The following is a 57671-nucleotide window of genomic DNA, read 5'->3' as shown; positions in this document are numbered from 1 at the left end:
GTGCCGACAGCTGTCGCCGGCATTTACGGCATGAATTTCGAGAACATGCCGGAGTTGAAGACCGAATACGGTTATTACGTCGTGCTTGCCGCAATCGTCCTCGTCTGCGGCGTGCTCTATCATCGCTTCAAGAAGGTCGGCTGGCTTTAACTCCGGATCAATCCGGCGCGGCCAGGCGATAGCCGACGCCGGTCTCCGTCAGGATGTATCGCGGTTGGTCGGGCGTCGCCTCGATCTTCTGCCTGAGCTGGCGCACATAGACGCGCAGATACTGAACATCGGTCAGCCCGTCCCATACATGTTCCAGCAGGAACCGGTGGGTCAGCACCTTGCCGGCATGCTGGACGAGAATGCGCAGGATGTCGTATTCCTTCGGCGACAGCTTCACGTCGCGGCCTGCCACCTTGACGATCCGCTTGACCAGATCGACCGACAGCTCACCGGTCTGGAAAACCGGCTTTTCGCCCTGCGCCTGCAACCGGTGGCGCAGTGCCACGCGGATGCGCGCACCCAGCTCGCTCATCCCGAAGGGTTTCGTCACATAGTCGTCGGCGCCAAGTTCCAGCGCCTTGACGATGCCCGCCTCGTCGGTGCGGCTCGACAGGATGACGATCGGCAGCGTCATTCCCTCGCCGCGCCATTTGGCGAGCAGATCGTGGCCGGACATATCCGGAAGGCCGAGATCCAGAATGATAAGATCCGGCTTGTCGCTGACCGCCAGCTCCATGGCCACCTTCGCATTCATCGCCTCGCTGACGGCATAGGCCTGCGCGCTCAGGCCCACGCGCAACAGCTTGCGGATCGGCGGCTCGTCATCGACGATCAGGATACGTACGGCGTTTTCAGTCATTTTCGTCCCCCAAGATCGGCACGTCCATGGGAACCGGCATCCTGATGGTAAAGATCGCCCCAGAACGGTCGGACCGGTTATGCGCCCGGATCGTGCCGCCCATCGCTTCGACGAAACCGCGGCAGATGGCAAGCCCGAGCCCGGTACCCGCCCTTACCTGATCGCTTTTGCGCACCCGGTAGAAACTGTCGAAGATCCGCTCCAGGTCTTCTGGCGGCATGCCGGGCCCCTCGTCCATGACGGAGAGGAGGACGGCATTACCATCCCTCTGTCCCCTTATGTCGATCACCGTGCCCTCCGGCGCGTATTTGGCGGCGTTATCGATCAGGTTGAACAGGACCTGCTCGAACAGCACGGGATCGACCTTCAGCATCGGCAGATCTGCCGGGATGCCAACCTCCACCGTGTGGCCCGATGCGATCTTCGCCGCCCGGCCAAGCGCCGTGCCCACCATGTCACCGGCGAAATGCAGGGCGTAGTTCGGCTGCATTGCGCCGGAACCGAGCCGCGTCATGTCGAGCAGGTTGACGATGAAGCGGTTGAGCCGCTCGGACTCGTCGATGACGGTCGACAGAAGCTCCGCTCGCGTTTCTTCCTGCAATTGCGGTCCCAGATCCTTCAGCATGTCGGCCGAACCCATGATCGCTGCAAGCGGTGTCTTCAGGTCATGGCTGATCGAGGTGAGAAGCGCAGTGCGCAGCCGGTCTGTTTCTGCCGCAAGCCTTGCCTTGTCGACATCCGACACCAGTTGCACCCGCTCGATTGCGAGAGCCGCCTGATCTGCCAGCGCATCGAACAGCCGCTGCTGTTCGGGCGTCAGAAGCGGTCCCTGACGATCGTTGTCGAGACCGATGACGCCGACCGCCTCACGACCGGTGCGAAGCGGCAGGTAGAGCCGTTTGGCGCCGGGCAGTGTGTCGGCTGCGCGGCCGGCGGGGCGATTGTGCTCCCAGGCCCATCTGGCGGCCGCGATATCGGCATCGACCAGCGTATCGTCCGGCGGATAGCCCGCTTTCACCGCGATCGTTCCACTCTCCGGCAAGAGGATGACAACCCTCACCTTCAACATTGAGGCGATCTGGAAGGCGGTAACCCACAGCACATCGTCCAGCGTGCCGGTGCTCGCAAGCTTCTTGGAGAAGAGATAGAGATCTTCCGTCGTACGCGCCCTTGCCCTGGCGGCAACCGCCTGCCGCTGAACCGCCGCCGTCAGGTTGGAGGCGACGAGCGCCACACCGAGATAGAAGAGCAGCGCGATCACGCTTTCCGGATCGCGGATCGTGAATGTGTAGCGCGGTTCGAGGAAAAAGAAGTTGAAGGCGACGGCCCCGAGCAACGAGGCAAACAGCCCCGGCCCCAGCCCGCCCCGGACCGCCGAAGCAAGAACCGCCATCAGGAAGACCAGCGCCAGATTACGCACGTCGAATGTCTGGTCGAGCGCAACGCCCGCCGCGATTGCCAGCGCAACGAAGACCGTGCTTTGCAGATAGTGTTTCACCCGGAAAGGTCTTGGCGCCTGCGCAACCTTCACACCGCGGTCTGCCCCACCATCCTTCTGATCACCGGAAATCACGTGGACGCTGATATAACCGGCATGCCGGATCAGGTCATGGGTGACGGAGGTTTGCCAGAAGTGCCGCCAGCGCGGTTTTGCGGGCCTGCCGACAACGATATGGGTGAAATTGTTGGCATTGGCATAGGCAATGATTTCGCGTGACGGAGAAAGTCCCGGCAACGTGACAGCCTCGGCGCCAAGCTGCTGCGCCAACCGCATGTTTGCCGCCAGCCGGTCCTTGTCCTCCTCCGAAAGCGCGGCATCCTGCGGGGTGTCCAGGTGCAATACTGCCCAGGGCGCCCTGAGCCGATCCGCCTGCCTGCGGGCATAACGCACCAGGCTTGCTCCGTTGCGCCCGTGATCCAGGCAGACGAGCAGTCTGTCGCCCGCCGCCCACGGCCCGGAAATCGCATTGGCCTGCATGTGGTTGAGCAGTTGTTCGTCGACGCGCTGGGCGGTACGCCGCAAAGCCAGTTCGCGCAGAGCCGTCAAATTGCCCGGCGAAAAATAGTTCTCGATCGCCCGACGCGCCGTCTTCGCCATATAGACCTTGCCGTCGTTGAGACGCTTGATCAGGTCGTCGGGGGTGATGTCGATGATCTCGACATCATCGGCCCGGTCGATGATCAGGTCCGGCACCGTCTCGCGCACCCGGATGCGAGTGATCTGCGCCACGACATCATTGAGGCTCTCGACATGCTGGATATTGAGGGTCGAATAGACGTCGATGCCCTGCGCCAGCAATTCCTGCACATCCATGTAACGTTTCGGATGGCGGCTGCCGCTGGCATTCGTATGCGCTAGTTCATCCACCAGAACGAGAGCCGGACGGCGGGCGAGGATGGCATCGAGATCCATCTCCTCGAGGCTCTGGCCGCGATAATCGATTTGTCGGCGGGCGATGATCTCGAACCCGTCGGTGAGCGCCTCGGTTTCCTTACGTCCATGCGTCTCGACCACACCGATGACGACATCGACACCATCGGCCTGCCTCGCCCTGCCGGACATCAGCATTTCATAGGTCTTGCCGACGCCGGGCGCGGCACCGAGAAAGATCTTCAGCCGCCCGCGGTTCTCCCGCTCCGCCTCACGCAGGAGAGCATCCGGCGAGGGTCTGGTATCTGTGTCTCGGCCGTTCTCGCGGGGGGCGTCGGGCATGAAATGCGGTCTCTCAGGATGGTGCTGCCCCTCACCCGGCCTCCGCTCCGCTCGGCCACCCTCTCCCCGCAAGCGGGGCGAGGAGGAACGGAGAGCTTGCGGCTTGGTCCTTCGCCCCGCTTGCGGGGAGAAGGTGCCGGCAGGCGGATGAGGGGCAAACGCCTGCATTCCTTACGTCTTAGAGCCATCCAGCGCCATGTTCAACGCCAGCACGTTGACCACCGGCTCGCCGAGGAAGCCCAGCTCTCGGCCTTCGACATGCGCTTCAACCAGCGCCTTTACGCTCGCCTCGTCCATCTGGCGCGCCTTGGCCACACGCGCCACCTGGAAATAGGCGGCCTCCGGCGAGATATGCGGATCAAGGCCACTACCCGAGGCGGTCACAAGATCGATAGGCACCTCCGCATTCGGGTTGGAAGCCTTGGCAGTCTCGTAATCCGCCCTCACCCGGTCGATCAGTTTCTGGCTGGTCGGGCCGAGATTGGAGCCGGAGGACGAGGCAGCGTTGTAACCGTCACCGGCAGCCGAGGGACGGCCGTGGAAATATTGCTCGCCGGCGAAGCTCTGGCCGATCAGCGACGAGCCGATCACCTGACCATCCCTTTCGATCAGGCTGCCATTCGCCTGCGCCGGAAACACAGCCTGCGCAATGCCTGTCATGGCGAATGGATAGATCAGGCCGGTAATGGCCGTGGTGGCGACGATCATGACGATGGCCGGACGAAGTTGTTTCAACATCGAGAATACTCCTTAAGCGAGGCCGAGCGTGGTGACGACCACGTCGATCGCCTTGATGCCGATGAACGGGACGACGATGCCGCCGAGGCCGTAGATCAGAAGATTGCGGGAGAGGAGCGCACCGGCGCCGACGGCGCGATAGGTGACGCCCTTCAAGGACAACGGGATCAGCGCGATGATAATCAGCGCGTTGAAGATGATCGCCGACAGGATGGCACTCTGTGGAGTGGCAAGGCCCATGACGTTCAGCACGCCGAGCTGCGGATAGAAGGCCAGGAACATCGCCGGGATGATGGCGAAATACTTGGCGATGTCGTTGGCGATCGAAAACGTCGTCAAGGCACCGCGCGTCATCAGCAACTGCTTGCCGATCTCGACGATCTCGATGAGCTTCGTCGGGTCAGAATCGAGATCGACCATGTTGCCGGCCTCGCGGGCGGCAACCGTGCCGGTATTCATCGCCACGCCGACATCCGCCTGCGCCAGCGCCGGGGCATCATTGGTGCCGTCGCCGCACATGGCAACCAGCTTGCCCTTGGCCTGCTCCTCGCGAATGAGCGACAGCTTGTTCTCGGGCGTCGCCTGGGCGAGAAAATCGTCGACGCCCGCTTCAGCCGCGATTGCCGCTGCCGTCATCGGATTGTCGCCGGTAATCATCACCGTGCGGATGCCCATCTTGCGAAGTTCGGCAAAACGCTCGCGGATGCCACCCTTGACGATATCCTTGAGGTGGATGACGCCAAGCAGTTTTCCGTCGCGGGCAACGCCGAGCGGCGTGCCGCCGGCCTTGGCGATCTCTTCCGCGATCGCCTGCAGCTCGCGCACGGTCTCCGACTGCGGGCTCGCAGCAATAGCCGTGTTGCCGGCAACCGGTAGCGAGCCGCCATTGACATAGGCGAGCACCGCATCGACCGCACCCTTGCGGATCTGGCTGCCGTCAAGATCGACACCACTCATCCGCGTCTGAGCGGTAAACGGCACGAACGTGGCCTTCAGGCTGGCCATATCGCGGCCGCGGATCGCGTATTTCTCTTTGGCGAGAACGACGATCGAACGGCCTTCCGGCGTCTCGTCGGCAAGCGAGGCAAGCTGCGCCGCATCGGCAAGCTCCTGTTCGGACACGCCACGGACGGGGCGGAACTGGGTTGCCTGACGGTTACCCAGCGTGATCGTGCCGGTCTTGTCGAGAAGCAGCGTATCGACGTCTCCGGCAGCTTCGACCGCACGGCCGGACATGGCGAGCACGTTGAAACGCACCAGACGGTCCATGCCGGCAATGCCGATGGCGGAAAGCAGCGCGCCTATGGTTGTCGGGATCAGCGTCACGAACAGCGCGACCAGTACGATGACCGGGATCGAGCCCCCCGCATAGGCCGCAAAGCTCGGGATCGTCGCAGTAGCCAGGACGAAGATCAGCGTCATCCCGGCAAGCAGGATATTGAGAGCGATCTCGTTCGGCGTCTTCTGCCGTTCGGCACCTTCGACGAGCGAGATCATCCGGTCGATGAAGGTCGAACCGGCAGCCGCCGTAATCCGCACCCGGATGACGTCGGAGAGAACCTGCGTGCCGCCGGTGACGGCCGAACGGTCGCCGCCCGATTCACGGATGACCGGGGCGCTTTCGCCGGTAATCGCCGCCTCGTTGACGGAGGCGACGCCTTCGATCACCTCGCCATCGGAGGGGATGATATCGCCGGCCTCGACCAGCACGATATCGCCCACCTTGAGCGAGGTACCGGCGACCATCTCGTAGTCGCTGCCGTTGGCGCTGGTGACAAGCTTGGCCTGGGTTTCGGTCCGCGCCTTGCGCAGACTGTCCGCCTGCGCCTTGCCGCGACCTTCGGCGACCGCTTCGGCGAAATTGGCAAACAGCACGGTGAACCAGAGCCAGAGGTTGAGCTGGAAGGAAAAACCGAGATTGTCGCCGCCGACGATAAGATCGCGCAGGAAGAGAACGGTCGTCAGGACCGACACCGTGGCCACGACGAACATGACCGGGTTCTTGGCGAGCGTGCGCGGATTGAGCTTGGTGAAAGCTGCGCCGATCGCGGGAATGAGAATGCGGCTATCGAGGATAGACGCGGATTTTGCCTGGCTCATGAAGAGGCTCCAGCTTTGATGAGGCGACCGATGGCCCTGATTAATCAGGGCCACACAGTCAGCCGTGTAGGATTTCGATGACGCAGACGATGGCGAGAATGCCCGCCATCATCGCGAGAATGGCATTGGAACCGCACCATCTCTGGCGCTCCCGGGAATTGCCCTGGGCGTTCCCCTTGCCCCGCATCGGCGAGGCAAGGTCTGATTGTCTGCGAAGGGCGTGACGAATGCTCATGTCGGATCTCCTTAGAACGTCTGTCCGGCGATCATCGCCAGATGCTCGACGATCGGGCCGAGTGCGAGCGCCGGGAAGAAAGTCAGGCCGCCGACGATCAGGATCGTGCCGACGAGAAGCCCGACGAACAGGCCGCCATCGGTGGGAAATGTGCCGGCAGAGGCCGGAACCGTCTTCTTGCCGATCAGCGAGCCGGCAATTGCAAGCGCCGGGATGATCACCAGGAAGCGCCCCATCAGCATGGCGATGCCGAGCGTCACATTGTACCAGGGCGTATTGCCGGTAAGCCCGCCGAAGGCCGAGCCGTTATTGGCGGCAGCCGACGTATAGGCATAGAGGATTTCCGAGAACCCGTGCGGACCACCGGTGCCGATCGAGGCGACGGCTGAAGGAAGCACGGCGGCGATCGCGGCAAAGACGAGCATGGCGAGCGGCAGGCAGAGAACGGCGAGCAGCGCCATCTTCATCTCCTTCGCCTCGATCTTCTTGCCGAGATATTCCGGCGTGCGGCCGACCATCAGGCCGGCGACGAAGACGGCGACGATGATGAACATCATGATGCCGTAGAAACCGGCCCCCACACCGCCGACGATGACTTCGCCGAGCTGCATGTTGATGATCGGGATCAGCCCGCCAAGTGCGGTGAACGAACCATGCATGGCATTGACCGCACCGCAGGATGCGGCCGTGGTGATGACGGCGAACAGCGACGAGAGTACGACGCCGAAGCGGACTTCCTTGCCTTCCATGTTACCGCCCGACAGGCCCATTGCATGCATGATCGGGTTGCCGGAAGCTTCCGCCCAGTAGACCGTAACAACGCCGGCGAGGAACAGCGCACCCATTGCGCCGAGGATCGCCCAGCCCTGACGCTGGTTACCGACCATGCGGCCGAAGACGTTGGTCAGCGCCGCGCCGATCGCAAAGATCGCCACCATCTGGATCAGATTGGAGATCGCATCCGGATTTTCGAACGGATGCGCCGAATTGGCGTTGAAGAAACCGCCACCATTGGTGCCGAGCATCTTGATGGCAAGCTGCGAGGCGACCGGGCCGAGCGCGATCGTCTGCTTGGCGCCTTCAAGTGTTGTGGCTTCGACGTAAGCGCCAAAGGTCTGCGGCACGCCGAGAAAGACGAAGACCAGCGTCAGCAGGATGCAGAGCGGCAAAAGCAGGTAAAGCGTGGCGCGGGTCATATCGACCCAGAAATTGCCGACCGATTTGCCCGAGGCGCGGGAAAAACCACGGATCAGGGCAATCGCGATCGCGATGCCGGTCGCGGCAGACAGGAAATTCTGGACAGTCAGCCCCGCCATCTGGGTCAGATACGACATGGTGGCTTCGCCGCCATAGTTCTGCCAGTTGGTGTTGGTGACGAAGCTGACGGCGCTGTCGAAGGAGAGTTCCGGCCCGACCGCGGCCATGCCGGCCGGGTTGAGCGGCAGCACATCCTGCAGGCGGAACAGGCCATAGAGAACCAGCACGCCGAGAAGATTGAACATCAGCATGGCGAAGGCATAAGCCGTCCAATGCTGCTCCTCACGCTCGCTGGTGCCGGCTAAGGCGTAAAGTCCCCGTTCAAGCGGAACGAGGACGGGGGAAAGAGGCGTACGCTCGCCGGAAAACACCCGGGTCATGTAGGCGCCGAGCGGTTTGACGAGGAGAAGGACGATCCCGCAGAAGACGAGGATCTGAAGCCATCCGTTGAGGGTCATGGAGATAAACTTTCAGTTCCCGAAGGCTTGATCAGAAGCGTTCGGGGCGGATGAGAGCGTAGGTGAGATAGAGGGTGAGAAAGACGGTGACGCCACCGCCGAGCACATAGTCGAGTATCATCGCTCCCTCCTTCTAGAGCCTGTCGCAGGCGCGGGTGTAGGCGAAGCACAGGGCGAAGAAGACGATCGCCGTGCCGATTAAGATGAGGTCCAGCATGATCCGGGTTCCTTTGAACTGATCGAGACCAGGCAAGCCGAATGGCGCCGTCCGGAACGACGGCACCTCATGAGTGTCTGGCAGGGAGAGGATCTTTCGATCTCTCAGGGCTCGAATATGGCGCCGGAGCGCATAGGGGTTCGAGACGGACGCGAGAGCGAAGATATAGGAATTTTATAGGAATTTTTCGGGGTGGCACCTCGTCAAGGCCGCCTTCTCACCTTGAGCCTGCCCCTCACCAAAGCGCAGCTTGACGCTTGAGACGGGCAAAGAGCTTGCGGCTCGTGTCCATCTCCCCGCCTGCGGGGGTCCGGAGGACAGGACGGGGCAAGCGACCCGTCCCCGGTTGGTGCCGGCAGGCGGATGAGGGGCATCTTCGCGAGATGGCACTGCTCAGAACAGCGCCATCTCGACCGCAAAGGCGATAGCGACAACAGCAAGCATCACGGCCAGCACGCCAAGGATTGCATCCGAGCCGCGCAATTGTCCGGAACCGATCAGGCGCTGCATCTGGCCACGGGGATAGACATGCCTCCGCAAATACCAAAGCGAAAGGAACATCCAGCTCGCCTCACGCCCGGCCCGCAACACGGCTTGCTGCAGACAGCCGGCGCGGCTCGAAAGCCTCGCCCAGTGTCAGCGTCACATGCTCCGGCAGGCACCAGACGGCACCCGGGATGTGGTCGCTTTCGAACATTGCAAAATGCACCGCCGAGGCGCGATCGGTGAAAAGCCCGCCGACCTTACCCTGCGCGTCATTGACGATCCAGCGGCCACTCTTGTCACGACCGACAGTGAAGCGGATACCTGTCGCGGGAGGCTCCCGGTCGTTCATTGCAAACTTGCCCATATCATTCTCCTCAACCGACCATTACCGCGAGCGCCGCAATGGCGCAGAAACCAACGCCCAGGACGCCGATAAGGCGCAGGGCCATCGCAAGGCTCATGCCGGCAGCAGTGTCACCGGTGACAGGACGGGCCTGTGCCAGGCGGCGGCGCTGTGCCTCGGCCTCGGTAAGGTGGAGAAGATTAATAACGCCCAGACGACCATACATGGGTCACTCCTTGTCGATCGAAGTTCCGCGCCAAAGGCTTACGGAACGGACATCGAATGCGATGCCTGATCGAAAGGTAGCGACTGCCTCATAGGCATTCGATTGGTGTGGAGACACCAAGAAATAGGGAAGTCATAAAGCCGCCGCGACCGGATGGAACCGGCGCGGCGGGCAAATCGGAAGGCTCAGGCGTAGCGCGAGACGGCGAGATCGGTCGCGTCGATTTCCGGCTTCTTCCCGCTGACGATGGAGCTGATGACCTTGGCCGAGCCGCAGCTCATCGTCCAGCCGAGCGTGCCATGGCCTGTATTGAGGAACAGGCCCTTCACCTTGGTCGCGCCGATCACCGGCGTGCCGTCCGGCGTCATCGGGCGCAGGCCGGACCAGAAATCCGCCTTGGAAACATCGCCACCCGGGAAGAGATCGGTGACGGAATGTTCGAGCGTCGCGCGCCGTTTCTGGCCGAGATCGTTGGTATAACCGGAAATCTCCGCCATGCCGCCGACGCGGATACGGTCGCCAAGTCGGGTGATGGCGATCTTGTAGGTCTCGTCCATCACCGTCGATTCCGGCGCACGCGAGGCATCGACGATCGGAATTGTCAGGGAATAGCCCTTGACCGGATAGACCGGCAGCTTGATGCCGAACTGCTTGACCAGCATCGGCGAATAGCTGCCGAGCGCCACGACGACGGCATCGCCACGCAAGGTCTCGCGATCGGTCACAACGCCCTTGATGGCCCCACCCTCAACATCGAGGGCCTTGATATTGGTGCCGTAAAGGAATTTCACCCCCATCGCAGCCGCTTTCAGCGCCAGCGCGTTGGTGAACTTGAAGCAGTCGCCCGTCTCGTCTTTCGGCGTCAGAAGGCCGCCGACAATCTTCTGTCGCACATGTTTCAGCGCCGGCTCGACGCGGATGCAGCCTTCCGGATCGAGCACTTCGTAAGGAACACCGTCCGCTGCCAGCGCCTTGACGTCCTTGGCCGATGCGTCGAGCTGCTGCTGGGTGCGGAAGAGCTGAAGGGTGCCCTGCATGCGTTCGTCATAGGCGATGCCGGTTTCATCACGGACCTCGGCAAGCGAGATGCGCGCATAATCGGCGATCCGAAGCATGCGGCTCTTGTTGATCGCATAACGTTCCGAGGTGCAGTTGCGCAGCATCTGGGCCATCCACGACAGCATGGCGGCATCCATCTTCGGACGTAGGATCAGCGGTGCGTGGTTCATGAAAAGCCACTTCATCGCCTTCAGCGGAATGCCGGGTGCTGCCCAGGGGGAGCAGTAACCGAAGGAAACCTCACCGGCATTGGCAAAGCTGGTTTCCAGTGCCGGACCTTCCTGCCGGTCGATGACGGTGACCTCATGGCCGGCCTTGGCAAGTTGATAGGCGGATGTAACACCGACAACGCCGGCTCCGAGAACGATGACTTTCATGGAATTCCCCGTTTTTTATCTGATAAATGGCTAAAGATATTGGCGCTCGTAGCGCTGGCCGAGGCTGGTCAGCACCTCATAGGAAATCGTTCCGGCCGCCTGCGCAAGATCGTCCAGCGTCTGGTGAGGCCCGATCATCTCGACAAGGCTGCCGAGCGTTACGGCACCGACTGGCAGGGCGCTTATATCAACGGTCATGCTGTCCATCGAAACGCGGCCGACGATCGGCAGGCGGTGGTCGCCGAAATAGACGGCACCCCGATCACTGAGGCTGCGCGGCAAACCGTCGGCGTAACCGGCTGCAATCGTCGCAAGCCGCATTTCGCGTGGCGCCACGAACGTAGCCCCGTAACCAACCTTTGTTCCGGCGGGTATGGTTCGCGTCTGGATCACTGCAATCTTCAGGCCGACGACGGGTTCCATCGGGTTGGTCTGCGACGCCGTCGGGTTGCCGCCATAAAGCGCAATGCCGGGACGCGCCATGTAGCCATGATAGCTTTGGCCGAGAAAGATGCCGTTGGAGTTGGCAAAGCAGACAGGCAGGTCGGGAAATTCCTTGGCGATCCGCTGCATCTCCGTCAGCTGCTGATCATTCTGCTCACTCTCCGCCTCATCGGCAGAAGCGAGATGGCTCATGATGAAGCGGATATCGACCAGCTCGTGATCGGCAAGTTCCGATTTCAGTTGTATTTGCTCGGCCGGCGAAAACCCCAGCCGCGACATGCCGGTGTCGAATTGCAGGGCGGCGGGCAGACGCTTGCCCAGCCCATGCGCGGCGGCAGACCAGCGCCGCAACTGTTCAAGTGAGTTCAGCACCGGAACAACACCCGCTGCAGCACAGGCCAGCTCATTGCCCGGCTGCAGGCCATTGAGGACGTAAAGAACGGCGTTATCGGGAAGCACGGGCCTCACGGCTGCGACTTCCATAAAATGGGCAACGAAAAAGTCGCGGCAACCGGCCTTGTAAAGCGCTTCCGCAACCGGACGGGCGCCAAGCCCGTAGGCATCGGCCTTGACCACGGCAGCCGCTTTCGCTGGCGCAAGCGCCTCGGCAAGTTTCAGATAATTCCGGCAGATCGCACCAAGATCGATCGTCAGATATCCGCAGGCCGCAGCAGCAATTTCCTGCGCCGCCGGCATCGTCATTCGCTCGTTCATTCACGCCCCCTCTTTTTAAGGTGAGCATAATGAAATGATCGTTGAATTTCCTGCCGGTCGATGGCAGAAAATTTCTCAAATGCAAATATCTTGAAATTATCTTCGATGTTTTGGAATAATATTCATGGCGACCATTGACCAGATCGACCGCAACCTTTTGCGCCTCCTGCGGCTCAATGCCCGCATGAGCAATGCGGCCCTAGCCGCGGAAGTGGGCCTGTCGCCCTCAGCCTGTCTTCGTCGCATCAGGCTGCTTGAGGAAGCAGGCGTCATTCGCGGCTATACGGCGCTTGTCGATAACGATCAGAACGGCATCGCCGTCATCATCAACATCACGCTGGAAAGGCAGACGGAAGAGTATCTCAACCGCTTCGAGGCGGCCGTTCGCAAATATCCGGAAATACGGGAATGTTTTCTAATGACCGGAGGCTCCGATTATCTGTTGCGCGTCGAAGTTGCCAATGCCGGAGAATTCGAGCGCATCCACAAGGAGATCCTGTCGGCACTTCCGGGCGTGCTGCGCATCCATTCAAGCTTTTCGATCCGCAACGTGCTGATGACGCGCAGCCGGAAAAGCCGGTAACCCCTACCCGAACGCGAAAAGGCCGCCCGTGCAGGACACGGACGGCGTTTCGATTATCAACCTGATGGCGCTAGAAACGCCGGTTCGATCAGGGCTGCTTGCCGATATAGGCCAGGATACCACCGTCGACGTAAAGAACGTGACCGTTGACGAAGTCGGATGCCGAGGAAGCAAGGAACACGGCCGGTCCCTTCAGGTCCTGCGTCGTGCCCCAACGGTTTGCCGGCGTCTTGGCGAGGATGAAGGAGTTGAACGGATGACCCGGTTCGCGCAGCGGCGCGGTCTGCGGGGTTTCGATATAGCCCGGGCCGATACCGTTGCACTGAATGTTCTGCGAACCGTATTCGGAAGCGATGTTGCGCGTCAGCATCTTCAGGCCGCCCTTGGCAGCTGCGTAAGCCGAAACGGTCTCGCGGCCGAGTTCGCTCATCATCGAGCAGATGTTGATGATCTTGCCGCCACCGCGCTTGATCATGCCCGGAATGACAGCCTTGGCGAGAATGAACGGAGCGGTCAGGTCGATGTCGATGACCTGACGGAAGTCCTTGACGTCCATCTCATGCATCGGAACGCGCTTGATGATGCCGGCATTGTTGACGAGGATATCGACAGAACCGAGATCCTTCTCGATTTCGGCGATCATCTTCTGCACGCCCGGCTCATCGGTCACGTCGCAGATGTAGCCCTTGGCGTCGATGCCGGCAGCCTTGTAGGCTTCGAGGCCCTTGGCGAGGAAATCTTCGTTGATGTCGTTGAAGGCGATCGTGGCGCCGGCTTCAGCGAGCGCGCTAGCCAGTGCGAAACCGATACCGTAGGAAGCACCGGTAACCAGCGCGACCTTGCCCTTGAGCGAAAAGCTATCTGCGTAACTCAATATCTTAAATCCTTGTCTATATTGAAAGAAACCGGAGCGGCATATGATTGCCGCTCCGACGTAGACCGACTTAGCGCAGGTCGCTGATGGCGATGTGGTCCATGTCGTCGAAGGTCAGGTTTTCGCCGCACATTGCCCAGATGAACGTGTAGTTCGCAGTGCCACAACCGGCGTGGATCGACCACGAGGGCGAGATGACGGCCTGGTCGTTCTGCACGAGGATATGGCGGGTCTGGTCGCCTTCACCCATCATGTGGAAGACGGCCTGATTTTCAGCAATGTTGAAGTAGTAGTAGATTTCCGAACGGCGCTCGTGGGTATGAGCTGGCATCGTGTTCCAGACATTGCCCGGATCGAGTTCGGTCAGGCCCATCGAAAGCTGGCAGGTTTCCAGAACGTCCGGATGGATGAACTGGTTGATGACGCGCTTGTTGGCCGTCGAATTGTCGCCAACCGGCTTCTTCTGGGCGTCGGCAATCGACAGGAAAGTCGTTTTGCAGACCTTATGGGCCGGAGCGGAGATCATGTAGAACTTGGCCGGGTTGGCCTTGTCCTTGCTCTTGAAGACAACCGACTTGTGGCCCTTGGTGACGTAGAGGCAATCCTTGAAGGCGAGATTGTAGACTTCGCCATCGACCTCGACAGAACCTTCGCCGCCAAGGTTGAAGATGCCGAGTTCGCGGCGTTCCAGCACGTAATTCGTGCCGAAATTCTTCATGCAATCGATGCCCTTGTCGAGCGGAACGGCTTCATTGACCGGCTTGCAGCCAAACACGACCATGCGATCGACGTGGCTGTAAGTGGCGACGATCTCGTCATCGGCGAAAACCTTTTCGATCAGGAATTCAGCGCGCGTTTCCTCGGTCGTGTAGCGCTTGAAGTCCTTCTGGTTGGCCGAATAGCGGATGTCCATGATATTACTCCTCTAAGTATGATGGGATATGTACGGTGCAGGTCTATCAGGCCAGAAGCTTGATGACGACCTTGCGCACCTTACCGGGCGCCTCGGCGGCACAGCCGGGACGATGAATGTCGGTGGGATAGAACACGGCATATGCGCCGGCTCCGAGAAGAAGATCGGTTTCGTCTGTGACCTTGGAGTAGAACTTGACGTCCTTGCTCTCGAAGAGGTCTTCTTCGACTGTGTAATCGGCAGCAAGTGGTGCATAACCGATGATTTCGCGACCACTGAATACGAACTGGATGTCGATGTAGCGGGCGTGGGATTCTGGACGCTTCTCGGCCTTGGGGGCGGTGTCGTAGTCCTGGATCAGGGCGAAGATGGTATCGCCTTCGATATCGACACGTCCGGCGGGCAATGCAGCGATATCCGTTTCGGCCAGGAATTTGAGGCCTTTCTGGATGTTTGCCGGAAGAGTTGCGGCGTCGCGGTCGAGCGTGGCGAGATTGCTGAGATACATGACGTTATTCCTTAAATGAACTGGAAGGGGCCAGTGGCAAAGCACTGGCCCCGCTCAGAGCTTAATGGGCAACCTTTAGCTCGTCACCAGCCTCCGGCGCATCAGCCGCGACCGTTTCGACAACACCGCCGCGCTTCTTCATGTACTTGGCGTACATTCCGGTCAGGATCGGAACCAGGATAGCGGTAGTCAGGCATGCTGCGGCAACCAGCGAAGTGGCGGCGGCGGCGGCAGGCTTAAACTGCGGAGCCATTTCGGCGATGATCATCGGGTTGGCGACAGCAGCGCCGGCGGCCGACGAAGCTGCGAGACCGGCAGTACCATTACCGCCACCGATGAACTTGTCGGCAAGCATCAGCGGGATACCAGTGACGACGATGACGATGACGCCGAGCAGGATACCGCCAAGACCGGTCTGAGCGATGACGTGCAGGTCGATGCCGTTACCCAGAGCAAAACCGAAGAACGGGATCAGGGTGGTGACGCCGCCCTTGAAGAAGGCGCGCAGATCCTTATCGAGGTTACCGAGGATGAAGCCGATCAGGAAGGGCAGGACTGCGCCGACGAACAGATGCGGTTCGAAGGTTGCAACGCCTGCTGCACCGAGGATCAGCATCGAGACCAGCGGGCCCGATTCGATCGACATCAGGACGAAGGCGCCCGATTCTTCCTTGGTGCCGTATTGCTGCATGATCGCGGCGTAGAGACCACCGTTGGTCATGTCCATTGCGGCGCAGATGGCCAGAGCCGAGAAGCCCATGAACAGGCCCGACTGCACACCTTCGAGCGGCAGGAACTGAGCGGCGATGTAGGTGGCGCCCCAGGCAACGAGCGTCTTGACGACGACGAGGTTACCCGACTTGCGCAGAACCGTACCGGTTGCGCGAAGGTCGATAGAGGTACCCATGCAGAAGAACCAGACGGCCAGGATCGGCACGGTGCCGGCGATCAAACCATTGGTAAACGAACCGAAATAGCTACCGGCCCAGGGGAAGAAGGTCTTGCAAAGTGCGCCCAGAATGAGCGGCACGAGCATTAGTCCGCCGGGGACTTTATCAATTGCCTTTTTAATATTCATTTTTGTATTCCTCCTTAATAATGAGTTCGCTATTCCGCCGCGGTGATTAAATTGCCGCGGCTGGCGATCTCAGTTTTGAAGACGTCGGGTGTGGCGTCTTTCGGTATGATTGCACCATGGTGCTGTACGACCGCGCCTGCGACGACGTGGGCACGACGTGCTGCCTCCGCGGGTTCAATACCAAGGTTGCGGCCTAGAATATAGGTTGCTGAAAAACTGTCGCCGGCAGCAGTTGTGTCGACAACTTTCTCGACTTTGGTGGCTGGTACGGTTTCGACCTTACCGCCATGGATGAGCGTTGCAACGCCCGGCCCGTCCTTGATCACTACTTCCAGCTGCGGCATTTTTGCAAAATATTCAATGCCTGCTTCCATGGTCTGGGCAAGCCCAAACACTTCGAGTTCCTCGATGGTGACGAGAACGCGGGTCGAAAATGCGATGACGCGTTCATAGGCCGCACGTGCATTTTCGATACCGCCCCAAAGCAGCGGACGATAGTTGCCATCGAAATCGACGGCGACACCGGCACGTGCAAGTTCTTCCAGCTTTACGAGCAGACGCTCGCGGCTTTCCGGTTTCAACACGGCCAGACTGATGCCGGAGATGTAGACGCTCGTAAATCCTTCGAGTGCGGCAAGAAGCTCATCAGAACCTTCACCCTGGAAAGTTTCACGGGCGGCAGCCTCGCCGCGCCAGTAGAAGAAGCGACGCTCACCGGTAGGGTCCGTCTTGATAAAATAAAGACCGGGCCGCTGGCCTTTTCTGCGCAACACAAGATGATCGTCGACACCCTGGGAATTCCAGAACGCCGCCATGTCTTCGCTGAAAGGATCATCACCGATGGCGGTTATGTATGAGACGAATGATCCCAGACCCGCACCCAACCGTGCCATGTAGGCAGCAGTGTTGAAAGTATCACCTCCGAAAGCTTGCGTAATCGAGCCGTCCGGCTTGCGTTGCAATTCGACCATGCATTCGCCGATCGAAGCTACGCGTATTTCCAGTGGCATTTTGCCTCCCTTCCGCCCCCAAGGCGTGACGCTGTCCTGTAAAACTGGGGCGTGGATTAAGATTTCGTCCAGCGCTGGGCCGGACCATATTCACACTCATTAATTCCTACGTTGATCGGGATCAAACTTTGATGTCCACTACATTGGTAAGTTGCAGATGGAAGCCGCGGTCCTCTCAGGCTCTGTCTTAATGGGACCACGGTTGGGAGGGCGCTTCACCAAATGCCGAAAGGCAAAGAAAGAGGAAGAAGACTAATGGGCATCCTTTCCCAAACAATCGTCCCCGCCGACGCTTGGGCCGGTTTTAAGGGCGACAAGTGGCGCGACGCCGTTGACGTCCGCGACTTCATCCAGAACAACTACAAGCCCTACGAGGCAGACGGCGCATTTCTTGCCGGCCCAACGCCACGCACCTTGAAGGTCTGGGAAACACTCGGAGTGCTCCTCGCTGAGGAACGCAAGAAGGGTGTTCTGGACGTATCTGCCGACCGTGCCTCGACGATCACCGCACATGATGCAGGTTATATCGCCAAGGACATCGAGCTGATCGTCGGCCTGCAGACCGACGCGCCACTGAAGCGCGCCATCATGCCGAACGGCGGCCTGCGCATGGTCGAGAACGGCCTCGAGGCCTTCGGTTTCAAACTCGATCCGTCGGTTCACGAAGTCTGGACGAAATATCGCAAGAGCCATAACCAGGGCATCTTCGACGTCTACAGCCCGGAAATCCTCGCCGCCCGCAAGTCCGGCGTCATCACCGGCCTGCCGGACGCCTACGGCCGCGGCCGCATCATCGGCGACTATCGCCGCGTAGCCCTCTACGGCACTGACGCACTGCGCGCCTTCCGCCTGAAGGACTTCCGCGCAATCGAGAACGAAGTCTTCAACGACGACGTCATGCGTCTGCGTGAAGAAATGTCGGAACAGTACCGCGCTCTCGACGAACTGAAGGAAATGGCGGCCAAGTATGGCTACGACATTTCCAAGCCGGCCACCAATGCCCGTGAAGCCATCCAGTGGACCTACTTCGCATACCTCGCAGCCGTGAAGGAACAGAACGGTGCGGCAATGTCGCTCGGCCGTGTCTCGACCTTCCTCGACATCTACATCCAGCGCGATATCGACGCAGGCGTCCTGACCGAAGAACAGGCTCAGGAACTGATCGACGACATGATCATCAAGCTCCGGATCGTCCGCTTCCTGCGTACGCCAGAGTATGACCAGCTGTTCTCGGGCGATCCGACCTGGGTTACGGAATCGATCGGTGGCGTTGGCGAAGATGGCCGTCCGCTGGTCACCAAGTCGAGCTTCCGCTTCCTGCATACGCTCTACAACCTCGGCCCGGCTCCTGAACCGAACCTGACCGTGCTGTGGAGCACCAAGCTGCCGGAAGGCTTCAAGAACTTCTGCGCCAAGGTCTCTGCCGATACCAGCGCCATCCAGTACGAAAACGACGACCTGATGCGTCCGAAATGGGGCGACGACTACGGCATTGCATGCTGCGTCTCGGCCATGCGCATCGGCAAGCAGATGCAGTTCTTCGGTGCCCGCTCCAACCTCGCAAAGGCTCTGCTCTATGCGATCAACGGCGGCGTCGACGAAAAGAGCGGTGCAGTCGTTGCCAAGGGCTTCGAGCCGATCACGGCTGACGTGCTCGACTATGACGAAGTCATGGCAAAGTTCGACAAGATGATGGACTGGCTGGCCAAGACCTACGTCAAGGCACTCAACACCGTTCACTACATGCACGACAAATACGCTTACGAGCGTATCGAAATGGCGCTGCACGACCGCGACATTCTGCGCACCATGGCTTGCGGCATCGCCGGCCTTTCGGTCGCAGCGGACTCGCTGTCGGCAATCAAGCATGCCAAGGTCAAGGTCATCCGCAACGAGGCAGGTCTGGCCGTCGATTACAAGATCGAAGGCACCTACCCTGCTTACGGCAACAACGACGACAGCGTTGACTCCATCGCAGTCTGGTTGACCGAAACCTTCATGAAGAAGATTGCGGCACAGCCTTACTTCTATCGTAACTCGATGCCGACCCAGTCGGTGCTGACGATCACCTCCAACGTGGTCTACGGCAAGAAGACGGGCAACACGCCGGACGGACGTCGCGCAGGCGAGCCCTTCGCACCGGGTGCAAACCCGATGAACGGTCGTGATACCAAGGGCTTCGTCGCTGCCGGCGCATCGGTTGCCAAGATCCCCTACGACGCCGCCCTCGACGGTATTTCCTGGACGGCTTCGGCAACACCGGACTCGCTCGGTCGCACCAGCGAGGAACGTGCAAAGAACCTGGCAAATTGCCTGGATGCCTACACGGCAGCAGGTGGCTTCCATGTCAACGTCAACGTCTTCAACCGTGACACGCTTGTCCATGCAATGGAACATCCGGAACTGTATCCGCAGTTGACGGTTCGCGTGTCGGGATATGCGGTCAATTTCGTCAAGCTGACCCGTGAACAGCAGCTCGACGTCATCTCGCGCACGTTCCATTCAAAGATGTAACGTTTAGGCGTTAGGCTGGGCGCATATGGAACCCATATGCGCCCACGCTGTTAACCCGAAATCTATCTACAGATACGAGTTGCCCCATGGACATTCAACGAGCGATCACCCGCCCGCCGAAGGCGCATGCCCCCGCAGGCACCCACTCTTCGACGGACTTCGGCTACCTGCATTCCGTGGAAAGTGGTGCGGCCGTTGATGGACCGGGAATGCGTTTCGTATTCTTCATGGCCGGCTGCCTGTTCCGCTGTGTTTATTGCCACAATCCCGATACCTGGAAGCTGCATAACGGTCGCAAGATCACTCTCGATGACGCCCTGGCCGAAGTAAAGCCTTACGCGGGCTTCCTGCGGATGGCAGGTGGCGTGACCATATCGGGCGGCGAACCGCTGATGCAGGCGCCGTTCGTCGGCGAGATGTTCAAGCACTTCAAGAGCGAACTCGGCCTTCATACAGCACTCGATACACAAGGCTATCTTCATGCCTCGGTAGACGACGAGTGGTTTGATAATGTCGACCTCGTCCTTCTCGATATCAAGCACAGTGACCCCGAGGTCTATCAGCGCCTCACTGCACAACCGCTGCAGCCGACGCTCGACTTCGCCCACCGCCTGCAGCGGCTGCAGAAGAAGATGTGGCTGCGATATGTGCTGGTTCCCGGCTGGACCGACGGACATGACGACATAGCAAGGCTCGCCGATTTCGTTGCGAACCTCGGCTCGATTGTAGAGCGCGTCGAAGTTCTACCCTTCCACCAGATGGGTACGCAGAAATGGGCGCAGCTTGGAATGGATTACCCGCTCGCAGGAGCTCCGACGCCAACGCCGGAATCCACAGCTGAAGCAAGATCAATATTCGCGGAACGCGGGCTGACGGTCTTTTAGGACACGCAAGCATCGGGAAAGCGTTCCCAATTACATAAATGACAAGGAATACCAATATGATCGATATTCGCTCGCTCGTTCTCGTTGTGAACTGCGGCAGTTCTTCCGTTAAATTCGGCGTCTTCTCGGGTACCAACCGCGAGCCGCTTCTTTCGGCTCTGGCAGAAAACCTCGGACAGCCGGAAAGCCGGCTTGTTGTCAAGGAAAAGGGCGAGAAGACCGAAATGTCGCTCGACAGCGGCAGCCACGACGTTGCCCTGCAGAAACTCCTCGGCATTCTTGAGCAGAAGGGCTGGCTGAGCTCGATTGTGGCAGTCGGTCACCGCACGGTCCATGGCGGCGAGCGCTTCTCCGCATCCACGCTCATTACCGACGAAATCCTGCGCGAAATGGATGCGCTTTCCAATCTCGCTCCATTGCACAACCCGGCAAACATCCTCGGCATCAGGACCGCCATGGCAGCGCTGCCCAACGTCCCGCATGCAGCAGTCTTCGACACCGCCTTCCACACCACTATGCCACAGGCTGCCTTCACCTATGCCGTCCCGCAGGATTGCTACCGTAACCTCGGCGTTCGCCGTTACGGTTTCCATGGAACCAGCCACCGCTTTGTTGCAGCGGAAGCAATCGAGCTTCTCGGCCTCGACCCCAACGATCACGGCCTGGTTATCGCCCATCTCGGCAATGGCGCTTCGGCAACCGCTGTTCTGAACGGCAAGAGCGTCGACACGTCGATGGGTTTCACTCCGCTTGAAGGCCTTGTCATGGGCACCCGCTCCGGCGACATCGATCCGGGCGCACTCTTCCACATCGCCCGCGAGGACGGCCTGACGATCGACGAACTCGACACGCTGCTCAACCGCAAGAGCGGTCTGCTCGGCCTCTCCGGCCTGTCCAACGATTGCCGCACGCTGGAGAATGCAGAGAAGGAAGGCCATGAGGGCGCCAAGCTGGCTCTCGACGTCTTCGTCCATCGCCTGGCCCGTTACATCGGTGGCCTCGCAACCTCGCTCAACCGTCTGGATGCCGTCATTTTCACCGGTGGCATCGGCGAAAACTCGGCAACCATGCGCCAGCGGACGATCGACCGCCTGTCAGTTTTCGGTCTCAAGCTTGATGCGGACGCCAATGGCCAGATGTTCGGCGGACGTTGCGGCGTCATCACCGCGAAGGACAGCAAGGCAACCGCTGCCGTCATCGCCACCAATGAGGAATGGATGATTTCCCACGATACGCTGGAGGCCGTCGCAGCGTCCACCGCTGCGTAACAGTTTTTGCAGATCGCATTATTTCAACCAATTCATAATCACCGCGAACATACAGAAGGATAATTCTCAATGTGCGCACGTATAATTTTCCTTGCTGCGGCAGCACAGGACGTCGGCCTGACCTCGCTCTCGCTTGGCTTGGTGCGGGCACTGCAGCGAGACGGCATGAAGGTCGCCTTCGTCAAGCCGATCGCTCAGCCACGGTCTGAAAGCCGCGTCCAGAAGAAGGGCATCGATACGTCGAGCCACTTCGCCCGCACCCTGTGCATGACCAACTCTCCGGAACCGATCCCGTTCGAGAAGGCGGAAGAACAGATTCGCAAGGGTGACCTCGCGGCTCTGCTTGAAGACGTAGCAACGATGACGGAAGCCCTGCGCGCCGATCATGACGTGGTTGTCGTCGAAGGCCTGATTCCGCTCGCCAGCGCACAGATCGCGCTTCGCCTCAACGTCGAAATCGTCCGCAGCCTTGGCGCTGACGTCATTCCGGTCCTGAGCGGCGTCGATTACGAGCCGAAGTTCATCGCCGAAACGGTCGCCTTGATCCATCGCCAGTATGCGCGTGAGGGAAATTCGCCGCTTCTTGGCCTGATGATCAACAAGATGAAAGTAGCTGCGGATCGCGAAAAACTGAAGGAGGCTCTCGCTCCCTTCGGTCTCGCCTCGTCGACCATCCTCGGCGCGATCCCGTACGAGCCGAACCTGAACACGCCACGCCTGTCCGATCTCGTCTCGTCGCTCGATCTGAGCGTCGTGCAGGGATCAAAACTCGATGCTGTGCGTGTCCGCGAGATCGTCGTCGGCGCCCGTTCGGTCGAGAAGATGATCGACCGCCTGCGTCCCGAAACCCTGGTCGTCATGCCCGGTGACCGCAGCGATATCGCGCTCGCCTCGGCGCTCGCCCACAGCCGTGGCGTACCGCTTGCCGGCCTGCTGCTCACCTGCGGCGCACCGCTTGCAACCCCGGTCGCAGACCTGATGGCCTCGGTCGGCTCAAACATCCTGCCGATCCTCTCCACCCCCGACGATACCTATGCCACGGCCTCGCGCCTTGCGCATCTGAGCTACCATGTCAGCCAGGATGACAGCCAGCACATGGAAAAGGTCATCGATTTCGTCGCGGAACATATTGACACGACATCGCTGCGTGACCGGATCGGTACCTCGACCGAAGCACGGCTGTCGCCGCCGCGCTTCCGCAACCACCTGATCGAAGGTGCACGGAAGGCCAACAAGCGCATCGTTCTGCCCGAGGGTGAAGAACCCCGCACGCTGCAGGCTGCCGTCATCTGCCACCAGAAGGGCATTGCCCGTTGCGTGTTGCTCGGTCGCCCCGATGCCATCCAGATGATCGCCAGGGCCAAGGACATCGAACTGCCCGCCGATCTCGAAATTCTCGACCCGGCCGCCGTGCGCGCCAACTATGTCGATGCCATGGTCGAGCTGCGCAAGTCCAAGGGCATGACGCCTCCCCAGGCAATGGCGCAGCTGGAAGATACCGTCGTTCTCGGCACGATGATGCTCGCCGTTGGTGAAGTCGACGGCCTCGTTTCGGGTGCGGTTCATACCACGGCAAGCACCGTGCGCCCTGCCCTGCAGCTGATCAAGACGGAACCGGGCCAAAGCATCGTCTCCTCGGTCTTCTTCATGCTGATGCCCGATCAGGTCCTGGTCTATGGCGATTGCGCCATCAACCCGAACCCGACGGCCGACCAGCTGGCGGAAATCGCCGTCCAGTCCTCCGACACGGCAAAAGCCTTCGGCATCGATCCGCGGGTGGCGATGATCTCCTATTCGACCGGCACGTCGGGTACCGGCGGCGATGTCGACAAGGTGCGCGAAGCAACCGAACTTGCAAAACAGCGCAAGCCGGACCTCCTGATCGACGGCCCGATCCAGTATGATGCGGCAAGCGTCGAGAGCGTCGGCCGCTCGAAGGCGCCCGACAGCCCGGTCGCCGGCCGCGCCAATGTCTTCGTCTTCCCGGACTTGAACACCGGCAACACCACCTACAAGGCCGTGCAGCGCTCCGCCGATGTCGTTTCCGTCGGCCCGATGCTGCAGGGACTGCGCAAGCCCGTCAACGACCTGTCGCGCGGCGCCCTCGTCGACGACATCGTCTTCACCATCGCGCTCACCGCTATCCAGGCCGACCAGCAATCGGCGGGTGAAGCTGCTTCCGAGCCGGCACGGAAGGATGCGGTGAACGCATGAACATCGCACAGCAGGACCCGGAGAGTCGGGACAAGATGACTTCGGCCTTCTTCAGAGGGCCGGAGGCTGGAGGCTCGCTGACACCCGACGCAATTGCCGTCGCGGCAGAAGAAATGGGCGTCAAGAAAGCCAGCTATGACACGCTGACCCTCCTGGGTCTGGCGGTTCTCGCCGGCGCCTTCATCGGGCTCGGGGCCATGTTTGCGACGACGACGGTCGCCGGTGCCGACGGAATGCTGTCCTACGGTCTCACACGGCTTCTGGCCGGGCTGAGCTTCTCGCTCGGGCTGATCCTCGTCCTGATCGGTGGCGCGCAGCTGTTCACCGGCGACATGCTGATGGTCATGGCTTGGGCAAGCCGACGCATCGCCACCACGCGCATGGTCCACATCTGGGTCTTCGTCTGGTTCGGCAATCTGATAGGCGCCCTCGTCATCGCCGGCCTCGTCTTCTTGTCTGGCCAGTACACGTTCGGCGGCAACGCAATCGGTGTCGCGGCACTGCATTACGCAGAAGCCAAGTCTGCCCTTCCGGTCGTCGAAGCCTTCTCGCTCGGTATACTCTGCAACATACTGGTCTGCCTGGCCGTATGGCTTTCACTGGCCGGACGCACGGTTGCCGACAGGATCCTTGCGATCGTCTTCCCGGTTACGGCCTTCGTTGCAGCAGGGTTCGAACACTGCGTCGCCAACATGTATTATCTCGGCCTCGGCCTGATGATCCGTTACGGTGCACCGGAAAGCTTCTGGACCGCCATCGGCCATGCGCCCGCCGAAATCCCGCTGAGTGGCGTCCTTACCAATCTGGCCGTCGTAACGGCTGGTAACTGGGTCGGCGGCGCTCTCCTCGTTGGTGGCGTCTACTGGTTCATCTACCGTCGTCCGGGCAAGCCCCACCACTGATCATCAATACCCGTGGCGCTGTTACACCCGTTCCAGCGCCACGGCGATTCCCTGCCCGACACCGACGCACATGGTTGCAAGCGCATAACGCCCCTGACGTCTGGCAAGCTCAAGCGCCGCAGTTCCTGAAATCCTTGCTCCCGACATGCCGAGCGGATGGCCGAGCGCAATAGCACCCCCATTCGGATTGATATGCCCGGCATCTTCCGCAAGCCCAAGCTCGCGCAGCACCGCAATGCCCTGTGAGGCAAAGGCCTCGTTCAACTCGATCACGTCGAAATCCTCCGGTGAAAGCTTCAACATTACGCAGAGCTTCTGCGTTGCCGGAACCGGCCCTATGCCCATGACACGCGGCGCGGCGCCCGAGGCGGCTCCGCCCATGATACGGGCAATCGGGGTCAGGCCATATTTCTTCGCTGCAGCTTCCGAGGCAATAATCATTGCCGCCGCGCCATCGTTGACGCCCGAAGCATTGCCTGCCGTCACGGTCCCTCCGTCCTGTTTGAACGGAGTTGCCAGTTTGGCCAGCGCCTCGATCGTGGTTGCCCGCGGATGTTCATCTTTCGAAACAATCACAGCATCGCCCTTGCGCTGCGGAATGACGACCGGCGTGATCTCCTCGGCAAGGCGGCCATTCTCCTGCGCGGCTGCAGCTTTCGACTGACTGCGAAGCGCAAACGCATCCTGATCCTCGCGGGAAACGCCATAGTCTTCCGCAACATTCTCGGCCGTCTCCGGCATGGAATCGATGCCGTATTGCCTTTTCATCAACGGGTTGACGAACCGCCAGCCGATCGTTGTGTCGTGGATTTCGGCATTGCGGGAAAAGGCGCTCTCGGCCTTGGGCAGAACGAACGGCGCGCGGCTCATGCTCTCGACGCCGCCTGCTATCATCAATTCCGCCTCTCCCGCCTTGATCGCACGGGCAGCGGCGATGACCGCATCCATGCCCGAACCGCAAAGCCGGTTCATCGTCGTGCCTGGGACGACAGCCGGCAGGCCTGCGAGCAGCGAAGCCATGCGGGCGACATTGCGATTGTCCTCACCTGCCTGATTGGCGCAGCCATAGATCACGTCATCGACGGCATTCCAGTCCACTGCAGCATTGCGCTCGATCAACGCCCTGATCGGGATGGCCGCCAGATCGTCGGTACGCACCGAAGCAAGTGTCCCGCCGAAACGCCCGATCGGAGTGCGGATATAATCGCAGATGAAGGCGTCAAGCATAGCGCAGCTCCCATGATGCAGAAGTCGCAGCCAACACCAACAATCGAGAAATTACAAGCTTCAAATAAATTGCCTGCTGGCGGCTCGCGCAATCCATGAGGACTCGGGGCCTGACAGCGCACGGGTTCTAGCCACCCGCTGATAATGAATTAATTATCTTTCCGACCTAAGTATCGGGACGGTAATCCTTTAGCCCTTTCAGCAGGGCTCCGTACACACGGCGTGTCGGCTGCTCATGCAGCATGGGGCATTGTCGATCGCGACAATACAAGGGACAAAAATGACTGGTGCAACTGATCTGCGAGGCATTTTTTCGCGACCCGTCTTCTGGCTTTTCGCGGCTTTTGTCCCACTGATACTGCTCCTCATCTTGCCAATCGCTGCACCTATCGGTCCGATGTACTGGGATACCTATCTTTATCTCGATGCCGCACAACGGATCTGGATGGGCCAGGTCCCGAGCGTCGACTTCTCGACCCCGGTCGGCCCGCTCCCCTACTATCTCTTCGCCGGTGGATTGAAGCTGTTTGCGAATGCGCAGCCGCTGCTTCTGGCTCAATGGTGCATATTGCCGGTGGCGGCGCCGCTTCTCGCACTGGTACTTGCCAGGCTTTCCAGCCGTAACGTGGCTCAAGCTTTCGCGCTGCTTGTTCCCTTCCTCGTCTTTGCCACCTTCCCGTCGAATGTGGCCGCCTATCATCCGCTTCCGACGCTGGACGGTTTCGGCATCTACAACCGCCACGGCGTCATCTTTCTCTATGTGCTGACCAGCGGCCTTGTTTTCCTGAAAGACGGTCGCCGCATGGCGGTCTTGATCGCCGCAGCCATGCTGGCCTTGTTTCTGACCAAGGTGACGGGTTTTCTGGTTGGCGGGCTTTTCTGCCTCCTGGCGCTTTTGGCCGGCCGCATCTCGCTGCGTTATTGCATTCTGGCCGTCCTGCTCTTTCTGATCCCGCTTGGCATCGCCGAACTCATGAGCGGTTTCGTATCTGCCTATATACGCGATATCATCGAGCTTGCCGGGATGAATGAGGATTCCCTGCTCCCCCGGTTCCTGACCGTCGCATCGCTGAAGCTTGACGTACTTCTTCCGGCGGGACTTCTGGCGCTGCTGTTGATATGGCTGGACTGGACCCGCGCCGACAAAACGATCCGCTTCTTCGATCATAATTTCTGGTGGCTTTCGGTCGTCATCGCAGGCGGCTCAATCTATGAGACGCAGAATACCGGCAGCCAGGAATTCATCTTCATATGGCCGGTCCTGCTGATGATCTTCGAACGCATCAGGCTGCTCGAGCAGGGACCGAAGATGGCTTTCCTTGCGCTGGCCGCGTTCTGTGTCATCCCCACGTTCACCAAGGTGGCGCACAAGACGCTGCGCGCCGTGGTCGTTGCGCCGACCTATGAACGGCTGCACCTGCCGGATGTGAAAAACATGGCGCAGGTCTCCCAGCGGCGGGAGATCATCGATCGGGCCGAATATCTGGAACCTCATTACGAGAACTTTGCCTCGGCCTACGCGGATCTCTCCGCCCACGGGCAGTTGCCGAGCTGGCAATATTATTCCGAACTCGACTTCCAGCTCTACTGGATCATTTCGGCCAACAGCCTGGTGAAATCCCTCAAGGCCTTCGAGGAGAAGAACAATATCCGGCTGGGAAGCCTGATGAACCTAGACTTCACCAACCCTTTCCCCTGGCTTCTGGATCGCGATGCGACCAGAAACATCCAGATCGGCGCAGATCCCCACCGCACCGTTCCGCCACTGACGGATAAGGCCATCCAGTCGATCCGGCAAACGGCAGCGGTTCTGCGCCCGAAATGCCCGCTGACGACCGGGCGCCGCATGCTTTTCGACCATTACGAAGAAGCCCTGAAAGACCGGCATGTCGTCGAAATTCATCCCTGCTGGGATCTCCTGCTCCGCCCCGATATCGTGGCTGTAAAACGGTAAAGGCCGGGCGCAAGCCCGGCCTTCCGTGTTCCCTGTATGAACAGCCTTACTTCACCTGGGCGGCGACGAAATCCTTGACGATGCGCACGATGCCGCGCGACATGACCTCGTCGAGCGCCGTGATGAAATCGTCCACATGGCTCTTCTCGCAGATGAGCGGCGGTTCCAGACGGATGACATTGCGGTTGTATTCAGTAAACGCCACCAGCACACCGTGATCGCGCAGCAGATGGCTTCCGATAAAGCCCGGCAGCGAGCCCTTCAGCTTGTCGTCCAGCATGGCAACGACCGGACGCAGCACCAGCGGCATGGTTTTCGACAGGTCGTGGAACTCGATACCGATCATCATGCCCTGGCCGCGCACCTCTTTCAGAAGCGACGGGTAACGGACCTGAAGCTCCTTCAGGCGGGAAAGTAGATAATCGCCGGTGTTCGCCGAATTGTCGATCAGGTGCTCGTCATAAAGCACGTTCATCGCCTCGATGGAGGTGACGCAGGCTTCACCGATACCGCCGAAGGTTGCCATGGCATGGATCATCGCCGTCTTCGGCGTGCCGTAGGCCTTCATGTAGACATCGCGCTTGGCAATCATCGCACCCATGGCGGACTTGCCGCCACCGAGTGATTTGGCGAGCGCAGTCACGTCCGGCACGACGCCATGGTGCTCGAACGCATAGAACTTTCCTGTGCGGCCGAAACCACACTGCACTTCATCGGCAACCCAGAGCACGCCATACTTGTCGCAAAGCTCGCGCAGACGCTGCCAGAAGGCCGTTTCGGCCTGAATGATGCCGCCGCCGCCCTGCACCGTTTCCAGCACGATCACGCCGATTTCCGGATCCGATCTGAAGGCGTTTTCGATCGCGTCGATATCGCCGAACGGCACCTTCACCGTATTGTCGACCAGCTTGAATTCGCCGCGATAAAGCGAGCCGTCGGTGATCGACAAAACGCCCTTGGTCTTTCCGTGGAAGGAATTTTCCGCATAGACTATCTTCGGACGCTTCGGGCCGGCGGCGCGCTCTGCCACCTTGATCGCCGCCTCCATCGCTTCGGAACCGGAGGAGCCGAGGAACACCATGTCCAGCTCGCCCGGCGAGCAGGCGGCAAGATTATGCGCCAGCGCGGTTGCATATTGCGACATGAAGGCAATGGCGATTTCCTGGCGGTTCTCGTCCTGGAATTTCCGCCGCGCATCGAGGATGCGGGGATGGTTGTGACCCAGCGCCAGTGAGCCGAAACCACCGAAGAAATCGAGAATCTTGCGACCGTTCTGGTCGTAATAATACATGCCCTCGGCGCGCTCGATCTTCACCTTGTGAAAGCCGAGAAGCTTCATGAAATGAAGCTGGCCGGGGTTGAGATGGCGGGTGAAGAGATCGGTCATCTTCGCCACGTCGAGCGCCTTGGCCTCCTCGACCGACAGAAGCGCAGGCTTGGCGACCGGTTCGCGAGCAGGATTGGCGGAAATGTCGATCATCACTTCGTCATCGTGGTTGTTGAGGCTGATTGCATTGGCCATCGTAATTTCCTCTCAAGCTGCCTTGGCGTGGGCGACATTGTCCTGCGAACCGCCGGCAAGTCCCCTGCGATATTCGGAATAGGCGGCGATCAGCATGTCCTCGTCGCGATATTGCGGCACCCAGCCGAGCTCGCGCTCGCCCTTGGATACGTCGAGAACGCACATCTCGTCGGCGATCAGATACTGTTCCGGATCCATGATCGGCATGTTGATCAGGTCGAACAGATCAAGTGTCCGCTTCACCGCCCAGGCGGGCGTGGGCAAAAGGATCGACTTCGAACCGGCATGCTTGACGAGATCGCCCAGCAGTTTCCTTACCGGCGGCGGATTGAGCGAACCGAGATTGTAGACCTCGTTCGGCACGCCGGCGGTAAAGGCCGCATGGGCCGCAGAAGCGCAGTCGAAGACCGAAATGAACTGGTAAGGGTTCTTGCCCGAACCGATCATCGGCACCGGCAGATTGTTGTCGATCAGCTTGAACAGCTTGGAGAGGATACCGAGCCGACCGGGACCGATGATCAGGCGCGGGCGGAACAGCGAGATGTTCATCCCGCGCTTGCGCCATTCGACCGCCAGTTCTTCGGTCTTCAGCTTGGAAAGCCCGTATTCACCGAGCGGCGCGACCGGGTGCTCTTCCGTCTGCGGCCAAACAAAGGTGTGGCCGTAGACCATGTCGGTGGTGAAATGGACGAGCGATTTCGCACCCGCCTGGTCCATCGCCTTGATGATGTTCTCGGTGCCATAATAGTTGACCGGGAAGAAGAAATCATGCCGCTTGGCGCGCACCTGCAGGGGCGACAGCATTTTTGCGGAAAGATTGTAGACCATGTCGTCGGCCTTGATGCCGACCCGGGCGATCGAGGCCGGATCGGTCACGTCGACGTTTTCGAAGCGGATCTCTCGATAATGCGGCAGATCGCTCTTGGCGATGTCGGCGACGATGACCTCGTGGCCTGCGGCCTGCAGCCTCGGCGCGAGATGACGCCCTACGAAACCGTCACCGCCGAAAATGATATGTCTCATGGTTTAAATCCCCGTCGTTCTGTCGGTTCTAAATTGGGTTGGTCAGGAATTGGCGCGTTCGATGGATGCCGTCTGGTCCGGTACTTCCCTGTGCCCGCTCTGCGCGATCAGCACCGTGCCAACGCAGATGAAGGCGATGCCGGCGATCTTCATCGCGCCAAGTTCTTCCTTGAACAGCAGCCATGCCAGAACCGCGACAGCGACATACGCGAGGCTGAGGAAGGGATAGGCGAAGGATAGATCAACCTTGGAGAGCACATAGAGATGCGACGCCATCGAGATGACGAAGGTGGCAAGACCAAAAAAGACCCACGGATTGAAGACGATCTGGAAGATCCGCTGGATCATCGTGTCCGCCGAAAAGCTGATCGGGCCGAGCGACAGCATGCCCTGTTTCAAAAGCAGTTGCGCAGCCGCATTGGTCATCACAGTGAAGAGGATGAACGGGATATATTTCATGGGCGTCCTCGTGGGTGATCCGTGGCAAGCGCCGTGCGGCGCCAGAAATCCGAGCAGAAGCTTTCGTCCCGAAGCTTTTCCAGTTGCAGCCATTCTGGAAAACCGGCCTTGAACACCTCGGCGCTCATGCGGCTGTCCTTGTAGGGATTGACCCGCCCGCCGGCCTCAAGCGTCATCCGGTCGAGAAGTGTCAGCAACTCAAGTGTCCGCGCGCCATGATTGGGAAAATCCATCGTCAGCGTGTAGCCGGGGCGCGGAAACGACATGAAGCCCGGTGAGGGCACATCGCCGAAACGCTTCAAGACGGTGAGGAAGGACGAAAATCCGGCCTTGCGGCTTGCCTCAAGCATCGCCGGAATGACCGTGCGCCCGGCCTCAAACGGAATGACGCTCTGGTGCTGGTAGAGACCACTCGGCCCATAAAGCCGGTTCCAGTCTCCAACACCGTCGAGCGGATAGAAGAACTTGCCGTAACCGGCCAGATGCGGGGCAGACTTGAGCCTGTTGACGGTAAAATAAGCCGTGTTGAACAGTCCGAGGCTTACTCTGTTGAGTGCCGAGAAAGGCAGCTCGAACGGAACGCTGACCTTCGCCTTCACACCTTCGGTGCGAAAATTGCCATTGTCGGCATGGTTGCCGGTAATCAGCACGCCACGGCCGGCCGATGTGCCGGATGCCAGCTGATCCAGCCAGGCGACGGAATATTCGTTTTCCTCGTCGGCATCTGCCGCGAGATCGAAATAGCCGTCGAGGCTGGAAAAGGCGGTGATCTTTTCGTTGATGTCGAGCGAGCCGACCTTCATCAGCTTCAGCCGTGCAGACAGGATAAGACCCGTTAGACCAAGCCCGCCGATCGTTGCCGAAAACAGGTCAGTATTTTCTGCGGCGCTGCATTGATAGGTATGACCGTCGGAACGCAGCAGTCGAAAACTTTCCACATGGCAACCGAACGTACCGCGACGGTGATGGTTCTTGCCGTGAACGTCATTGGCGATCGAACCGCCGAGCGTGACGAAACGGGTGCCCGGCGTCACCGGCAGGAAAAATCCGTGAGGAGCGATATGGGCAATGAGCTCTTCCAGCGAAATGCCCGCTTCCGCTTCGACCACGCCTGCCTCGGCATCAAGATTGAGTACCGACTTCTGTTGCCGCATCGGCACAAGCGAGCCGGCGTCGTTATGGCAGCTGTCGCCGTAGGACTTGCCGTTTCCAAACGCCAAAAGGTTGGACCTTCCGGCTGCGCCGCCGCGCAAGAGGCCAACCGCCTGTTCAAAGGCAATTGCCTGCCGGGAATGGCGATTGATACGGCCGAAACTGTCGAGGCTTGCCTGCATCACAACACACTTGCCGCGATGAAGAGTACGGCACCGGCCGCAATGATCAATTGGCTGCGCCAATCGGTTGCGATGAAGACGACCGGATCGTCGTCCAGCTCCTTGCGGTGGGCAAGGATCCAGATGCGGATGTTGATATAGAGCACCATCGGCACCAACGGCCAGATAACCCAGGGTTCGCTATAGAGCGCTCGGATGTCCGGGGACTGGATATAGAGGGCGAGAACCAGCGCAGCAGCGAATGCCGACGCCACGCCGCTCTGTGCAACGATGTGAATGTCTTCCGGACGATAACCGCGACCGGCGATACGGTCTCCCACATCGACCGTCGTGTAGCGTAGCTCGACATAGCGTTTGACCAGAGCCAGCGACAGGAAGAAGAACAGGCCGAAAGCGATCAGCCAGAAGGAAAGCGGCAGGTCGGTCGCCGCCTTGCCACCGAGTATCCGCAGGGCGTAGAGCCCTGCAAGGCAAAGCACGTCGATCAGCAACATCCGCTTCAAGGCCAGCGAATAGGCGGTCGTCACCACCAGATAGAGAACGATGACTGCCGCGAACTGCAATGGCAGCAGCGAGCAGATGGCAGCCGTCGCGACCAGCAGCAGCGCGGAAACCGTAAGGCCATAGGGAATGGAGATCGCACCGCTTGCGAAAGGCCGGTTGCGCTTCGTCGGATGCTGCCTATCAAGCGGAAGGTCGAGGATGTCGTTGATGATGTAGATGGCGGAGGCCGAAAAGGAAAATGCCACCATGGCCAGCGTTGTCGCAATGAAGGTCTGCGGCTCGACGACGGTGTGCGCAAGAACCGGAGAGGCAAAAACGAGAAAGTTCTTCAGCCACTGATGCACCCGCAGCATTTTGATATAGGTCTTGATACCAACGTACTTGGCATCGAAACGCATGGAGGCATGGGCTCTCTGATACCGGTCCGCTGCAGCATCGGGAGCAACGACGATTGCATTTCTCGCGCTCTCGAATACCGCGATATCTGCACGATCGTTTCCGGCATAATCGAAACCTTGCGATCCATAGAGTTTCGACAGCAACGCAGCTTTGTTATGCGCAGCAAGGTTGGTCGTTTCGTCCGTGTGATAGACAGCACTGAACAGGCCGAGATGAGCCGCAACGGCTTTGGCAAAAGGCTCCGCAGCTGCGGTGACCAGGATAAGTTCGCGCCCTCGCACCCGCTCTGCGCGCAAATAGGAAACGAAATCTTCGCGGTAGGGCAAATGGCTGGCATCAAGCGTCACGCGACGCGCGATTTCGGTCTTGAGACATGCCTTGCCCGAAAGCAGCCAGATCGGCAGGAGAAACAGGTATAGGGGGTTTGCTCTTAAAAGCTGGAAAACGCTTTCCCACAACAAATCTGTCGAAATCAGCGTTCCGTCCAGATCAACCGCCAAAGGTATGTCAACGATGTTCTGTAGACGCACATTCATTGTCAAAATGGTCCCTTTGCCGATAGTAGGAACGTCACCGCAACAGGGATGAAATAGCTTTGCGCCTCGTTGAGGCAGGCAGCTTTCCGTTGGCACATGACATCCGCCACAACCAAACATTGCGCTGCAGCTGACCGGGAAAATATGCCGCAACCAAGAATCAGCAGTTAATAACATGCAGCCTTGCTTCGCTTTGGAGCGCGTTTTCTCAGTCAATTCCGATTAGGGTTTAGAATTCACTGGAAGGCGTTGCTAATGAAGCGTTACCTCGTTTCCGACAATTGTTCGGAAAAACGCTATTACATTATCGGCCTTGCGTAACTTTGGCTCGTTTTACAACAACCGGGCCAATCACGGACAGAATTGTCGTAGGTTGAAGCATGGTTTACGATTCCCGCGATCCAGCTTGAACGCGGCTTTGTATTGACCTAGGCGCGACTGACAAAGCGCCCGATCACGTCCATCAATGGCTTGGCCTTGTAATCGCGGTCCAGCGGAAGGGGACGGTTCGGGCTTCCGTCATCGCGTGTAAACCACATAGGCACCCAGGTATAGCGATCGGTAATACCCCAGGTCAGGATCGCGGTTGGCCGGTTTGCATCAAGAATTGCCTGGAGAAGATCGCTGGCACGGCCGGCGATAACCTCGTCGCGCTGTTTTTCATCAGCAGGCAGGAGATTGTCGATAACATCGAGTTCCGTGACCAGCACATCGACATCCATCGCCTTGAGTTCGGCCACGAAGGAGGAAACGCCTTCCTTGTCGATCTCGTATTGCCCTTTCAGATGCCCCTGGAAACCGACGGCGTGGATCGGCGCGTCGCGATCACGAAGATCGCGAACAACGCGCAAAAGTGCATTCCGCCGGTTCGTGAACTGCTCACCGACACATTCGATATCGTACTCGTTGATCACGAGCTGAACCTTCGGATCGGCTTCCTGAGCCCGGCGAAACGCGGTTTCGATATATCCCTTACCCATGTTTTCCAGCCAAAGATTGGGCCGCAGATAATCGGAACCACGCGGGTCCTCGGCGATCGCCTCATTGATGACGTCCCAGCTGGGAATCCGCCCCTTATATTGTCCGACAACGGTTCGAACATGTTTGCTCAGCGCTTTTTCGGCAGCCTTTCCGCCGCGAATGGAGGACGTCCATTCGGGCATCGCTGCATACCAGATCAGCGTGTGCCCACGCATCTTCAAGCCATTCTGGTCGGCAAAGGCGAGGAGCTTGTCACCTTCATAAAAATCGAACCGATCCTCTGAAGGCCTCACTGCCTCCCATTTCAGCCCGCCTTCAGGCACCACAAGCTGGCAATGATCCACGAGCGCGGTTCGGTACGCGAAGTCGTCCACGAGAGCATCGCCACGCACCGCCGAACCGTAGGCTATCCTGGGCGGTGGCGAAGCATGGGCGACAGGCGCCTGAAGTGCCGTATGTGCCGCAACAGCAAGACTTGCCTGAACGAAATCCCGTCTGCGCATGGACTTTCTCGCCTTGATCGGAGGGTAAGCCGCCATAGCGCGGCCACCGGCACGTCATGGGAAGCTAGCTGCCAGGCGTTATGATAATATTACCTTGCCCGACGAAGGTTCTTCACGGCCGGTTAACGTATATCGGTCTCCTGTTGAGATGAACCATGATGTCTCGCAGCACGACAGGACCCGTCATTTTGCGGCAAGCAGGAGCAATTTCACAAGGGAGAGCGTTGCCGGCCATGAATGCCGGCCGCGCGACATGGAGCGCTGGCTCCGTGATCCTGCTTTTGCTCCTTTGCTATTTCTGGATCGGCCTCACGCCATTTGCCCATTCGGATGGCAAGGGCGGCCTGCCTTCCACCGGCAACCTCCTGAACCAGATGGTGATCATAGTCCTGTTCACCATGGCGATTGCAAACCTGTGGCGCAATCCGGGCCGGAGCGCGCTCTTCAGCCCGCATGCGCTGCTGGTCTTGATACTTCTCTGGTTCTGCTTCGTCTCGCTATTGTCCTTCGATCCCGCAACGGCGTTTCGAAGGATCGTTTACGCGTTGCTCGTCTGCGGCTGCGCGAATGCAGCTTTACTGCTGCCGCGTGACAGCCGTGACTTTGCAAGAGTGCTTGCCACCGGCACGGTGGTGATCCTGCTGCTCAATTATTTCGCCGTGATAGCGATGCCCACCGTCGGCATCCACGGATCGAACGAAGTTGAAGCGGCCCTGGCCGGAGATTGGCGCGGAATTTTCGGCCACAAGAACGCAGCAGCGGCCGGCATGGTCTATCTGGTTCTGTTTGGTCTTTACCTGCGCAAAGCCTCATATCCGCGGCTAGGATCGATTATTGCGATCCTGGCCGTTATTTTTCTTCTTTTCGCCGGAGGAAAGACATCGACTGCGATGCTTCCCGCAGTTCTTTTGCTGAGCTGGTTATTCGAGCATTGCAGACCGCTGCGTGCTTTGCTCACGATCGGCCTCGTCATCGCGATGAACGTCATCCTCATCGGGCTTTCAAGCTCGCCCGCGACAAGTTCCATACTGGCAAGCGTCGGAATCGACGCGACCTTCACGGGTAGAAGCTCGATCTGGGCTTTCGCTCTTGCCCGCATCTCCGACGCCCCGATCATGGGTTATGGCTTCCAGTTGCTGTGGGGAAGCGAATTCCTGCGCGACATCACAACCGAATCCTGGGCCTTTCTCGCTGCCCATTCCCATAACTCATTCCTTGAAACACTTCTGAATGGCGGCTTTCCGGCTCTCATCCTGATGATCCTCTGGCTTCTCATCCTGCCGCTCAGGGATGCGGGGGAGGCCTTTGCCACGCAGAACGATGTGGGCCTGACGCGCCTTTTCCTGCGCATCTGGATCTTTTCGATCCTTCTGGCAGGCCTCGAAAATCTCTTCTTCGTCAACAACGGCCCTTTGTGGTTCACGATGCTCATCGCCGTGTTCGGACTGAGATTGCAGGCCGGCGCAAGCCTCCAGTCCCGGCAGTGATGTGGGCCGCACCCGTTAGCGCCACGTGATATTAACTGAAAGCCCAACATACATTTGTATTCGCTGATTTCCTTTCGTATTGAACCATCTGGTGATCAGCCTACGGACGCCCTCACAAGCGCGACAACGCCCCGGAGACAAAAGCGTGCAGGACGAAAGCAAAGCTTCGGTAGAAGCCGTCATTTGCATTCCGACCTTTCGCCGGCCGGACGGCGTGGCACGCACGCTTCAATCGCTGCTGGCGCAAAAGGGCGACCTGAGTTTCGCAATCGTCGTTATCGAAAATGACGCCGAAAAACCTTTAGGCGCCGCGGCTGCGCGCGAAACGCTCGACAGTTCCGACATCCCGTCTGCCGTCGTGATTGAATCCCGCCAGGGCAATTGCCATGCGATCAACCGCGCATTCGCAGAAGCACGCGAGCGCTTCCCCGCCGCCGATTACTTCCTGATGATCGATGATGACGAGATCGCAAGTCCCGACTGGCTGGCACATATGGTGTCGACGGCTCGCACGACCGGCGCCAGGATCGTTGGTGGCCCGGTCATCCGGCAATTCGACATACCGGTACCGCAATCCGTCAGCCAGCATCCCCTTTACGGCTTCATCGACGGGCCGAGCCGACAGGTACCGGCCATCCATGGCACAGGCAATTGCCTTATCCACCGCGAGGTTTTCGCACGGATGGAGCCGAACCTGTTCGACGTCGCATTCAACTTCCTCGGCGGCGGCGACATGGAATTCTTCGCCCGCTGCCGCGCCGCTGACTTCACTTTCTGGTGGTGTGAGGAAGCGGTCATTCACGAGACCGTCGCAGCCGAACGGACGACCCCCAAATGGCTGATGCGCCGTTCCATCCGCACCGGAAGCATCAACTACGTTATTGACGGCAAGCAGATGGCGAAACCTGCCGTTACCGCCAGGCTTCAGGCCAAGAATTTCATTTCGCTTGGCCTCAGCATTTTCAAGGCGATGGGGCTTCTGATCCGGACAAGGCGCCTTCTTCCTGCCAGCCATCCGGTGCTGATGTCGATCGGACGGATCACAGCAAGCTTCGGCTTCCTCCCGGTACCCTACAAGGCCAGTGAAATAAAGGCCGTCGAACGGCACCCGAACCTGAAGGCCGGCAATCACATCGCTGAAAACTGATCTCCAGTTCAGGTCATGCCGTGCGTTGTTTTACCGGCTCGGCCTCGGTCTCGGAGGACCGCTCTGGATGTTCAATGGCGTTCTGCGCCGTTAAAAGCGCCCGCCAGGCCAGAATAGCGATCACGATTTCCAGCATGTAGGTAGTCGCTATCACACCACTTACACTGGCGTAATACGCCGCCAGCGCCACAAGTCCGGCACCTACAATGTTAGAGACATTGAGAATTCGCGCCCGCACATTCTGCAGGCTTGATGCGCCGAGCGCTTCAAATGCGGTAGCGCTGATTGCGATCGGGATCACCGCCCAGCACAGGGCGTGCGTCATCCAGGTTAGTGAAACATATTCGTGGCCGAACAGAACCGGCAGCCACGGCGTGATGATCCAAACGAAGAGACCGGAGCAGATCCCGATTCCGGTCGTCAGAACCAGCATCTGCTTGGCGCGCCCCAGAACTGCGCCGATGCCGCTCAGGGCTGCAGCCGCATAGCTGGGATAGACGATCCGGTTCAGAGCTTCGACCGCCATATAGGATGCTTCGGTCAATCGACGCGCGATCGAATAGCTGCCGACGATTTCAGACCCGGCCACCGCGCTCAAGACGAGAATGTCGGCATTGCTGCGTCCGGCCTTGAAGAAGAACTGGCTGGCGAACATGATGCCGATCGGCACCTCTTCGCGAACGATCCTGAACTTCGGCCGGCCCAATCGGCGTATGGCTATCAGCGCAATGACCGCGACAACCGCATGCGCGCCAAAATTCCAGACCGCCCATTCCGCCACCGTCGTGATATTGAACACGAGGCAGCTGACGACAGCGGCGGCCATGCGCAGCACGGCAAACAGAAATTCGATCCTGTTGGCGACCGAAAAGCGCGAATGCGCGATGTAGCTGTTGGTTGCGAGCCAGATAATCTTCAACAGGATGATATTGGTGAAGAGTATCAGCGCCGTGGCGACAAGCGTCGTCAGCAGGTGATCCGAGACGGGAAACATCAGCGGGATCGCGATCATCCCGGCGATCACCAGCACCGCGCCCGAAACAAGATTGAGAATATGCACATGCCCGAGCATGTCGGGATAGAAGCCCGGTTCCTGCGCGACACGCCGCACCAGCGATTCTTGCGATCCCAGCCCGCAAACCTGAATGCCGAGATTGGTCAGCGCGGTGATCGTCGCATTGAGCGCGAACTGTTCATGACCGAGATGGCGGGCCAGCAGCGCGAAGGTCAAAAGCATGGTGACGCTCGACGCAAGCAGTGCCCCGCTCGATCCGACATAGGATCCGAGATGACGGGCGAACTGCCGGAATTCGTGCCTGGACCTCAATCCCACTCGTTATCTCCAACCGGCGGCCCTGATTTCGCCAGGGCCTGCATGCCGGTGCGGCTGTCTATCCACGGATAATCGCACCGGCCAGCACTATGCATGAACGGGATTAACGGAGCCTTAGGTCGAACCTTGGCAGTCTGGGCTCATCTGCCTCCGGAGCCATGATCATCGAATGACCGCCACTGTCAGTCTCGTGACACCAAGCTATTTTCGGGATTTCGAGTCATGCCGTCTCCTGTGTGATTCAATCGATGCTTTCGTTACCGGCTACGATCGGCACTATCTGCTTGTCGCCGATAGCGACCTCGAACTCTTCTCCCAACTCGGCAACGAAAAGCGGCTGGTGCTTCCCGATTCCGTTCTTCTGCCGGGCACGCTGCATGCGCTTCCGGGTTTTCTGAAATGGAAAGGGCGCCAATATTACTGGGCGCCCGGTATCGGACTGCCGGTCTATGGCTGGCACGTGCAGCAATTGCGCAAACTCGCGATGGCGCTTCTGCAATCCTGCGAACGGGTCATGTGTATCGACTCCGACAACTGCTTCGTGCGTCCCTTCGACGTGGGGAGATTTGCCGGCGATCTGCTTTCGCCCCTTTATGCCGATCTGGGCGGGGTGAACGAAACGCGCCCAAGCCACGTCCTCTGGCAGAAGAATGCCTACCGACTGATGGACACACAGGAACCTGCCCTGCCGGGTGACGACTATATCGGCCAGATGATCGTCTGGGATCGGGAAAGTCTGAACACGATCGTCGACAGGATAGAAGCCGTGACCGGCCTCCCCTGGTGGAAGGCGCTCTGCAAGGCCAGGGACTTTTCCGAATACATCCTCTATGGCGTCGGCGTTGCCGGCAATCCGTCACTGATGGGGCGTCATCGGATCGTCGAACAGAGCCTCTGTGCCACCTATTGGAGCGGGCCGGCGCTGGACGAAGCAGGCATCGGAAAACTGATCGACGCAATGGCCAAGGATCAATACGCCATCGCCATCCAGTCCCACACACGAACCGAGCCATCCCTGATCCGTCGTGTCGCCCTGACGCGTAATCTGTGGAGTTAGCCGGAGATTTCCATCGGTCGTGTCTTTGACTGACCGGCGCTCTCGACGCCCTCAAGTTTGCCGATGATTGCATACCAAAGCGATGCGATCTCGGCGTCGATATTCAGCGGAGGCGGCACGCGTCCGATTACATCACGAATGGCATTTGCCATCGCACCGGCATCTGCATCATGCTGGCAGAGGACGATGTTTCCGTTTCCGATCAGGGATTGAAAAAGGGTATGGTGCTCAAGCCCCGCCGGATCGGCGGGCGCGTTGGTAACGACGATACGACCGCCCAATGCTGCCGCCAGGACGCTGCCGCGCCGCGCGGTCAAGCCTTCCATAAACCTGTAGCAGAAGATGTCGACTTCGCGGCACGCCGCAAAAACCTCTTCGTCGGTCGAAATATAGCCCGTCACCATTACCCGGTCACCGAGATCCAGCGTCTCGACACGGGCGCGGAAATCCTCCTCGACATTGTCCATGCCCTTGATGAAGGAGCCGACAAAGGCAACCCCAACATCCTGCCCGTCGTCCACAAGCGCCCGAGCGATTGCGAGAAGTTCCGCGCAGTTCTTTTTGGGATAGATCGAACCGAACTGGCCGATGATCGTCCGTCCGCCGGCACGCAGCGCACGAATGGCAAGTGCCGCCGGACCGGCTTTCTCATGCCCGCTCGGCAAAAGATTGGGGGGGATCGGGATAACGGCGATCGCTTTTTTACCGACGGGATAACGGCTCTCCAGCCATTCCCGCCGGACCTCCGGAGCTGAAAAGAGAATGGCGTCGGCGAGCAGGATAACCGGCCAGAGGATCAGCCGCCGTTTCCAGTCGAGGCTCGCCCATTCATGCAAAATGACGATCACCCGCTTGCGCTTCAGTTTTGCCAGTGCTGCCGTGGCGAACGGCTCCACCAGCCGCCTTTTCCATGCAACGATGGGAAAGTTGAAAACGATTGCATCAGCTTCCGCCAGACGCTCCGACAAACGGCGAAAATTCCCGTCCATAACATCGCTGGAAGCGCGTGAACCAAGCTGGATGGCCAGGTTTCGGGTAAATGCCTCCACCCCGCACACGGTCGTTGCATCGGATCTAAGCACGAGATAGCGCGTCAATGTCGGCGATCCATCCAAATCGGGAAATTGCTCCAACCAGAACCGATAAATCTTAAACTTTTACCCCTAGTGTGAGGAACTATGTACCAATAACCGGTCCGTAGCGCGTTCTTCTGAGGCATGGTTTACCGCTTATTAGCGCAGATAGAGTTTCATTGGCCGCGAAAGGCAGGTCCGGCCCCATGTATGCCATGTTAAGACCACCCAAGTTTCTTCGGCGCGACGCAGATTCGAACAAGGCTCGCGATGACGAGGCTTACCATGTGCCTGCGCCTGGCCCGCGTTCCTTGCTTTCCTATCTTGGACCGAACAAAGAACCGCAGGCCGTCTCATCGCCGGCAATGCCCACGCCACAGCCGATGTCGCCATCGATAACATGGCCGGAAATCAGCACCGGAATGGTTATCGGCTGGCTCTGGGCCGGAAAATGGCTCGTTCTCCTGTGCATCATCCTCGGCGCTCTGGCGGGATATGGCTTTGGCAATTTCTCCAAAGCCAAATTCACCGTCGGCTCGCAGATCTTCATCGATCCGACCAATCTCAGGGTCATGAACGATGATATCTACGCTTCCAACAACCAGCTCGACATGCAGATCTATGATGTCGAAAGCAAGCTGCGGATACTGACTTCGGCAAACGTGCTCAACAGCGTCATCGATGCGCTTCATCTCGATCAGGATCCGGAATTCGGCGATACGAAATCCCCTGATGCGCAATCCGGCCGGCTGGACGCGCTGCGTTCGCTTGAAAAGCATGTCCTGGCAAAGCGCGAAGAAAACTCTTTCGTCGTCAATCTCGATGTCTGGAGCCAATCGGCACCCAAGGCGCTGGAAATCGCAAATTCGATCATTACCAACTTCCAGGACGAGTTGGTCAAAGCGCAGGCAGACGGCGCAGGCAGGGCCGCGACTGAGCTAACCGGCCGTCTCGATGCCCTGAAGAGTGAGGTCTCCAAAGCGGATGAAGCAGTTCAACAGTTCAAGCGCGAACACAATATCCTTTCAAGCTCCGGCGAGCTCGTGAGCAGCATCGTCGCCAACCAGACCAACACCCAGCTCGTTGACGCCCAGGCCCGGGTCATTCGCGCTCGCAGCCGCTATCAGGAGCTTTCAACAGGAAGTCCGGACAATCGCTTGGACAGCGCATCGATCGAGTCACAGACGATGACCGCGCTGCGGACACAATATGCAGCGGCCAAGCGGGAACTCGACGCGCAATCTGCAGTCTTTGGAGCGAGGCATCCGAGAATCTCGGCAATGCGGCCACAGTTGGATGCCATCCAGGCTCAGATAACCGCCGAGCAGAACCGCATCCTCACGGCAGCCAGATCGGAACTGGCTCAGGCTGAAGCCGCCCTGATGGCACAGCAAAATCAGGCGAATACGATGAAGTCGGTTGTCTTCGGTGACAATGACGCTCTCGTTCAGCTTCGTCAGCTCGAGCGCGAGGCGGAATCCAAGTCAACGATTTATCAGGCCTTCATGGCGCGTGCCAAGGAGATTGCCGAACGCCAGCAGATCAATACCACGAATGTCAGGGTGATCTCGCCTCCGACCATACCAAAAACCCGCAGCTATCCGCCCCGCACGCTTTATCTGACTGCGGGCGGCATGTTTGGCGGGTTTGTGCTGGGTTGCATGGCTGCCTTGATCCTCGGCTTGGCGATGCTGATATTCAGGCAATCCGGGGAAGAGCGCCGGGTCTGAGCCGGTTCGTCGGCTAGGCGCTCCACCGGGTCGATGAGGCGACGAAATCAGGAACAGATACACCGCGCACCGGAAGCAGAAATGAAAAAGGCGCCCAAAGGACGCCGGCTCAAAATCGCGCAGACCATTTTAACCGTTCCGAAAAATGCTATCGCGAATAACGCAGCAACGCATAAACCGCGACGGGATTTGTCAGCATGTATCGAAGCGTCAGACGCCTCGGCTCGTTATACATCCGATAGGCCCATTCCAGTCCCCGGCGTTGCATCCACATCGGCGCGCGCGGATTTTTGCCCGAGAGAAAATCGAATAACCCGCCCGATGTCTTGATCACACCGACGCCACGCAGCTTTTCCAGATTACGGCTGACGAATTTCTGTTCGAATGGAAAACCAAGGCCGATCCAGAGGATATCCGGGCGTTTGGCGCGGATATCCGCAACGACGTCCTCTTCTTCTTCCGGGCTGAAATAGCCATTGCGGCGCCCGACGAAGCGAAGGCGCGGATAGAGCTTCCGCATCGCGGCGACAGCCTTGGAATTGACCTCTTCACTTGCGCCTAGAAAATAAAAACTAACGCTCTCATCCTGCGCCCGTTCGGCCACCGCATGAACAAGGTCGGTCGTCGCCACCCGTTCAGGCAGCGGTGTCTCGCAGAGAAGTTTCGAGCAATGAACCATCGGCATGCCGTCAGCATGGATCTGGTCTGCCTCCAGCATGAGCTGCATGAATTCGCGGTCACGAACACACATGGCCAGAACCTGGCCGTTTGCTGAGGTCGAATAGAAGGGAAGATTATTCTGGCCTCGCGCGCGAAGCGCCTGTTCTATGAAGCCCGTCGCAGCCTGCTCCATGGTCGAACGCACGATAGGCAGCCCGCCCAGCATCACCTGGGGCCAGTCAGCCATCCTAGAGACATTTATGTCGTGCGCTTCAAGGGCCATAGAGAGCAAAGCAAAACATCCGCTGCGTTGTAAAGACGTCCTGTCTTCCACCCCATAAAACACAACACCGGCGTGCCATTCAAATACAAATGAAGGAAATGGTTACGATATATTTCCATACATCCATTTAATACTTAATCGAATTTTATTAAAATTGTATCATTCATAATAAGGACAGATTAAACCAGCTCCTGCGATCCTAATTGCGTTCATCCGCCTGATCACAACTCGTGGGACAGGCTGCCCTGAGGGGATACGATCTCAGGTTACGACCACGACGCTCAACCCTGGTTTGCAGTACCTCACGAATCACTTATATATCTAGCGAATCTAAGTGCTTGGGAGAGTTTCTCCAGCCAATGGTGTCGCGTAGGCCGGTTCAGCTTTCGATTGTCGGTCTATGGAGACTAGATGCGTTCAGGTCGCACCATCAAACTTGGCCTCGTGATAACTGCGGCCGTCATCCAGACGGCCTGCAGCCAGACACCTGACAAGACTGCCGCCCAGAGACAGCAGGCCGCAAAAACGCAGATGCTTGCAGGATCAACGCTTCCCCCCTCGCCCGAAGTGACTGGATCGATAGCCAAGCCGGTACCGGTCACCGATATCGAGACTGCCGTGCGCCGGGTTGTCAGCTGGCATCCCTCGATCCAGGAGGCGGCCGGCCGTATCAGGCAACAAAACGAGCTGATCGCGGACGCAAGATCGGGATATCTGCCGTCCATCGGAGGAGGGATCGACCTCGCCGCACAGAAAGGCGACAGCGGAGACTGGTCGCCGAGGTTTAATGCCACCGCCAGCCAGATGATCTACGACTTTGGAAAGGTGTCAGGCCGGGTCGAAGCGGAATCCGCCATATCCGGCGTCCGCCGGGCAGAATTTCTGGCCACTGTCGACGATATGATCCGGGAAACCGTACTTGCTTCCGTGGAGGTCATGCGCAACGCCAGGCTGGCCGCGATCGCCAGAGAACAGGTTCAGGACGTTTCTGCCATCGCTGAATTGGTAACCGCCAGAACCGATCGTGGCGCCAGCACGCGATCGGACAAGCTTCAGGCACAGGCCCGCATCCAGGCTGCACAGTCCACGGCGCTTGAGATCAACGCAGAAAAGCAGCGCTGGGAAGGCTCCCTGAACTCGCTTCTGGGCCAGATAAACGATGTGCGCCTGCGCCCGTCTTTCCCCTCCACCCTCAACAAGGCCTGCGCCGGTCCCGAACCAGCCTGGGAAACCGTTCCGACCGTCATCGCCGCCAAATCCCGCAAGCGCGAAGCTGATGCGCGCGTCAAGCTTGCACGCGCCGACATGCTTCCGACGATAGCATTGGAAGGTACGACCCGGATGAAGACTTGGGGTGGCGGCGACACTGATTACATGGTCGGCGTGACTATCAAGAGCGATCTCTATAACGGCAGCTCTTTCAGGGCCCGCCAGAACGCCGCCCGCTACAGTGCACAGGCAACAGAAGCAGCCATTGCAGTTGGAAAATACGACGCCCAGAGATCATGGATCCAATCGGCCTCTCAGGTAGGCAGCCTCAGCACATTGTTGAAGTCGCTCGGATCGCGGCAGACAATGATGCGTGAAACGCGAGATCTGTACCAGAAACAGTTTCTCGATCTCGGAACTCGAACACTGCTCGATGTGCTGAACGCCGACCAGGAGCTGCATTCCGCCCGTTTCGACGAGATCAACACCCGGTTCGATCTCTACAAGCTGAACGTCGAATGTGCATATGCGGCTGGCAGGCTTCGCGACGCTTTTGGACTATCCTCGCCCTCCCCGGAACAAATCTCGGCAGACGCTCAGAAAGTACCGCTGCGCGCACCTCGAACCTGACTTGAATCTCACATTTTTCACAACTGCGTGACAAATGCATACCGAGATGATGCGTCCCCAAGCGCTGTCCGTCGCGTCACGGCACAGCCTCGCTTCATTTCAGGTCGCCCGTTTACCCTTCCTTAAGCCACAAAGACAAACATAAGCGATATCTAATTGAAGATTGCATGAATTACAGCAACTTCATTCTGGTGTGCTGCTAACGACATCCAACGAGCCGCGTCGGCCTGAACGGTGACGAGGAACGGGAGAACTCGCCTAGAAGGCGGGGGGCGGCGCACTGGAAAGGGCATGATGCCCGGCACCTCACAGGGAGAGTCAGATGGTCGCTGTAATACTGGATAAGGCAAGTGGGCAAACAACCACTGTAAACGACAACGATATCGTCCTTTCCAAGCCAAGCACAGTCAAACTCTCCTTATCTCCCGATCAGATCACGGCCACCACACGCTCCGGCAACGATCTTATCATCGACGTCCGGAATGGAGCCGATATCCGTATCGAGAATTTCTATACGGGCGACGGCGCCGAACGTAGCGAACTCGTGCTTGAAGATTCCGCCGGCAATGTCTGGCAGGGCGAATATACCGACGAACTCGCCAATTTCGAGTTTGTCGAAGGTGCCCCGATCGACCAGCTGGCGGGTGCAGCGGCCGGTACTGGCGGCGGGGCTTCGGTGCTTGGCCTTGCAGCAGCACTCGGGCTCGGAGCTGCAGCAATTGGCGTCGGCGCCAGCTCTGGCGGCGGGAACTCCGATGATAGCGATTCGGACGCAGATTCGGATGCGGATGCCGACGCGGATGCCGATGCAGATGCTGACGCCGATGCGGATGCCGACTCGGACTCCGATTCAGATACCGAGGCACCAGAACCTCCGACCAATCTTTCCGTCAACGATGCCGGCACGACCCTGACCGGTCGCGGGGAACCGGGGGCGGAAGTCACCGTGACGAATGCGGCCGGTGTTGTGGTCGGCACCGGCATCGTCGGCGCAAACGGCTCGTTCAGCATCACTCTTGATCCCGCCCAGATCGATGGCGGCGAGTTGAGCGTCGTGCTGGAAGATGCGAGCGGAAACGTCTCCGATCCCGGAACCGCATTGTCCCCGGATTTGGTTGCACCCGACGCGCCGACCAACCTTGCGATAGGCGACGGTGGCACAGTTTTGACAGGCAGGGGAGAGCCGGGAGCGACTGTAACGGTCCGAGATGCCAATGGCGTAACCGTTGGCACCGGAACCGTGGGAGCGAACGGCACTTTCACGATAGACCTCGATCCGACACAGGACAATGGAGGAGAGCTTGAGGTTGTTCTCAAGGATGCAGCCGGCAATGCCTCGGAACCCGGCACGGTCGATGTCGACGATATCCAGGCACCGCCGCCGCCGACCAATCTCGGTGTAAATGACGACGGCACGGTGCTCTCCGGGCGCGGCGAACCGGGCGCGACGGTAACCGTGACCAACGCGGCAGGTGAAGACGTCGGCACCGGCACGGTCGCCGCCGACGGCACATTTGCAATCGACCTAGACCCGGCCCAGTTCGACGGTGGCGAGCTGGAGGTCGTGTTAACAGATGGCGCAGGCAATGCGTCCACCCCGGGCACGGTGCTTGCGCCGGATCCCGACGCACCCCCTGCCCCGACGGATCTGGATGTAAACGCCTCGGGAACAGTGCTTACCGGTGACGGACAGGCGGGGGCTCAGATCAGGGTTACCAATGCCGCCGGCCAGGTCGTCGGCACTGCGATCGTTGCAAATGACGGAACCTTCTCAGTCACGCTTGCGCCGGCCCAGATCGATGGCGGCGAGCTGCGTGTGATCCAGAGCGATGCCAACGGCACGTCGCAGCCCGGCCTAACGTCGGCTCCCGACCTGATCGACCCGGCTGCCCCCACCAATCTGGATGTAAACGACGCAGGCACTACGCTCACCGGCCGCGGCGAACCCGGAACGACGGTCACCGTCACCAATGCAGCAGGCGACGAGATCGGCACTGCGACGGTGCGCCCGAATGGCACGTTCACCGTCACGCTTGCCCCGACACAGACCGATGGTGGCAGGCTCGAAGTCACACTGACGGATGCGGCCGGCAACACATCCCTACCGGGAACGACCGACGCACCGGATTTGGCCGGCCCTTCCGCCCCGAGCAATTTGAGTATCAACGATGACGGCACGGTGCTGACGGGACGCGGAGAGCCGGGTGCGAAGATAACTGTGACGGATGCGGATGGTGTCGTGGTCGGCACTGTAACTGTCGGCGCGACCGGCAATTTCAGTATTCCGCTTAACCCCGCCCAGACAGACGGTCGCGACCTGCAGGTCGTTGCCGAAGACACTTCAGGAAATGACTCCGCGCCAGCTATCATAGCCTCCCCGGATCTTGTCGCACCCGACGCACCGACATCTCTCGACGTCAATGACGCCGGAACAATCCTCACCGGCCGCGGCGAGCCGGGAGCGACAGTGACAGTTCGCGATGCAAGCGGCGTGATCGTTGGAACCGGCACAGTTGCCGGCAACGGCGGCTTTACGATCAATCTTGATCCCACCCAGAATAATGGTGGCGAACTGAAGGTCGTGCAGCAGGATGCCGCAGGCAACGTCTCGGATCCAGCAACGGTAACGCTGGAGGATGACCAATCCCCGGCATCACCCGCCAATCTGGCAGTGAGCGACAGCGGAATGGTTCTGACAGGCCGAGGCGAGCCCGGAACCAAGGTCACGGTCACCAATGCGGCTGGCGATGTGATTGGCGAAGATACCGTCGACCCGGACGGCACGTTCAGTGTCGATCTCGATCCGGCCCAGCTGGACGGCGGCGAGCTGGATGTCGTTTTGACGGATGCAGCAGGAAACGCTTCCGCGCCCGGCACCGTGCTGGCACCGGATCCCGATGCACCGCCAGCACCGACGGACGTGGACATCAATGGTACCGGCACGATACTCACCGGCGAGGGGCAACCCGGTGCAACGGTGAGGGTTACCAACGCAGTCGGCACGACGATCGGCACCGGAACCGTTCAGGGGGATGGCAGTTTCTCCATTACCCTCACCCCCGCACAGATCGATGGCGGCGAAGTGAGAGTGACGCAGACGGATGCCAACGGCACCTCGCAGCCGGCGCTGACGCTTTCCCCCGATCTGATAGATCCCGCGGCCGCGACCAACCTTGCTGTCAACGACGCCGGAACCACGCTGACCGGCCGCGGCGAACCTGGCACGACCGTCACCGTAACCAACGCGGCCGGGCAGGAAATAGGCACAGGAACGGTGAACGGCAACGGCACATTCACCATCACGCTCGCCCCGGCACAGACCGATGGCGGCGATCTGACCGTCATTCTCGAAGATGGCGGTGAAAACCTGTCACCACCAGCAACGGTGACCACTCCCGACCTCGTTGCTCCGGAGGCACCGACCGGTGTGACAGTCAGCGGCGATGGCAGCCAGCTTTCCGGTCAGGGTGAAGCGGGAGCGACAGTAACCGTGAGAGATGCCAATGGAGTTATCATCGGCGCAGGCGCGGCGGGCAGCGATGGCAGCTTCACCATCGACCTAACCCCCACCCAGGACAATGGCGGCCTGGTAACGGTTGTGCAGCAGGATGCTGCCGGCAATACGTCGCCGATAGTGACGGCAACCTCGCCGGATACAACCGGACCGGATCCCGCCTCGGACCTCGACGTCAATGCCGCCGGTACAGTCATAACCGGCCGCGGAGAACCGGGCGCTACCGTTACCATCACCAACGAGGCCGGAGATCCGGTTGGAACAGGCACGGTCGGGCCGAATGGCACATTCAGTATCGGGCTGACCCCGCCGCAAACGGATGGCGGCAATCTTGAGGTCATACTGACGGATGCTCAGGGCAACACGTCCGACCCGAGCCTTGCACCATCACCCGATCTCGTTGGCCCCGATGCGCCGACCGGCATTACTGTCGGCAATGGAGGCACGACACTGACGGGCCAGGGCGAAGCCGGCGCCACCGTCACAGTTACCAATGAAGCCGGAGATGTGGTCGGTACGGGCATAGTCGGGCCAACAGGCGCGATAAGCATCCCACTCAATCCTGCACAATCGGATGGCGGGGACCTGACTGTGGTCCTGACCGACGGCGACGGAAATGCATCGGATCCCGTCACCGTGACCGCACCGGACATCACCGAACCAGACCAGCCCGGAAATCTCGCCGTGAATGGCGCAGGTACGGTCCTGACCGGTTCAGGTGAAATCGGCACGACGGTAACGGTAACCAACGCAGCCGGCGATACGGTCGGCACCGGCACGATCGGTCCTGATGGAACGTTCACGATCGGTCTCAGTCCCGCCCAGATCGATGGCGGAGACCTGACCGTGGTCCTGACTGACGGAAGCGGCAACATCTCCGATCCGGGTACCGTCCCGACCACCGATGCGACGCCGCCTGCGGCACCGAGCGGCCTCAACGTCGAGGCAGGCGGTACGGTCCTGAACGGTACCGGCGAACCCGGCGCCACCGTGATCGTCACCAATGCCGCCGGCCAGCAGGTCGGCTCGGCAGAGGTCGGCACGGACGGTTCCTTCAGCGTGCCCCTCAGCCCGGCGCAGATCGACGGCGGCAATCTGCAGGTCGTCCTGACAGATGATGAAGGCAATTCATCGGCCCCGGGCGTCATCACCTCCGTCGATGAGGCACCACCCGCCTTGCCGACCAATCTCAGCGTCAGCGCGGACGGAACACAGATCACCGGCCGCGGCGAGGTCGGATCGACAGTGACGGTGACCAACGGAACGAATGAGTGGACCGGTACGGTCGGTGCCAACGGCACCTTCTCCATTCCGCTTTCACCGGCGCAGAATGACGGTTCCGGACTTGAGGTCACGCTGACGGATGGTTTCAACAACGAGACCGATCCCGTCCCCGTCGCCACACCGGACCTGACACCCCCCGGCGCCCCCACCGGACTGGAGGCAAGTCCCGACAGAACCGAGCTTTTCGGCGAGGGTGAGCCCGGCGCCATAGTCAGGGTGACCGATGCGGAAGGCATTGTCGTCGGGAACGGTATCGTGGGGAACGGTGGTACGTTCCTGATCGAACTCGACCCACCCCAAACGGACGCGGGCGAACTGAACGTCACATTGACCGACGATGCCGGAAACACGTCGCCCACGACGACGTTGCCGATCACCGACATTCAGCCTCCTGCGCCCCCGACCGAACTGGTTGTCAGCGACAACGGACTGACCTTGACGGGTGTTGGCGAGCCGAACACCGAAGTGACCGTCCGGAATGCCGGCGGCACAATCATCGGCACCGGCACAGTCGATACGGACGGAACATTCAGCGTTCCGCTTGCACCTGCTCAGATCAATGGTGAAGCCCTGCAAGTGGTTCTTGAAGATACCGCCGGCAATATATCGGATCCCGCAGCCGTACAGGCCCCCGATCCCGATGCACCACCCGCGCCGACCGGACTGGCTGTCGATGCTCTGGGAGAGACCCTTACCGGTTCCGGCCTAACTGGTACGACTGTCACGGTCCGCAACGCCTCCGGTGAGATCGTCGGCACGGATACGGTCGTCGGCGGTACATTCAGTGTCGATCTCGACCCACCCCAGACGGACGGCGGCAATCTGCAGGTCACCTTGACCGGCACCGGAGGCATCTCTCAACCGGGGACCGTCCCCACGCCTGATCTCGATGCGCCGGAGACCCCGACCAATCTCAACGTCAACGCCACCGGCACGATCGTCAGCGGCAAGGGCGAGCCGGGTGCAGCGGTAACCATCAGAGATGCGGATGATAACATTGTCGGAACCGGCACTGTCGGTACCAACGGCAATTTCTCCGTCACCCTGACCTCACCGCAGACCGACGGTGGATCACTCAGCGTCGTCCTGAGCGACACTGCCGGCAATGAGTCCGGTCCGGGCACGGCCACAACGCCGGACCTCACACCGCCCGACGCACCGACCAATCTGGTCGTCACTCCAAACGGTGCCCAACTCACGGGTAACGGTGAAGTGGGCGCAGCCGTCACGGTGACGACGGCAGAAGGCGTTGTCGTCGGCACCGGTACCGTTGGCGCAGGCGGCACGTTCACGATCACGCTCAACCCACCCCAGGCGGATGGCGGCGAACTGGATGTCGTTCTGAGGGATGCCGCCGGCAATGTTTCGGACCCCGGAACCGCTTCCACGACGGACACGACAGCGCCGGATGCTCCAACCAACCTTGTTCTCGACGATGATGGCATCGTACTGACGGGTGAAGGCGAACCCGGCGCGGACATCTCGGTCACCAATGCCGCCGGTACTGTCGTCGGCACGGGAACAGTCGATCCGGACGGCACTTTCAGCATTACGCTCAACCCGGCTCAGGCCGATGGTGGTGACCTGAACGTCACCCTGACCGACGATGCCGGCAACGAGTCCGATCCGGGCACCGTCGCTTCGCCGGACCTGACCGGACCCGAACCACCGACCAGCCTCGTCGTCAACAGTTCGGGCACGCTGATCGGCGGCGGCGGTGAACCGGGCTCCACGGTCACCGTCACCAATGCCACAGGCCAGGTCGTCGGCACCGGCACGGTCGCACCGGACGGCACGTTCAGCATCGGCCTTTCACCCTCACAGGTGAATGGCGGCGAACTCGATGTCGTATTGACGGATAGCGCCGGAAACCCGTCCGACGTGGCCTCGGTCAATTCTCCGGACCTGCTTGCGCCGCCTGCTCCGACCAATGTCGATGTCAACGGCACCGGCACCATTCTGACCGGCAATGGCGAAGCCGGGGCAGCGGTTCGGGTTACCAATGCCGATGGTATCGTCGTCGGGACCGGAACCGTGCTCCCGGGCGGTACATTCAGCATAACGCTTAACCCGACACAGGCCGATGGCCGAGACCTGACTGTGGTTCTGACCGACACGGCCGGAAACGTGTCACCGTCGGTCGTCACCGACACACCAGACCTGCTCCCCCCTGACCCGCCGGAAGATCTGGCTGTCAGCCCGGCCGGCAACGAGTTGACCGGCACCGGCGAACCGGGCGCCACCATCACGGTTACCGGCACCGGCGGTGCGGTTATCGGCACAGGAACGGTCGCCGCCAACGGCACGTTCAGCGTTGGCCTCTCGCCCGCGCAGGTAAACGGCCAGGAACTCGAGGTCGTGCAACGGGATACGGCAGGCAATCTCTCCGGTTCGGCCACGACCACAGCCCCCGGCGTGGATTTCGCACTGACCAACGCGGCCGACACCGCCATTCTCGACCAGACGATCACCCGCCAGAACGAAGCGACGCCATCCACGGCCAGTTCCACTGTCACGGCGCTGCTTTCGCTTACCCTCACCAGCCTGCTGAACGTCAACCTGGGTTCGGCCACCAACCCGGTCGTTAACTTCAACCTTTCGGGCAGCACCAACTCGGTCGATCTGGACCTGCGGATCGGCGGGCTCGTTAATGTCGGCGTGCTCAGCAACTATTCGGTGATAATCGAGCGCTGGAACGGTACCGCATGGGTGCGGGGAGCCTATGGCACCGACGATGTCAATAATGGCATTCTGCAGCTGAACCTGCTTGGGGCGCCCACCGGCGAGATCACCCTGACCGACCTCGATGCCGGTCAGTATCGCGCCACGCTCGTCCCCAATCCCGGCATCACGCTCGGCATTGGAACGCTCCGCGAAATCTCCGTTACCGCAACCGATCAGGTCGAGAATGTCCAGATCACCGTGGGAGAAAGGGCGGACGGTAACTTCATCGACGCCGCGGCCACCGGCAATACGGATGATCTTCGCATCGGTGAGGTCGAGTTCAACGGCGTGACCCATGCTCTGGTCAACGGTACGGTGACGGTGGAAGGGGCGTTCGGTACTCTCGTGTTCAGCGCCGACGGCAGTTATATCTACACCCCTCACACCAATGCCACGGCCGGCGGAACCGATAACTTCACCGTTGTCGTCGTCGATCCCGTGACCGGAAACGAACTGTCTTCCGATCTCACCATCGATGTCGAGGTTCAGGATACCAGCGCCATTACCATGGCATCTGCATCCGACGAGACGATGAGCCTCGCCATGGCTGACGATGGCGGCGGCGGTGATGTGGCTGACAGCCCCGACACCAACGCCAGAATGGCGTCGGACGGCGACACCTCATCCGATAGCTCCGATGCGCAAGATACCGATCCGTCCACCGCCGATGAGCCGCAGCCGGTCGAAGCATCCCTGAATACGGATGATGGCCTGAGCCTGCTTGTTCAGGGCGGCGAGGAAGTCGATCTGAGTGCGCTCGACAGCCTGACCGGCGACACCTCGGTCTCCATCGATACAGGCGACGGTTCGGGCGTCGACGTGTCGGCCAATGTCGATCTATCGAATACAGTCGATGCAGTTCTGGATCTGGTGGAGACCCCATCGCTCGATCCGTTCGAACCGCTCAACCAGGACGATGATCTTGCGACACCAAGGCTGCCGGTGGTCTAGCGCGGAGGAGATGAGCTGATGGATGCCAGACAGGCTCCTTCCGAAAGGATGCAGGCAACGACAGGGGAAAGGGCAGCTGCCCTTCCCCCACCTAATCCCGAAACGAATGATCAGAAAAAGACCGAGGCAAATGCAGCCTCGCTGAGCAATGCAAAGGATTGGATCGAGATCATGGGGCTGCTGGCGCAGCACTATGGCATCGCCCATTCCAAATTTGCCACGAACTACATCTCAATCATGCAGGAGGCAGCGCCTCCCGTTCATCGGATAGGCAAGCTGGCACGGCGTTTCGGTCTCGATGCAAAGCCGGTCGAGCCGCTGGCCAAAGGCATCACGGCTCGCCGCCTGCCAATGCTGATCGAACTCAGCTACGGCGATATCGGCCTGATAACCGAGATCAACCGGGACGAGGTGAAGATCACCTTTGCCGGCGATAACGGTCACTGGACCTGGATCCCGCTTTCCGAGATCGATGGCCACATCACCCATCTTCTGATCGCCCGCGATGCGCGGAACCGACCCGACGAGCGCATTGATGCCTATATCGCGCCCGACACGCATGGCTGGTTCCGCAAGCTCGCGCTCAGCGATCTTCGCCCCTACAGCTACGTTCTCCTGGCATCCTTCGTCGCCAATGCCCTCTCGGTTGCCGGCGTCATCTTCTCCATGCAGGTCTATGACCGGGTCGTGCCCGCTAATTCCATGAGCACACTCGTCGTCCTGTTCATCGGCGTCGGCGTGGCGGTCGTCTTCGACTTCATCATGCGCAAGGTCAGGACGGCCATTATAGACATCGTCGGCAAGCGCGCGGATATCCGCATCTCCGATGTCGTTTTCGGCCATGCGCTGCGGGTGAAAAACCAGAACCGGCCCAAGGCGACCGGCACCTTCATCGCCCAGTTACGGGAACTCGAACAGGTCCGCGAAATGCTGACCTCGACGACGGTCTCCGCCATCGCTGACCTGCCCTTCTTTCTCCTCTTCCTCGGTCTGTTCGCCTATATCGGCGGCTGGCTTGCCGTCATTCCGGCGGCAGCGCTGCTCATCATGGTTGCCCCCGGCCTTCTGGCGCAGGGCAAGCTGAAGCGCAATGCCAGCCTTGCCATGCGTGAATCCTCGCTGCGTAATGCCATGCTGGTCGAATCCATCCAGGGTATCGAGGATATCAAGGCGTTGCAGGCCGAAAGCGTGTTCCAGCAGAAATGGAACACGTTCAATTCCGCAAGCGCCGATGCGCAGGTAAAACTTCGCTCCATCACCAGCACGCTGACAAGCTGGGGACATGGCGTCCAGACCAGCGTCTTTGCTGTCATTGTCTTCTGCGGCGCGCCGATGGTCATGGCGGGCGACCTGAGCACCGGATCGCTTGTCGCCTGCTCCATTCTCGGTTCGCGCATGATGGCGCCGATGGCGCAGCTGACCCAGGTTCTGGGGCGCCTGCAGCATGCCAAGATCGGCCTGTCGAGCCTCAACACGATCATGAAAATGCCGGTCGACCATCCGCCGGCGGAAGCAAGGCTTTCGGTCGGTTCGCTGCTCGGCGAATATCGTTTCCGCGGCGCCGTCTATTATTACGGCGAACCGGCTGGCCGGCCGGCGCTGTCACTTGCGGATTTCTCGACCGAGGCCGGTGACACGATCGCCCTCCTCGGCAAGAACGGCGCGGGAAAATCCACCCTGCTGCAGGCGCTTTCCGGCCAGCTGCAGCCCCATACAGGCGAGGCGCTGATCGATACCTTGGCGATCGACCAGATCGACCCGTCCGACCTGCGCCGGGAAGTAGGCCTGATCACCCAGAACTCCCGTCTGTTCCATGGCTCGATCCGCGAAAACGTGCTGATGGGCGCCCAGAACGCCTCACAACAGGCGATGCTGGAGGCGCTGCAGATGACCCGTGCTGATGAATTCATCCGCATGCTTCCGAAAGGTATCGATCACCTGATCGATGAGGGTGGGCGCGGTCTTTCCGGTGGCCAGCAGCAGGCGCTGCTTCTGTCGCGGCTGCTGATCCGCAACCCGTCTGTCGTGCTGCTCGACGAACCGACGGCATCCATGGATGAGGCTACCGAAAAGCTGTTCATCCAGCGTTTCTCCGTCTGGGCGAAGAACAAGACCGTGGTGATCGCCACCCACCGCATGCGTGTTCTCGATCTGGTCGAGCGCGTTGTCGCGCTAGACGGTGGCCGCATCGTGCTCGATGCCGATAAGGAAGAAGCCCTGCGGGTCCTCAAAGGCGAAAAGCCGGCCCAGCAGTTGCGCAGCGTCAAGGGAGCGAACTAGCCATGGCCATGTCATTCCCCCGCCTCGTCGAAGAGAGCTGGCAATATGGCGGCGAGGACGAGGTACGGCTGTCCGGAGCAAAGACAGTCATCAAGGTCATGGCCCTCCTTATCGTCGTCGTTCTCATATGGGCGCACTTCGCCATTCTCGACGAGGTCTCGACCGGTGACGGCAAGGTCGTACCAATCAGCAAAGAACAGGTCATTCAGTCGCTGGAAGGCGGTATCGTCTCGAAACTGATGGTTCAGGAAAACCAGGTCGTCGAACGCGGACAGCTGATTGCCCAGTTCGATCCGACCATCACCGAATCCGGCGTCGGAGAATCCGCTGCCACATACCGGGCTGCATTGGCGAGTTCGGCCAGGCTGACGGCGGAAGTCAACCAGACCCCCCTCACCTTTCCGGATGAACTTACCGGTTATCCCGAGTTGGTCACCTCGGAGACCAGGCTCTATGAAGCCCGCCAGCACAATCTCAAAGAGACGCTGCAATGGATCGATGAATCGCTGGCGCTCTCCCGTCAGGAACTCGCGGTCAATGAAGACCTGTCGAAGATCGGTGCAGCCAGCAGCGTCGAGATCATCCGCCTGAAACGCGAACGGGCGGAACTGGAGCTGAAAAAGGTCGAGACCAGCACCCAGTATGTCGTCGAAGCTCGCGAGCAACTGGCCAAGGCAAATGCCGAAGTCAACTCGCTCTTTTCCATCATCAAGGGCCGTTCGGACAGCCTCGCCCGCCTCACTCTTCGCTCACCGGTGCGCGGCATCGTCAAGAACATCGAGGTCTCCACCATCGGCGGTGTCGTGCCGCCGAATGGCAAGCTGATGGATATCATCCCGCTTGGCGACCAGCTGATGATCGAGGCACGCATCCTGCCGCGCGACATCGCCTTCATCCATCCC

43 protein-coding genes (2 of these 43 cut by a window edge) are annotated in these 57671 nt (G+C 59.8%); 16 read left to right on the top strand and 27 right to left on the bottom strand.

What is annotated here, in order from left to right:
* Nucleotides 1–150 carry the 3' portion of a magnesium and cobalt transport protein CorA gene (locus tag ACI3K0_RS16985; protein WP_148143010.1) on the top strand. The gene continues 816 nt to the left of window position 1, outside the view, so only the last 150 of its 966 coding nucleotides appear in the window; its start codon lies off the left edge, out of view; its stop codon occupies nucleotides 148–150.
* Between the two features lie 7 nt (nucleotides 151–157).
* On the opposite strand, the gene ACI3K0_RS16980 is transcribed toward ACI3K0_RS16985, so the two are convergent.
* From ACI3K0_RS16980 to alr, 12 genes are all read right to left on the bottom strand, one after another.
* Nucleotides 158–850 (bottom strand): response regulator transcription factor, encoded by a 693-nt coding sequence (locus tag ACI3K0_RS16980; protein ID WP_183820861.1) that lies wholly within the window; start codon nucleotides 848–850, stop codon nucleotides 158–160.
* The gene (locus ACI3K0_RS16975) at nucleotides 843–3563 is read right to left on the bottom strand and encodes a DUF4118 domain-containing protein (protein ID WP_404945735.1); all 2721 of its coding nucleotides are present in this window, start codon (nucleotides 3561–3563) and stop codon (nucleotides 843–845) included. The genes ACI3K0_RS16980 and ACI3K0_RS16975 overlap by 8 nt, the downstream gene beginning before the upstream one ends.
* A 171-nt stretch (nucleotides 3564–3734) precedes the next feature.
* Complete coding sequence (kdpC, locus tag ACI3K0_RS16970) at nucleotides 3735–4301, bottom strand: potassium-transporting ATPase subunit KdpC (RefSeq protein ID WP_148143007.1); 567 nt, start codon at nucleotides 4299–4301, stop codon at nucleotides 3735–3737.
* 12 nt (nucleotides 4302–4313) lie between these two features.
* The gene (gene kdpB, locus ACI3K0_RS16965; RefSeq protein ID WP_404945734.1) at nucleotides 4314–6401 is read right to left on the bottom strand and encodes a potassium-transporting ATPase subunit KdpB; all 2088 of its coding nucleotides are present in this window, start codon (nucleotides 6399–6401) and stop codon (nucleotides 4314–4316) included.
* A 58-nt stretch (nucleotides 6402–6459) separates the two neighbouring features.
* Nucleotides 6460–6636 (bottom strand): hypothetical protein, encoded by a 177-nt coding sequence (locus tag ACI3K0_RS16960; protein WP_404945733.1) that lies wholly within the window; start codon nucleotides 6634–6636, stop codon nucleotides 6460–6462.
* An 11-nt stretch (nucleotides 6637–6647) separates the two neighbouring features.
* Complete coding sequence (kdpA, locus tag ACI3K0_RS16955; protein WP_404945732.1) at nucleotides 6648–8351, bottom strand: potassium-transporting ATPase subunit KdpA; 1704 nt, start codon at nucleotides 8349–8351, stop codon at nucleotides 6648–6650.
* Between the two features lie 31 nt (nucleotides 8352–8382).
* On the bottom strand, nucleotides 8383–8472 hold the full coding sequence (kdpF, locus tag ACI3K0_RS16950; protein ID WP_404945731.1) for a K(+)-transporting ATPase subunit F: 90 nt from the start codon (nucleotides 8470–8472) through the stop codon (nucleotides 8383–8385).
* Nucleotides 8473–8961: 489 nt separating this feature from the next.
* A complete protein-coding gene (locus ACI3K0_RS16945; protein WP_404945730.1) occupies nucleotides 8962–9129 on the bottom strand; it encodes a hypothetical protein in 168 nt (55 codons plus the stop codon).
* Nucleotides 9130–9139: 10 nt separating this feature from the next.
* Nucleotides 9140–9418, bottom strand: a complete 279-nt coding sequence (locus ACI3K0_RS16940; protein WP_404945729.1) for a hypothetical protein — start codon at nucleotides 9416–9418, stop codon at nucleotides 9140–9142.
* Between the two features lie 10 nt (nucleotides 9419–9428).
* Nucleotides 9429–9623, bottom strand: a complete 195-nt coding sequence (locus ACI3K0_RS16935) for a hypothetical protein (RefSeq protein ID WP_206823672.1) — start codon at nucleotides 9621–9623, stop codon at nucleotides 9429–9431.
* A 185-nt stretch (nucleotides 9624–9808) separates the two neighbouring features.
* Nucleotides 9809–11059, bottom strand: a complete 1251-nt coding sequence (locus tag ACI3K0_RS16930) for a D-amino acid dehydrogenase (protein ID WP_404945728.1) — start codon at nucleotides 11057–11059, stop codon at nucleotides 9809–9811.
* Between the two features lie 30 nt (nucleotides 11060–11089).
* Nucleotides 11090–12217, bottom strand: a complete 1128-nt coding sequence (gene alr, locus ACI3K0_RS16925; RefSeq protein WP_404945727.1) for an alanine racemase — start codon at nucleotides 12215–12217, stop codon at nucleotides 11090–11092.
* Between the two features lie 124 nt (nucleotides 12218–12341).
* Between alr and ACI3K0_RS16920 the strand changes: the two genes are divergently transcribed.
* The gene (locus ACI3K0_RS16920; RefSeq protein WP_404945726.1) at nucleotides 12342–12800 is read left to right on the top strand and encodes an Lrp/AsnC family transcriptional regulator; all 459 of its coding nucleotides are present in this window, start codon (nucleotides 12342–12344) and stop codon (nucleotides 12798–12800) included.
* Nucleotides 12801–12888: 88 nt separating this feature from the next.
* Here the strand turns inward: ACI3K0_RS16920 and ACI3K0_RS16915 are convergent, their stop codons facing one another.
* The 5 genes from ACI3K0_RS16915 to ACI3K0_RS16895 form a co-directional block, all read right to left on the bottom strand.
* The gene (locus ACI3K0_RS16915; protein WP_210297833.1) at nucleotides 12889–13674 is read right to left on the bottom strand and encodes a gluconate 5-dehydrogenase; all 786 of its coding nucleotides are present in this window, start codon (nucleotides 13672–13674) and stop codon (nucleotides 12889–12891) included.
* 70 nt (nucleotides 13675–13744) lie between these two features.
* The gene (gene kduI, locus ACI3K0_RS16910) at nucleotides 13745–14587 is read right to left on the bottom strand and encodes a 5-dehydro-4-deoxy-D-glucuronate isomerase (RefSeq protein ID WP_148142998.1); all 843 of its coding nucleotides are present in this window, start codon (nucleotides 14585–14587) and stop codon (nucleotides 13745–13747) included.
* A 46-nt stretch (nucleotides 14588–14633) separates the two neighbouring features.
* Nucleotides 14634–15095 carry a YhcH/YjgK/YiaL family protein gene (locus tag ACI3K0_RS16905; RefSeq protein ID WP_183820849.1) on the bottom strand — a complete coding sequence of 154 codons (462 nt, stop codon included), beginning with the start codon at nucleotides 15093–15095 and terminating at the stop codon, nucleotides 14634–14636.
* 61 nt (nucleotides 15096–15156) lie between these two features.
* On the bottom strand, nucleotides 15157–16173 hold the full coding sequence (gene kdgT / locus ACI3K0_RS16900; protein ID WP_148142996.1) for a 2-keto-3-deoxygluconate transporter: 1017 nt from the start codon (nucleotides 16171–16173) through the stop codon (nucleotides 15157–15159).
* Between the two features lie 29 nt (nucleotides 16174–16202).
* Complete coding sequence (locus ACI3K0_RS16895) at nucleotides 16203–17183, bottom strand: sugar kinase (RefSeq protein WP_148142995.1); 981 nt, start codon at nucleotides 17181–17183, stop codon at nucleotides 16203–16205.
* A gap of 255 nt (nucleotides 17184–17438) precedes the next feature.
* Here ACI3K0_RS16895 and pflB point away from each other — a divergent pair, with 255 nt between their 5' ends.
* From pflB to ACI3K0_RS16870, 5 genes are all read left to right on the top strand, one after another.
* A complete protein-coding gene (pflB, locus tag ACI3K0_RS16890; protein WP_148142994.1) occupies nucleotides 17439–19697 on the top strand; it encodes a formate C-acetyltransferase in 2259 nt (752 codons plus the stop codon).
* 86 nt (nucleotides 19698–19783) lie between these two features.
* Entirely contained in the window at nucleotides 19784–20581 is a 798-nt protein-coding gene (gene pflA / locus ACI3K0_RS16885; RefSeq protein ID WP_183820846.1) for a pyruvate formate-lyase-activating protein, read from the top strand.
* A gap of 56 nt (nucleotides 20582–20637) precedes the next feature.
* Nucleotides 20638–21849 carry an acetate/propionate family kinase gene (locus ACI3K0_RS16880; protein ID WP_404945725.1) on the top strand — a complete coding sequence of 404 codons (1212 nt, stop codon included), beginning with the start codon at nucleotides 20638–20640 and terminating at the stop codon, nucleotides 21847–21849.
* A 69-nt stretch (nucleotides 21850–21918) separates the two neighbouring features.
* A complete protein-coding gene (gene pta, locus ACI3K0_RS16875; RefSeq protein WP_404945724.1) occupies nucleotides 21919–24063 on the top strand; it encodes a phosphate acetyltransferase in 2145 nt (714 codons plus the stop codon).
* The gene (locus tag ACI3K0_RS16870; RefSeq protein WP_244654327.1) at nucleotides 24060–24965 is read left to right on the top strand and encodes a formate/nitrite transporter family protein; all 906 of its coding nucleotides are present in this window, start codon (nucleotides 24060–24062) and stop codon (nucleotides 24963–24965) included. The genes pta and ACI3K0_RS16870 overlap by 4 nt, the downstream gene beginning before the upstream one ends.
* Before the next feature lie 21 nt (nucleotides 24966–24986).
* Here ACI3K0_RS16870 and pcaF read toward each other — a convergent pair whose 3' ends face one another.
* Nucleotides 24987–26192 carry a 3-oxoadipyl-CoA thiolase gene (gene pcaF / locus ACI3K0_RS16865; protein ID WP_404945723.1) on the bottom strand — a complete coding sequence of 402 codons (1206 nt, stop codon included), beginning with the start codon at nucleotides 26190–26192 and terminating at the stop codon, nucleotides 24987–24989.
* 280 nt (nucleotides 26193–26472) lie between these two features.
* On the opposite strand from pcaF, the gene ACI3K0_RS16860 reads away from it, so the two are divergent.
* On the top strand, nucleotides 26473–28146 hold the full coding sequence (locus ACI3K0_RS16860) for a hypothetical protein (protein ID WP_404945722.1): 1674 nt from the start codon (nucleotides 26473–26475) through the stop codon (nucleotides 28144–28146).
* Nucleotides 28147–28192: 46 nt separating this feature from the next.
* On the opposite strand, the gene ACI3K0_RS16855 is transcribed toward ACI3K0_RS16860, so the two are convergent.
* The 6 genes from ACI3K0_RS16855 to ACI3K0_RS16830 all read right to left on the bottom strand — a co-directional run bounded on the left by ACI3K0_RS16855 (nucleotide 28193) and on the right by ACI3K0_RS16830 (nucleotide 35407).
* The gene (locus tag ACI3K0_RS16855) at nucleotides 28193–29626 is read right to left on the bottom strand and encodes an aspartate aminotransferase family protein (protein WP_404945837.1); all 1434 of its coding nucleotides are present in this window, start codon (nucleotides 29624–29626) and stop codon (nucleotides 28193–28195) included.
* Nucleotides 29627–29680: 54 nt separating this feature from the next.
* On the bottom strand, nucleotides 29681–30691 hold the full coding sequence (locus ACI3K0_RS16850) for an NAD-dependent epimerase/dehydratase family protein (protein ID WP_404945721.1): 1011 nt from the start codon (nucleotides 30689–30691) through the stop codon (nucleotides 29681–29683).
* Between the two features lie 42 nt (nucleotides 30692–30733).
* Nucleotides 30734–31150: an EamA family transporter gene (locus ACI3K0_RS16845; protein WP_148145152.1), complete on the bottom strand. Its 417-nt coding sequence runs from the start codon at nucleotides 31148–31150 to the stop codon at nucleotides 30734–30736.
* Nucleotides 31147–32484, bottom strand: a complete 1338-nt coding sequence (locus ACI3K0_RS16840) for an FAD-binding oxidoreductase (RefSeq protein WP_183820841.1) — start codon at nucleotides 32482–32484, stop codon at nucleotides 31147–31149. Before ACI3K0_RS16840 ends, ACI3K0_RS16845 begins: the two co-directional genes overlap by 4 nt.
* Complete coding sequence (locus ACI3K0_RS16835) at nucleotides 32484–33923, bottom strand: UbiA family prenyltransferase (RefSeq protein WP_404945720.1); 1440 nt, start codon at nucleotides 33921–33923, stop codon at nucleotides 32484–32486. Before ACI3K0_RS16835 ends, ACI3K0_RS16840 begins: the two co-directional genes overlap by 1 nt.
* Before the next feature lie 428 nt (nucleotides 33924–34351).
* A complete protein-coding gene (locus ACI3K0_RS16830; protein WP_206823690.1) occupies nucleotides 34352–35407 on the bottom strand; it encodes an endo-1,4-beta-xylanase in 1056 nt (351 codons plus the stop codon).
* 233 nt (nucleotides 35408–35640) lie between these two features.
* On the opposite strand from ACI3K0_RS16830, the gene ACI3K0_RS16825 reads away from it, so the two are divergent.
* Complete coding sequence (locus tag ACI3K0_RS16825; RefSeq protein ID WP_183820838.1) at nucleotides 35641–36894, top strand: O-antigen ligase; 1254 nt, start codon at nucleotides 35641–35643, stop codon at nucleotides 36892–36894.
* A 145-nt stretch (nucleotides 36895–37039) separates the two neighbouring features.
* Nucleotides 37040–38041 carry a glycosyltransferase family 2 protein gene (locus ACI3K0_RS16820; RefSeq protein WP_183820837.1) on the top strand — a complete coding sequence of 334 codons (1002 nt, stop codon included), beginning with the start codon at nucleotides 37040–37042 and terminating at the stop codon, nucleotides 38039–38041.
* Nucleotides 38042–38054: 13 nt separating this feature from the next.
* Here the strand turns inward: ACI3K0_RS16820 and ACI3K0_RS16815 are convergent, their stop codons facing one another.
* Nucleotides 38055–39374, bottom strand: coding sequence for a lipopolysaccharide biosynthesis protein (locus tag ACI3K0_RS16815; protein ID WP_404945719.1), 1320 nt, complete (start codon nucleotides 39372–39374; stop codon nucleotides 38055–38057).
* Between the two features lie 169 nt (nucleotides 39375–39543).
* Here ACI3K0_RS16815 and ACI3K0_RS16810 point away from each other — a divergent pair, with 169 nt between their 5' ends.
* Entirely contained in the window at nucleotides 39544–40431 is an 888-nt protein-coding gene (locus ACI3K0_RS16810; RefSeq protein ID WP_404945718.1) for a DUF6492 family protein, read from the top strand.
* On the opposite strand, the gene ACI3K0_RS16805 is transcribed toward ACI3K0_RS16810, so the two are convergent.
* On the bottom strand, nucleotides 40428–41528 hold the full coding sequence (locus ACI3K0_RS16805; protein WP_404945717.1) for a glycosyltransferase: 1101 nt from the start codon (nucleotides 41526–41528) through the stop codon (nucleotides 40428–40430). The genes ACI3K0_RS16810 and ACI3K0_RS16805 overlap by 4 nt on opposite strands.
* A gap of 359 nt (nucleotides 41529–41887) precedes the next feature.
* Here ACI3K0_RS16805 and ACI3K0_RS16800 point away from each other — a divergent pair, with 359 nt between their 5' ends.
* On the top strand, nucleotides 41888–43234 hold the full coding sequence (locus ACI3K0_RS16800; RefSeq protein ID WP_404945716.1) for a GumC family protein: 1347 nt from the start codon (nucleotides 41888–41890) through the stop codon (nucleotides 43232–43234).
* A 148-nt stretch (nucleotides 43235–43382) separates the two neighbouring features.
* On the opposite strand, the gene ACI3K0_RS16795 is transcribed toward ACI3K0_RS16800, so the two are convergent.
* Nucleotides 43383–44141 carry a WecB/TagA/CpsF family glycosyltransferase gene (locus tag ACI3K0_RS16795; RefSeq protein ID WP_148145161.1) on the bottom strand — a complete coding sequence of 253 codons (759 nt, stop codon included), beginning with the start codon at nucleotides 44139–44141 and terminating at the stop codon, nucleotides 43383–43385.
* 447 nt (nucleotides 44142–44588) lie between these two features.
* Between ACI3K0_RS16795 and ACI3K0_RS16790 the strand changes: the two genes are divergently transcribed.
* The 4 genes from ACI3K0_RS16790 to ACI3K0_RS16775 all read left to right on the top strand — a co-directional run.
* Nucleotides 44589–46016: a TolC family outer membrane protein gene (locus ACI3K0_RS16790; RefSeq protein ID WP_404945715.1), complete on the top strand. Its 1428-nt coding sequence runs from the start codon at nucleotides 44589–44591 to the stop codon at nucleotides 46014–46016.
* Nucleotides 46017–46338: 322 nt separating this feature from the next.
* Nucleotides 46339–54489, top strand: coding sequence for an Ig-like domain-containing protein (locus ACI3K0_RS16785; protein WP_404945714.1), 8151 nt, complete (start codon nucleotides 46339–46341; stop codon nucleotides 54487–54489).
* Nucleotides 54490–54507: 18 nt separating this feature from the next.
* On the top strand, nucleotides 54508–56769 hold the full coding sequence (locus ACI3K0_RS16780; RefSeq protein WP_404945713.1) for a type I secretion system permease/ATPase: 2262 nt from the start codon (nucleotides 54508–54510) through the stop codon (nucleotides 56767–56769).
* A 2-nt stretch (nucleotides 56770–56771) separates the two neighbouring features.
* A protein-coding gene (locus ACI3K0_RS16775; protein ID WP_404945712.1) for an HlyD family efflux transporter periplasmic adaptor subunit crosses the window boundary here: on the top strand, nucleotides 56772–57671 show its 5' portion. It continues 297 nt past the right edge of the window; 900 of the gene's 1197 nt are visible here — the first part of the coding sequence; it begins with the start codon at nucleotides 56772–56774; its stop codon lies beyond the right edge, outside the window.

This window comes from Rhizobium sp. ZW T2_16 (assembly GCF_044987325.1).
In the GTDB taxonomy this organism is placed as follows: domain Bacteria; phylum Pseudomonadota; class Alphaproteobacteria; order Rhizobiales; family Rhizobiaceae; genus Neorhizobium; species Neorhizobium cellulosilyticum.
Note: the sequence above shows the minus strand (reverse complement) of the source record. Positions and strands in the feature narration are given on the sequence as shown.

Excerpts from the sequence above, each read along its gene's own strand:
- alr (WP_404945727.1), bottom strand. The coding sequence starts at position 12,217 with ATGAACGAGCGAATGACGATGCCGGCGGCGCAGGAAATTGCTGCTGCG.
- ACI3K0_RS16800 (WP_404945716.1), top strand. The coding sequence starts at position 41,888 with ATGTCGCCATCGATAACATGGCCGGAAATCAGCACCGGAATGGTTATC.
- ACI3K0_RS16945 (WP_404945730.1), bottom strand. The coding sequence starts at position 9,129 with ATGTTCCTTTCGCTTTGGTATTTGCGGAGGCATGTCTATCCCCGTGGC.
- ACI3K0_RS16960 (WP_404945733.1), bottom strand. The coding sequence starts at position 6,636 with ATGAGCATTCGTCACGCCCTTCGCAGACAATCAGACCTTGCCTCGCCG.
- ACI3K0_RS16855 (WP_404945837.1), bottom strand. The coding sequence starts at position 29,626 with ATGATCGACATTTCCGCCAATCCTGCTCGCGAACCGGTCGCCAAGCCT.
- kdpC (WP_148143007.1), bottom strand. The coding sequence starts at position 4,301 with ATGTTGAAACAACTTCGTCCGGCCATCGTCATGATCGTCGCCACCACG.
- kdgT (WP_148142996.1), bottom strand. The coding sequence starts at position 16,173 with ATGAATATTAAAAAGGCAATTGATAAAGTCCCCGGCGGACTAATGCTC.
- kdpB (WP_404945734.1), bottom strand. The coding sequence starts at position 6,401 with ATGAGCCAGGCAAAATCCGCGTCTATCCTCGATAGCCGCATTCTCATT.
- ACI3K0_RS16830 (WP_206823690.1), bottom strand. The coding sequence starts at position 35,407 with ATGCGCAGACGGGATTTCGTTCAGGCAAGTCTTGCTGTTGCGGCACAT.
- ACI3K0_RS16845 (WP_148145152.1), bottom strand. The coding sequence starts at position 31,150 with ATGAAATATATCCCGTTCATCCTCTTCACTGTGATGACCAATGCGGCT.
- ACI3K0_RS16920 (WP_404945726.1), top strand. The coding sequence starts at position 12,342 with ATGGCGACCATTGACCAGATCGACCGCAACCTTTTGCGCCTCCTGCGG.
- ACI3K0_RS16880 (WP_404945725.1), top strand. The coding sequence starts at position 20,638 with ATGATCGATATTCGCTCGCTCGTTCTCGTTGTGAACTGCGGCAGTTCT.
- ACI3K0_RS16780 (WP_404945713.1), top strand. The coding sequence starts at position 54,508 with ATGGATGCCAGACAGGCTCCTTCCGAAAGGATGCAGGCAACGACAGGG.
- ACI3K0_RS16835 (WP_404945720.1), bottom strand. The coding sequence starts at position 33,923 with ATGAATGTGCGTCTACAGAACATCGTTGACATACCTTTGGCGGTTGAT.
- pflA (WP_183820846.1), top strand. The coding sequence starts at position 19,784 with ATGGACATTCAACGAGCGATCACCCGCCCGCCGAAGGCGCATGCCCCC.
- ACI3K0_RS16905 (WP_183820849.1), bottom strand. The coding sequence starts at position 15,095 with ATGTATCTCAGCAATCTCGCCACGCTCGACCGCGACGCCGCAACTCTT.
- ACI3K0_RS16850 (WP_404945721.1), bottom strand. The coding sequence starts at position 30,691 with ATGAGACATATCATTTTCGGCGGTGACGGTTTCGTAGGGCGTCATCTC.
- ACI3K0_RS16810 (WP_404945718.1), top strand. The coding sequence starts at position 39,544 with ATGACCGCCACTGTCAGTCTCGTGACACCAAGCTATTTTCGGGATTTC.
- pflB (WP_148142994.1), top strand. The coding sequence starts at position 17,439 with ATGGGCATCCTTTCCCAAACAATCGTCCCCGCCGACGCTTGGGCCGGT.
- kduI (WP_148142998.1), bottom strand. The coding sequence starts at position 14,587 with ATGGACATCCGCTATTCGGCCAACCAGAAGGACTTCAAGCGCTACACG.
- kdpF (WP_404945731.1), bottom strand. The coding sequence starts at position 8,472 with ATGATACTCGACTATGTGCTCGGCGGTGGCGTCACCGTCTTTCTCACC.
- ACI3K0_RS16935 (WP_206823672.1), bottom strand. The coding sequence starts at position 9,623 with ATGTATGGTCGTCTGGGCGTTATTAATCTTCTCCACCTTACCGAGGCC.
- pta (WP_404945724.1), top strand. The coding sequence starts at position 21,919 with ATGTGCGCACGTATAATTTTCCTTGCTGCGGCAGCACAGGACGTCGGC.
- ACI3K0_RS16975 (WP_404945735.1), bottom strand. The coding sequence starts at position 3,563 with ATGCCCGACGCCCCCCGCGAGAACGGCCGAGACACAGATACCAGACCC.
- ACI3K0_RS16940 (WP_404945729.1), bottom strand. The coding sequence starts at position 9,418 with ATGGGCAAGTTTGCAATGAACGACCGGGAGCCTCCCGCGACAGGTATC.
- pcaF (WP_404945723.1), bottom strand. The coding sequence starts at position 26,192 with ATGCTTGACGCCTTCATCTGCGATTATATCCGCACTCCGATCGGGCGT.
- ACI3K0_RS16860 (WP_404945722.1), top strand. The coding sequence starts at position 26,473 with ATGACTGGTGCAACTGATCTGCGAGGCATTTTTTCGCGACCCGTCTTC.
- ACI3K0_RS16980 (WP_183820861.1), bottom strand. The coding sequence starts at position 850 with ATGACTGAAAACGCCGTACGTATCCTGATCGTCGATGACGAGCCGCCG.
- ACI3K0_RS16825 (WP_183820838.1), top strand. The coding sequence starts at position 35,641 with ATGAATGCCGGCCGCGCGACATGGAGCGCTGGCTCCGTGATCCTGCTT.
- ACI3K0_RS16795 (WP_148145161.1), bottom strand. The coding sequence starts at position 44,141 with ATGGCTGACTGGCCCCAGGTGATGCTGGGCGGGCTGCCTATCGTGCGT.
- ACI3K0_RS16930 (WP_404945728.1), bottom strand. The coding sequence starts at position 11,059 with ATGAAAGTCATCGTTCTCGGAGCCGGCGTTGTCGGTGTTACATCCGCC.
- ACI3K0_RS16870 (WP_244654327.1), top strand. The coding sequence starts at position 24,060 with ATGAACATCGCACAGCAGGACCCGGAGAGTCGGGACAAGATGACTTCG.
- ACI3K0_RS16785 (WP_404945714.1), top strand. The coding sequence starts at position 46,339 with ATGGTCGCTGTAATACTGGATAAGGCAAGTGGGCAAACAACCACTGTA.
- ACI3K0_RS16895 (WP_148142995.1), bottom strand. The coding sequence starts at position 17,183 with ATGCCACTGGAAATACGCGTAGCTTCGATCGGCGAATGCATGGTCGAA.
- ACI3K0_RS16790 (WP_404945715.1), top strand. The coding sequence starts at position 44,589 with ATGCGTTCAGGTCGCACCATCAAACTTGGCCTCGTGATAACTGCGGCC.
- kdpA (WP_404945732.1), bottom strand. The coding sequence starts at position 8,351 with ATGACCCTCAACGGATGGCTTCAGATCCTCGTCTTCTGCGGGATCGTC.
- ACI3K0_RS16840 (WP_183820841.1), bottom strand. The coding sequence starts at position 32,484 with ATGCAGGCAAGCCTCGACAGTTTCGGCCGTATCAATCGCCATTCCCGG.